The organism is Planococcus salinarum, from assembly GCF_007004625.1.
In the GTDB taxonomy this organism is placed as follows: Bacteria; Bacillota; Bacilli; order Bacillales_A; family Planococcaceae; genus Planococcus; species Planococcus salinarum.
In genome coordinates this window covers 1-57,671 of record NZ_VIFV01000013.1, presented here as the reverse complement: position 1 = coordinate 57,671, position 57,671 = coordinate 1, and the positions used below count along the sequence as shown (strand labels likewise).

56 protein-coding genes and 1 riboswitch (1 of these 57 running past the window's edge) are annotated in these 57,671 nt (G+C 48.0%); of the genes, 43 read left to right on the top strand and 13 right to left on the bottom strand.

The window, feature by feature from the left end:
• Both DIJ65_RS09395 and DIJ65_RS09390 read right to left on the bottom strand, forming a co-directional pair.
• On the bottom strand, positions 1–643 hold the 5' portion of the coding sequence (locus DIJ65_RS09395) for a flagellar hook-basal body protein (RefSeq protein WP_117301373.1). The gene continues 197 nt to the left of window position 1, outside the view; 643 of the gene's 840 nt are visible here — the first part of the coding sequence; it begins with the start codon at positions 641–643; its stop codon lies beyond the left edge, outside the window.
• Between the two features lie 16 nt (positions 644–659).
• A complete protein-coding gene (locus DIJ65_RS09390; RefSeq protein WP_117301371.1) occupies positions 660–1,511 on the bottom strand; it encodes a flagellar hook-basal body protein in 852 nt (283 codons plus the stop codon).
• 211 nt (positions 1,512–1,722) lie between these two features.
• Positions 1,723–1,807: riboswitch (cyclic di-GMP riboswitch) on the top strand.
• Positions 1,808–1,894: 87 nt separating this feature from the next.
• Between DIJ65_RS09390 and flgB the strand changes: the two genes are divergently transcribed.
• From flgB to DIJ65_RS09265, 25 genes are all read left to right on the top strand, one after another.
• Positions 1,895–2,296 carry a flagellar basal body rod protein FlgB gene (flgB, locus tag DIJ65_RS09385; protein WP_117301369.1) on the top strand — a complete coding sequence of 134 codons (402 nt, stop codon included), beginning with the start codon at positions 1,895–1,897 and terminating at the stop codon, positions 2,294–2,296.
• Positions 2,297–2,301: 5 nt separating this feature from the next.
• Complete coding sequence (flgC, locus tag DIJ65_RS09380) at positions 2,302–2,757, top strand: flagellar basal body rod protein FlgC (protein WP_117301367.1); 456 nt, start codon at positions 2,302–2,304, stop codon at positions 2,755–2,757.
• A 373-nt stretch (positions 2,758–3,130) separates the two neighbouring features.
• Positions 3,131–3,427: a flagellar hook-basal body complex protein FliE gene (gene fliE / locus DIJ65_RS09375; protein WP_117301365.1), complete on the top strand. Its 297-nt coding sequence runs from the start codon at positions 3,131–3,133 to the stop codon at positions 3,425–3,427.
• Positions 3,428–3,452: 25 nt separating this feature from the next.
• Positions 3,453–5,090 carry a flagellar basal-body MS-ring/collar protein FliF gene (gene fliF / locus DIJ65_RS09370; protein ID WP_117301363.1) on the top strand — a complete coding sequence of 546 codons (1,638 nt, stop codon included), beginning with the start codon at positions 3,453–3,455 and terminating at the stop codon, positions 5,088–5,090.
• A gap of 11 nt (positions 5,091–5,101) precedes the next feature.
• Positions 5,102–6,115, top strand: coding sequence for a flagellar motor switch protein FliG (gene fliG, locus DIJ65_RS09365; RefSeq protein ID WP_117301361.1), 1,014 nt, complete (start codon positions 5,102–5,104; stop codon positions 6,113–6,115).
• Complete coding sequence (locus tag DIJ65_RS09360) at positions 6,108–6,905, top strand: FliH/SctL family protein (RefSeq protein ID WP_117301359.1); 798 nt, start codon at positions 6,108–6,110, stop codon at positions 6,903–6,905. The genes fliG and DIJ65_RS09360 overlap by 8 nt, the downstream gene beginning before the upstream one ends.
• A complete protein-coding gene (fliI, locus tag DIJ65_RS09355; protein WP_117301424.1) occupies positions 6,886–8,202 on the top strand; it encodes a flagellar protein export ATPase FliI in 1,317 nt (438 codons plus the stop codon). The genes DIJ65_RS09360 and fliI overlap by 20 nt, the downstream gene beginning before the upstream one ends.
• Before the next feature lie 3 nt (positions 8,203–8,205).
• Positions 8,206–8,673 carry a flagellar export protein FliJ gene (fliJ, locus tag DIJ65_RS09350; RefSeq protein WP_117301357.1) on the top strand — a complete coding sequence of 156 codons (468 nt, stop codon included), beginning with the start codon at positions 8,206–8,208 and terminating at the stop codon, positions 8,671–8,673.
• Positions 8,670–10,058 (top strand): flagellar hook-length control protein FliK, encoded by a 1,389-nt coding sequence (locus tag DIJ65_RS09345; RefSeq protein WP_117301355.1) that lies wholly within the window; start codon positions 8,670–8,672, stop codon positions 10,056–10,058. Before fliJ ends, DIJ65_RS09345 begins: the two co-directional genes overlap by 4 nt.
• Positions 10,059–10,500: 442 nt before the next feature.
• Positions 10,501–10,968, top strand: coding sequence for a flagellar hook assembly protein FlgD (gene flgD, locus DIJ65_RS09340; RefSeq protein WP_117301353.1), 468 nt, complete (start codon positions 10,501–10,503; stop codon positions 10,966–10,968).
• Positions 10,969–11,010: 42 nt separating this feature from the next.
• Positions 11,011–11,817, top strand: coding sequence for a flagellar hook-basal body complex protein (locus DIJ65_RS09335; RefSeq protein WP_117301351.1), 807 nt, complete (start codon positions 11,011–11,013; stop codon positions 11,815–11,817).
• A gap of 53 nt (positions 11,818–11,870) precedes the next feature.
• Positions 11,871–12,086, top strand: a complete 216-nt coding sequence (locus DIJ65_RS09330) for a flagellar FlbD family protein (protein WP_071151983.1) — start codon at positions 11,871–11,873, stop codon at positions 12,084–12,086.
• Positions 12,087–12,099: 13 nt separating this feature from the next.
• Positions 12,100–13,092, top strand: a complete 993-nt coding sequence (gene fliM / locus DIJ65_RS09325) for a flagellar motor switch protein FliM (RefSeq protein WP_071151982.1) — start codon at positions 12,100–12,102, stop codon at positions 13,090–13,092.
• Complete coding sequence (gene fliY, locus DIJ65_RS09320; RefSeq protein ID WP_071151981.1) at positions 13,079–14,137, top strand: flagellar motor switch phosphatase FliY; 1,059 nt, start codon at positions 13,079–13,081, stop codon at positions 14,135–14,137. The genes fliM and fliY overlap by 14 nt, the downstream gene beginning before the upstream one ends.
• Before the next feature lie 26 nt (positions 14,138–14,163).
• A complete protein-coding gene (locus DIJ65_RS09315; protein WP_185959534.1) occupies positions 14,164–14,832 on the top strand; it encodes a flagellar biosynthetic protein FliO in 669 nt (222 codons plus the stop codon).
• Positions 14,829–15,518: a flagellar type III secretion system pore protein FliP gene (gene fliP, locus DIJ65_RS09310; RefSeq protein ID WP_117301349.1), complete on the top strand. Its 690-nt coding sequence runs from the start codon at positions 14,829–14,831 to the stop codon at positions 15,516–15,518. Before DIJ65_RS09315 ends, fliP begins: the two co-directional genes overlap by 4 nt.
• Before the next feature lie 377 nt (positions 15,519–15,895).
• Positions 15,896–16,165 carry a flagellar biosynthesis protein FliQ gene (gene fliQ / locus DIJ65_RS09305; protein WP_117301347.1) on the top strand — a complete coding sequence of 90 codons (270 nt, stop codon included), beginning with the start codon at positions 15,896–15,898 and terminating at the stop codon, positions 16,163–16,165.
• Positions 16,166–16,174: 9 nt separating this feature from the next.
• Positions 16,175–16,954, top strand: coding sequence for a flagellar biosynthetic protein FliR (gene fliR / locus DIJ65_RS09300; RefSeq protein WP_117301345.1), 780 nt, complete (start codon positions 16,175–16,177; stop codon positions 16,952–16,954).
• On the top strand, positions 16,955–18,043 hold the full coding sequence (gene flhB / locus DIJ65_RS09295) for a flagellar biosynthesis protein FlhB (protein WP_117301343.1): 1,089 nt from the start codon (positions 16,955–16,957) through the stop codon (positions 18,041–18,043).
• A 412-nt stretch (positions 18,044–18,455) separates the two neighbouring features.
• Positions 18,456–20,513 (top strand): flagellar biosynthesis protein FlhA, encoded by a 2,058-nt coding sequence (flhA, locus tag DIJ65_RS09290; RefSeq protein WP_117301342.1) that lies wholly within the window; start codon positions 18,456–18,458, stop codon positions 20,511–20,513.
• Entirely contained in the window at positions 20,513–21,670 is a 1,158-nt protein-coding gene (gene flhF / locus DIJ65_RS09285) for a flagellar biosynthesis GTPase FlhF (RefSeq protein ID WP_117301340.1), read from the top strand. Before flhA ends, flhF begins: the two co-directional genes overlap by 1 nt.
• Positions 21,663–22,520, top strand: a complete 858-nt coding sequence (locus DIJ65_RS09280; RefSeq protein WP_117301338.1) for a MinD/ParA family protein — start codon at positions 21,663–21,665, stop codon at positions 22,518–22,520. The genes flhF and DIJ65_RS09280 overlap by 8 nt, the downstream gene beginning before the upstream one ends.
• 36 nt (positions 22,521–22,556) lie before the next feature.
• Entirely contained in the window at positions 22,557–23,333 is a 777-nt protein-coding gene (locus tag DIJ65_RS09275) for a FliA/WhiG family RNA polymerase sigma factor (RefSeq protein WP_117301336.1), read from the top strand.
• A gap of 27 nt (positions 23,334–23,360) precedes the next feature.
• A complete protein-coding gene (locus tag DIJ65_RS09270) occupies positions 23,361–23,870 on the top strand; it encodes a DUF6115 domain-containing protein (protein ID WP_142836495.1) in 510 nt (169 codons plus the stop codon).
• Positions 23,871–23,885: 15 nt separating this feature from the next.
• Entirely contained in the window at positions 23,886–24,323 is a 438-nt protein-coding gene (locus tag DIJ65_RS09265; protein ID WP_117301332.1) for a YaaR family protein, read from the top strand.
• A 23-nt stretch (positions 24,324–24,346) separates the two neighbouring features.
• Here DIJ65_RS09265 and DIJ65_RS16400 read toward each other — a convergent pair whose 3' ends face one another.
• Positions 24,347–24,535, bottom strand: coding sequence for a hypothetical protein (locus DIJ65_RS16400; RefSeq protein ID WP_221930618.1), 189 nt, complete (start codon positions 24,533–24,535; stop codon positions 24,347–24,349).
• Between the two features lie 196 nt (positions 24,536–24,731).
• On the opposite strand from DIJ65_RS16400, the gene DIJ65_RS09260 reads away from it, so the two are divergent.
• From DIJ65_RS09260 to DIJ65_RS09240, 5 genes are all read left to right on the top strand, one after another.
• Complete coding sequence (locus tag DIJ65_RS09260; protein ID WP_117301330.1) at positions 24,732–25,082, top strand: PilZ domain-containing protein; 351 nt, start codon at positions 24,732–24,734, stop codon at positions 25,080–25,082.
• Between the two features lie 137 nt (positions 25,083–25,219).
• Positions 25,220–25,723: an SRPBCC family protein gene (locus DIJ65_RS09255; RefSeq protein WP_117301420.1), complete on the top strand. Its 504-nt coding sequence runs from the start codon at positions 25,220–25,222 to the stop codon at positions 25,721–25,723.
• A 124-nt stretch (positions 25,724–25,847) separates the two neighbouring features.
• The gene (locus tag DIJ65_RS09250; RefSeq protein WP_117301328.1) at positions 25,848–26,399 is read left to right on the top strand and encodes a hypothetical protein; all 552 of its coding nucleotides are present in this window, start codon (positions 25,848–25,850) and stop codon (positions 26,397–26,399) included.
• 14 nt (positions 26,400–26,413) lie between these two features.
• Complete coding sequence (locus DIJ65_RS09245; RefSeq protein ID WP_117301326.1) at positions 26,414–27,187, top strand: hypothetical protein; 774 nt, start codon at positions 26,414–26,416, stop codon at positions 27,185–27,187.
• Positions 27,188–27,226: 39 nt separating this feature from the next.
• Positions 27,227–27,844 (top strand): NUDIX hydrolase, encoded by a 618-nt coding sequence (locus DIJ65_RS09240; RefSeq protein ID WP_117301324.1) that lies wholly within the window; start codon positions 27,227–27,229, stop codon positions 27,842–27,844.
• Between the two features lie 89 nt (positions 27,845–27,933).
• Here DIJ65_RS09240 and DIJ65_RS09235 read toward each other — a convergent pair whose 3' ends face one another.
• From DIJ65_RS09235 to pxpB, 7 genes are all read right to left on the bottom strand, one after another.
• Positions 27,934–30,390, bottom strand: coding sequence for a S8 family serine peptidase (locus DIJ65_RS09235; RefSeq protein ID WP_117301323.1), 2,457 nt, complete (start codon positions 30,388–30,390; stop codon positions 27,934–27,936).
• A 174-nt stretch (positions 30,391–30,564) separates the two neighbouring features.
• Positions 30,565–32,019: a S8 family serine peptidase gene (locus tag DIJ65_RS09230; RefSeq protein WP_117301321.1), complete on the bottom strand. Its 1,455-nt coding sequence runs from the start codon at positions 32,017–32,019 to the stop codon at positions 30,565–30,567.
• Positions 32,020–32,175: 156 nt separating this feature from the next.
• Positions 32,176–32,811: a response regulator gene (locus DIJ65_RS09225; RefSeq protein ID WP_117301319.1), complete on the bottom strand. Its 636-nt coding sequence runs from the start codon at positions 32,809–32,811 to the stop codon at positions 32,176–32,178.
• A 5-nt stretch (positions 32,812–32,816) separates the two neighbouring features.
• Positions 32,817–34,643 carry a sensor histidine kinase gene (locus tag DIJ65_RS09220; RefSeq protein WP_230321356.1) on the bottom strand — a complete coding sequence of 609 codons (1,827 nt, stop codon included), beginning with the start codon at positions 34,641–34,643 and terminating at the stop codon, positions 32,817–32,819.
• 50 nt (positions 34,644–34,693) lie between these two features.
• A complete protein-coding gene (locus DIJ65_RS09215) occupies positions 34,694–35,464 on the bottom strand; it encodes a LamB/YcsF family protein (protein ID WP_117301317.1) in 771 nt (256 codons plus the stop codon).
• On the bottom strand, positions 35,461–36,426 hold the full coding sequence (locus DIJ65_RS09210; RefSeq protein WP_117301315.1) for a 5-oxoprolinase subunit C family protein: 966 nt from the start codon (positions 36,424–36,426) through the stop codon (positions 35,461–35,463). Before DIJ65_RS09210 ends, DIJ65_RS09215 begins: the two co-directional genes overlap by 4 nt.
• A complete protein-coding gene (gene pxpB, locus DIJ65_RS09205) occupies positions 36,410–37,108 on the bottom strand; it encodes a 5-oxoprolinase subunit PxpB (protein ID WP_071152230.1) in 699 nt (232 codons plus the stop codon). The genes DIJ65_RS09210 and pxpB overlap by 17 nt, the downstream gene beginning before the upstream one ends.
• 318 nt (positions 37,109–37,426) lie before the next feature.
• On the opposite strand from pxpB, the gene DIJ65_RS09200 reads away from it, so the two are divergent.
• From DIJ65_RS09200 to brnQ (DIJ65_RS09165), 8 genes are all read left to right on the top strand, one after another.
• Positions 37,427–38,899: a TIGR02677 family protein gene (locus DIJ65_RS09200; protein WP_071152231.1), complete on the top strand. Its 1,473-nt coding sequence runs from the start codon at positions 37,427–37,429 to the stop codon at positions 38,897–38,899.
• A complete protein-coding gene (locus DIJ65_RS09195) occupies positions 38,896–40,068 on the top strand; it encodes a TIGR02678 family protein (RefSeq protein WP_071152232.1) in 1,173 nt (390 codons plus the stop codon). Before DIJ65_RS09200 ends, DIJ65_RS09195 begins: the two co-directional genes overlap by 4 nt.
• Positions 40,058–44,173, top strand: a complete 4,116-nt coding sequence (locus DIJ65_RS09190) for a TIGR02680 family protein (RefSeq protein ID WP_117301313.1) — start codon at positions 40,058–40,060, stop codon at positions 44,171–44,173. The genes DIJ65_RS09195 and DIJ65_RS09190 overlap by 11 nt, the downstream gene beginning before the upstream one ends.
• A gap of 56 nt (positions 44,174–44,229) precedes the next feature.
• The gene (locus DIJ65_RS09185; protein WP_142836494.1) at positions 44,230–45,465 is read left to right on the top strand and encodes a TIGR02679 family protein; all 1,236 of its coding nucleotides are present in this window, start codon (positions 44,230–44,232) and stop codon (positions 45,463–45,465) included.
• A 446-nt stretch (positions 45,466–45,911) separates the two neighbouring features.
• Complete coding sequence (locus DIJ65_RS09180; protein ID WP_117301309.1) at positions 45,912–46,550, top strand: TetR/AcrR family transcriptional regulator; 639 nt, start codon at positions 45,912–45,914, stop codon at positions 46,548–46,550.
• Complete coding sequence (locus DIJ65_RS09175; RefSeq protein ID WP_117301308.1) at positions 46,547–47,446, top strand: ABC transporter ATP-binding protein; 900 nt, start codon at positions 46,547–46,549, stop codon at positions 47,444–47,446. The genes DIJ65_RS09180 and DIJ65_RS09175 overlap by 4 nt, the downstream gene beginning before the upstream one ends.
• Positions 47,446–49,047 (top strand): ABC transporter permease, encoded by a 1,602-nt coding sequence (locus DIJ65_RS09170; RefSeq protein ID WP_117301306.1) that lies wholly within the window; start codon positions 47,446–47,448, stop codon positions 49,045–49,047. Before DIJ65_RS09175 ends, DIJ65_RS09170 begins: the two co-directional genes overlap by 1 nt.
• A 340-nt stretch (positions 49,048–49,387) precedes the next feature.
• The gene (gene brnQ / locus DIJ65_RS09165; protein WP_117301305.1) at positions 49,388–50,752 is read left to right on the top strand and encodes a branched-chain amino acid transport system II carrier protein; all 1,365 of its coding nucleotides are present in this window, start codon (positions 49,388–49,390) and stop codon (positions 50,750–50,752) included.
• Between the two features lie 65 nt (positions 50,753–50,817).
• On the opposite strand, the gene DIJ65_RS09160 is transcribed toward brnQ (DIJ65_RS09165), so the two are convergent.
• The 3 genes from DIJ65_RS09160 to DIJ65_RS09150 all read right to left on the bottom strand — a co-directional run bounded on the left by DIJ65_RS09160 (position 50,818) and on the right by DIJ65_RS09150 (position 52,644).
• On the bottom strand, positions 50,818–51,471 hold the full coding sequence (locus DIJ65_RS09160) for a GntR family transcriptional regulator (protein WP_117301303.1): 654 nt from the start codon (positions 51,469–51,471) through the stop codon (positions 50,818–50,820).
• A 106-nt stretch (positions 51,472–51,577) separates the two neighbouring features.
• The gene (locus tag DIJ65_RS09155; protein ID WP_117301302.1) at positions 51,578–52,270 is read right to left on the bottom strand and encodes an LrgB family protein; all 693 of its coding nucleotides are present in this window, start codon (positions 52,268–52,270) and stop codon (positions 51,578–51,580) included.
• Positions 52,270–52,644, bottom strand: coding sequence for a CidA/LrgA family protein (locus tag DIJ65_RS09150; RefSeq protein ID WP_117301300.1), 375 nt, complete (start codon positions 52,642–52,644; stop codon positions 52,270–52,272). The genes DIJ65_RS09155 and DIJ65_RS09150 overlap by 1 nt, the downstream gene beginning before the upstream one ends.
• 188 nt (positions 52,645–52,832) lie before the next feature.
• Between DIJ65_RS09150 and DIJ65_RS09145 the strand changes: the two genes are divergently transcribed.
• The 5 genes from DIJ65_RS09145 (at position 52,833) to DIJ65_RS09125 (ending at position 57,515) form a co-directional block, all read left to right on the top strand.
• Complete coding sequence (locus DIJ65_RS09145) at positions 52,833–53,531, top strand: AIM24 family protein (RefSeq protein WP_117301298.1); 699 nt, start codon at positions 52,833–52,835, stop codon at positions 53,529–53,531.
• Positions 53,532–53,784: 253 nt separating this feature from the next.
• Positions 53,785–55,155 carry a branched-chain amino acid transport system II carrier protein gene (gene brnQ, locus DIJ65_RS09140; RefSeq protein ID WP_117301297.1) on the top strand — a complete coding sequence of 457 codons (1,371 nt, stop codon included), beginning with the start codon at positions 53,785–53,787 and terminating at the stop codon, positions 55,153–55,155.
• A 160-nt stretch (positions 55,156–55,315) separates the two neighbouring features.
• On the top strand, positions 55,316–55,672 hold the full coding sequence (locus DIJ65_RS09135; RefSeq protein WP_117301295.1) for a SpoIIAA family protein: 357 nt from the start codon (positions 55,316–55,318) through the stop codon (positions 55,670–55,672).
• A 180-nt stretch (positions 55,673–55,852) separates the two neighbouring features.
• Positions 55,853–57,046 (top strand): class I SAM-dependent rRNA methyltransferase, encoded by a 1,194-nt coding sequence (locus DIJ65_RS09130; RefSeq protein WP_117301294.1) that lies wholly within the window; start codon positions 55,853–55,855, stop codon positions 57,044–57,046.
• A gap of 166 nt (positions 57,047–57,212) precedes the next feature.
• Complete coding sequence (locus DIJ65_RS09125; RefSeq protein WP_260678695.1) at positions 57,213–57,515, top strand: DUF3817 domain-containing protein; 303 nt, start codon at positions 57,213–57,215, stop codon at positions 57,513–57,515.
• Positions 57,516–57,671: the final 156 nt, after the last annotated feature.

The window sequence follows — 57,671 nt, the reverse complement described above, 5'->3', positions numbered from 1 at the left end:
TGCCATTGGCCACTTGTTCGGCTTCAGTGCCTGGAAGCTCATAAAGATTGCCGCCGGTTTTCTGCAGAAGGTCCGGACGGTTGATTTCCGCGAGGCTCAATTGAAACGCATCGGCCGGTTTGCCGGCGGTCTTATACGTCACTTCGAGCGTGCCGTTTTCGTTGACGGTGATGGTGTCGTAATCGTTATCGAACGAAATCGGCTGATTATTGGCACCGAGCACCGCTTCGCCATTTCCGGTAACCAGGTTCAGCTGGTTGCCTGCTGCATCCGGCTCCAATTGGAATGAACCGTTTTTGGTGTAATACGTGTTTCCTTCGGATTCAACACGGAAAAATCCGTTTTCACCCGAAATCATGAAATCGAGTTCGCGGCCGGTTTGGACGGCTGAACCCTGGTTGGTGCGCAGCGCAATTTGTGAAATCGTGGCGCCTGCACCGATGCGGATGCCGTTCGGCGTTTGGCGTCCGGCTTCAAGCGGGCCAGCCTGTTTTTCAAAAGACTGGACAAGCGCATCAGCGAAATTCGCTTCCTGCCGTTTGTAGCCGGTCGTATTAACATTGGCAATATTGTTGGCGATGGTGTCGATTTTTTTCTGCAGTTCGCGCATGGAGGAAGCCGCGGAATTCATTTGGATGTTCATCTGTTATGGCCTCCTGTTAGACACGGCCGATTTCATTGACCGCTTTTTCCATACTGCGGTCATAGGCCTGGATTATTTTCTGGTTGGATTCGAATCCGCGATAGGTTTTCATCATATCGGTCATCGTCTGTGTCAAATCGACATTCGACTGTTCAATATATCCCTGCTGAACAAGCGGGCCGGTATTGCCGAGTCCGGCAAGTTCAATCGATACGGGAGCCAAAGCGGGATCGCCGGCCCAGCGCAAAAGGTTCTGGCCTTCTTTGATAAATTGTTGCGGATTTTCTGTATAAGATAAAAATAGGGAATTATTTACATCTCCGTCATTCGACGCAACTTCCCCGTTTGCACCGATTGTAAAATCGGTGGAATTGACCTGGATAGGCTGTAAGTCTCGATCTAAGACATTGAATCCTTCAGCCGTTGTCAGGAATCCGGCAGCGTCAACAGTAAATTGACCGTTCTGCGTATAACGGATTTCATCGTTCGGAAGAGCGACCGCAAAGCTTACTGTGCCTGGCTTTCCGGTTTCGGGATTGACGGGAAGCGAAGAACTGAGCAGGGCGAGGTCCGTAGAATTTCCTGTATTTTTAAGGGCGCCTTGCGTAAAAGAAGGGATTCCTTCCTGCGCATAAACTCCTGTTTGGAGGGAACCAATGCTTTTTTGGGTTGATGGAAGTGTCTGTCCTCCCACAGTGGTGCCCCCGGTTTCCATGGCTTTGATCAATTGGGCAGGAAATGCTCGCATCACGGACTGGTCTTTTTTAAAACCGGGCGTGGCGGCGTTTGCAAGGTTGTTTGTCAAGACTTGCTGTTGTCTGTTATTCGCCATCATCCCTGATGTGGCAGTGTATAATCCACGAAACATAGTGCGATCTCTTCCTCTCGAGAAATAAGATTAATATGCGTTAGCATAACATTTTATTGACAATATTGACAAGTGTATTGGAAAATAAAACCAATAATATTTTTTTAATCAAAAATATACAATTTTTTATTTATGTGATACTATATCTTGGAACTAAATTTTCAAAATGAGATAAAAGTATGAGTTTAAAAGTATAAAGCAATAAAATCTATCCTGATAAAGGCAAACTTTTCGAAAGAAAAGGACGCAAAACTACGGGCCTACGTATTCAGATACACGGCAGCCGGGTCGTCAAAAGATGGAAGCTGAAAAGCTTGTCCACCTTTTTAAAGGTGGATTTTTATTTGTAGAAATAAATATATATTTACATAGGAGGAAGGAAATTGAATCTCATTTCACCCACCATCCAGTCGCTGGAACAGGCTTTATCGACTTCAGCCCTGAAGCAGCAGACCCATACGGCGAATATCGCAAATGTCGATACGCCCGGTTATAAAGCCAAACAGGTCGACTTTGCCACCGTGTTGAAAAATGCGGCAGGCAAGCAGGCGATGGCGAGTTACAAAACCGATGCCAAACACATTTCGTTCAGCAATGAATCGGCACAATACGATCCGCGAGTCACAGTGAATGAAAATTCGATGTATAAAATCAACGGCAATAATGTCGACATGGATGTTGAAATGGCCGAGCTGGCGAAAAACCAGCTTCATTATAATGCAGTAACCGACAGGATCAGCGGGAAATTCCGCAGCCTGAGTTCTGTTATCAGCGGGGGGAGATAATTCAAATGACCTTATTCAATAGTTTTAATATTAGCGCATCCGGCCTGACCGCCAACCGTCTCCGAATGGATGTGGTGTCCGCGAATATTGCGAACGCGGAAACGACCCGGGCGCGTATGGTCGACGGTGAATGGACGCCTTACCGCCGGAAAACGGTCGAACTGTCGCAAAGCGGCGTGTCGCCGTTTGAACAGAAATTGCAGGCGATGATGGGCAATGGCAACAACGCTGTATCGGGCGTATCGGTATCGCGAATCAAAGAAGATGACGCACCTTTCACGCTAAATTACGATCCAAGCCATCCGGATGCAGATGACAACGGCTATGTGCAGCTGCCGAATGTCGATCCGATCAAAGAAATGGTCGACCTGATGTCGGCAACGCGTTCATATGAAGCAAACGTAACCGCACTGAACGCATCAAAGAGCATGTTTATGAAGGCTCTTGAGATAGGGAAATAATTTCAGAGGATAGTGGGTTGATGAATTCGCTCCAGGCGGACGCTTTCCGCGGGAGTGGCCTGAGCCTCCTCATCGCTTCGCTCTTGCGGGGTCTCAGGACTCACTCTGTTTCCGCTGGAGTCGCCGCCTTCCGCTCTTTCATCTTAATTATTTGTATAAACATAAAGAGAATAAATTAGTTCCGATTACAGTGATGAAATCTGCACACTAAGATATGGAGCAAAACAGCGAAGACGCCCAGGGGAACAAGCGAAGTGCTGAGATCCACTCGGGCGAAGTGAAACGAGACCGAGTTAGCTCAGCGCGAGCCCCCAGGCAAGCGAAGCTGTTTTGCGGAATATCGATTATATAGAAACAACCAGGGGGAAAACTTATGAATCCGATTAATCAGGTACAAATGCCGTTTATACAAGGTTTAACAAATCCGATCGTTAAACCGGAAAACAAGGTGGAAGGTTTCGGTGAAATCTTCAAGCAGGCTTTGCAGGAAGTTAATCAGGCACAAAAAGCATCCGATGTACAAACGGCCGGCCTGGCAACCGGACAGGTTGAGAATATCCACGAAGTAATGATCGCTTCAGAAAAGGCGAGCCTTTCATTGGAGCTGACCATGCAGGTGCGCAATAAAGTCGTGGAAGCTTACCAGGAAGTAATGAGAATGCAAGTATGATTCTGGGAAATAGGATGAGTGATCGATGAAAGAGAAGTTAGGAATCTATAAAACCAAATTCAGTGAATCCTGGGGGAATATTTCTCCGAAGATAAAATGGACGATTATCGGATCGTTTTTTATTACTTTTCTGCTGCTTCTTGTTTTTGTATTTCTTGGTTCAAGATCAGATATGACGCCTTTATATACGAATCTGGCACCGGCAGAAACGGGCGAAATCAAGACGGCAATTGAAGAACAGGGGATCCTCGCGGAAGTTTCGGGAGATGGCAAAACCATCAGCGTACCGGCTGAAGAAGTCGCAAACCTGAAGGTCAGTTTGGCTGCCGAAGGAATTCCGAAAAACGGCAATGTGAATTACAGCATTTTCAGCGACAATATGGGTCTTGGAATGACTGACAGGCATTTCGATGTCGTCGAACGGGACGCAATGCAGAACGAGTTGGCGATGCTGATCCGCCAGATTGACGGTGTGGCTGATGCCAATGTCATGATCACGCTGCCAAAGGAAAATGTTTGGCTGACGGATGATGAGCAGGTCGCTACAGCTTCTGTCGTTATCCAGGGCGAACCGTCATTCCAGTTGGATCAAAAACAAGTGAATGGCTTGTATCACCTGATCAGCAAGAGTGTTCCAAGTCTGCCGTCGGATCAGATTGTTATTATGGATCAGAACGGACAGACGTTCACGATGGAAGATGAAACTCCTGCCGACACTGCGTTGTCGGTCTACCAGCAACAGCGCGATATCAAACAGGATATTGAAAAAGACATCCAAAAAGAATTGCAGCAGATGCTCGGTTTATTGCTTGGCCGCGATAAAGTGGTCGTGTCGGTGATGGCAAGTGTGGATTTCACGAAAGAAAAACGTGAAGAAGAACTGGTCGAACCGGTCAATGAAGAAACGGGTGAAGGCATCGATATCAGTGTGGAACGGATTGTGGAAACCTATTCGAGCGAAGGCGCGACGATAGAAGAGACAGTCGGTACAGGTGACACGGAGATTGCCAATTATCCGGCAGCCGGAGAAGGCGGCAACAGTGAATCGGAAAGAACAGAAGAGCGGATAAACCGTGAAGTCAACCGGATTCACCGCCAAATTGAGCTCAGCCCGTATGTAATCGATGATATAACGATCAACGTCGGTGTCGAGCCGCCGGTTCCCGGAGATCCGGACAGCCTGACGCTTGAAACGGTCGGCGATATCCGGAATTTATTGGGCAATACGGTCAGCGCCGCTTTGAGCATGAATGGCGCTGAGGTTGATGAGCTTCAATTGGATGACCGCATTTCGGTATTTGCCACAGAATTCCAGGGCAAAACGGTTATTGAAGAAGCAGATCCGATTAATAACTGGTTCGGTGAAATTCCGAATGGCTTACTGCTGGTTGCAGGAGCGGCCGTTGCGCTGATCCTCATCATCGGCAGCCTGATATTTGTACTGATGAGAAGAAAACGTGAAGCGATAGAAGAAGATTTCGGATTTGAAATGTTTGCACAACCAGCAACCTCAGTAGGGGAGTTGGAGGAAGAAGAGAAAGAAATCGATCTTTCGGAGTTCGACTCACGGTCGAATCCAAAACGGAAGACGATTGAAAAGCTGGCAAAAGGACGTCCGGAAGATTTCACGAAATTATTGCGTACTTGGATGTCGGAGGATTAGGAGTGTGAACTGTGGTTAAAAGTGTGAAAGAGTTGACCGGTATACAGAAAGTGGCTGTTTTGCTGGTCGGGCTTGGACCGGATGTGGCTGTGGAGATATTCAAACAGCTGACTGAACCGGAAATCGATCAATTGACGATGGAAATTTCAAATGTTCGGCAGCTGAAAAGCAGCCAGACAGAAAAAGTGATTGATGAGTTTTATGAAATGATACTTGGCCAGGACTTTATGGATGAAGGCGGTCTTGAGTATGCCAGGGATATTCTTGAAAAAGCTTTGGGAAAAGACCGGGCGATGGATACGATTGGCCGTTTAACAAGCAGGCTTCACGTCAAACCCTTCAACTTTGCAAGGCGGGCCGATCCGAATCAGCTTTTCAATATTCTGCAGCACGAACATTCTCAAACGATTGCGCTTGTGCTGTCCTACCTGGATTCCAGGCAGTCGTCACAGATCATCTCGCAGCTGCAACCAGCCAAACAGGCGGAAGTGGCGCGCAGAATCGCTTTGATGGAAAGCACGTCCCCGGAAGTGATCCATCAGGTGGAACAAATCATCGAACGCAAGCTGTCGGCTTCCGGAGCCCAGGATTATACGGCGACCGGCGGGGTGGAAGCGATTGTTCAGGTATTGAACAACGTGGACAGAGGAACGGAAAAAGCAATTCTTTCGGAACTGGAAATCGACAGTCCGGATCTCGTCGCAGAAATCAAGAAGCGGATGTTTGTGTTCGAAGATATCATTACGCTTGAAACCCGGTCAATACAGCGTGTCATCCGTGAAGTATCGGATGCGGATCTCACTTTCGCGCTGAAAGTGGCCAGCGAAGACGTCAAAGAAGGCCTATTCGCGAATATGTCTACACGGAGAGCGGAAGTTATACGGGATGAAATCGATGTGATGGGTCCTGTAAAACTGAAAGATGTCGAAAATGCACAAACGAATATCGTTGCACTGGTCCGGAGCCTGGAAGACAAGGGTGAGATTATGGTCTCCCGCGGTGAAGGGGATGAGCTGATTGTCTAATGTCATCCGCTATCATTACGGCATACCGGTCGAAAAGAAAGTGCTGCAGACGAAAAAAATCGAATTCCGGAATGCCTGCAGCCCGGAAGATGAAACAGATCCCGAGCAGCGCAAACTGTCAGTAAAAAAAGAAATCGAGAATTTATTGACGCATAAGCTTCAATTGGAAACCGATTTGCTGGAACAGCAGCATCAGGCCCGCACCGATATCGAACTATGGTGGCACGAGGCGCGCACAGCGGCCCAGGCAGAAGCTGAAAGGCTGGCCGATGAAGCAACAGCGCAGGGTTTCGAACACGGCAAGCAGCAAGGCTACGCGCAAGCGGAAAAAGACTTCGCAGAAAAGCGGCTCGAAATGGAAGAACTGATCCGGGAAGCCTATAGCGAAAAAGCGAAAATTGTCCAGGAAGCCGAAGCGTTCCTGTTGAGTTTGAGCGTGCGCATTGCCGAACGTGTCATCAAAGAAGAGTTGAAGCAGCATGAAGAACAGCTGTTGAGTATCGTAAAGCAGGCGTTAAAGCATATCGAAGAAGCCGAAGACATCATCATGCAGGTGTCGTTGGACGATTACCCGGTCCTATTGCCTTTCCTGGAAGAACTGAAAACCTATGTACGGGCAGACTGCGAATTAAAAATGATTCCAGTGGCCAATGTTGAATCCGGCGGCTGCATGCTGCATACGCCAAGCGGCTCCTATGATGTCACCATCGACAGCCAACTGGAAGAAATCAAAAAGCATTTACTCGCTTATTGTGAGGAGAAAACGAATGATGAACCAGCGGAAAGATGATTATCTGGCCCTGATTGATGAAGTGGAACCGATCAAGAAACACGGCAAAGTGGTGCAGGTCATCGGGCTGACAATCGAATCAAAAGGCCCGAACGCCAAAATCGGCGAGATTTGCCTGCTGTATCCGAACCATTACGAAAAACCGATCGAAGCGGAAGTGGTCGGTTTCCGGGAAAACAAATTGATGCTGATGCCGTTGAACGATATTTCACAAATTGGCCCCGGGTGCCTGGTAGTGGCGACTGGCGTACCGCTTCAGATCAAAATTGGTCCGTCGATTCTCGGAAAAGTGCTGGACGGCACGGGCAATCCGCTGGACGAAACACGATTGCCGAAAGGCCTTAAGAAATACTCGACAAACAACACGCCGCCGAACCCCTTGCATCGTCCGCGGATCGACAAGCCGCTCGAAGTCGGCGTCCGTGCGATTGACGGATTGCTTACGGTTGGCCAGGGCCAGCGCATCGGCGTTTTCGCCGGGAGCGGCGTCGGCAAGAGCACATTGCTCGGCATGATTGCCCGCAACACGGAAGCAGACGTCAATGTCATCGCCCTCATCGGCGAACGGGGACGCGAAGTGCGTGATTTTATCGAACGGGACCTTGGTCCTGAAGGGTTGAAGAAATCAGTCATCATTGCGGCAACTTCCGACCAGACGGCATTGCAGCGCATCAAAGGCGCCATGACGGCAACCACGATCGCGGAATATTTCCGGGATCAGGGGAAAAACGTCATGCTGATGATGGATTCGGTCACCCGCTTTGCCATGGCGCAGCGGGAAGTCGGGCTGGCGGTGGGCGAACCGCCGACCAGTAAAGGCTACACGCCGAGTGTTTTTGCTTTATTGCCAAAATTACTGGAGCGCTCGGGAACCTCGGCAAAAGGGTCGATCACTGCGTTCTATACCGTATTGGTCGACGGCGACGACATGAACGAACCGATTGCGGATGCAGTCCGCGGCATTTTGGACGGCCACATCGTGCTGGACCGCAAAATTGCGCAAAAAGGGCAGTTTCCGGCCATCAATGTCATGGCAAGCGTCAGCCGCGTCATGCACGAAGTCGTCTCACCCGAACACCAGAAGGCAGCCGTCGAATTCAAGAGGATGCTGTCGGCTTATGATTCGGCGGAAGACCTGATCAATATCGGAGCCTATAAAGCGGGCGCCAATAAAGAAATCGACCAGGCAATCCGTTCCTATCCAATCATCAAAGACTATCTGCAGCAGGATATTTATGAGAATACAAGCTTAGAAACAAGCGTCGAAAAATTGACAGAACAATTTGGGGGGAACTAAGAATTGACTCAATTCAATTTTCGTTTTCAAAAAATCCTTGAACTGAAAGAGAATGAAAAAGGCTTTGCCCAGGTACAGATGGCTGACGCGATAAAAAAAGAGCAGGCGGGCCATCAGAAGAGCCGGGCGATTACGGACAAGCTGGTGGAAGCAGAACAGATGAAGCGAAAGAAACAGCAGGGCGGCATCAATATCTCCGAACTGCGCATGCTTGAAATCTACATAAGCCAATTGCAGGAACAATCCAGCGTAACGAACCGCGAGCTGGAATTTCTTCAGGGCAACGTTACAAGAACCCAGAACCAGCTCCAGCAGAAAGCGCAGGAAGAAAAGACCTGGGGCAACCTGAAAGAGCAGGAGCTCGCCAGATTCCAGGAAGAAAAGAAAGTAGAGGAACAAAATTTCTTCGATGAATTGGCGAGCGCCAGATTTTACCGAGTAAAACAAGCCAGTACCGCTGAAAGAGGGTGAATGCGATTAATACTGTAGGCCCAATATCCACAATGACTGCCAAGCCTTCTGCTGAAGCGGCATCCGCCAAAACGGAAGCACCATCTGCAGAAGGGGCAAAAGCTTTTTCAACGCTTCTCCAGTCGCTGGCCGATGGTGCTCAGCATGGAGAAGGTCAGGAAGCGTCATTGCCGAAAGTGCTGTTGAAAAAAATTGAAGACATGGTGGCAAAGCTGCAGGAGCAGCCTGTCGAAGAACTTACCGAAGCACAGCAGAAAATCATGTATGAATTGATGCAATTGATCAATTTTCAGCCCGAAAGAAAAGAAGGAGCGATTCTGGTGGATATGGGTGAACGCAGAAAATTCACGCCGATTTTGCCGGATGCTGAAAAACAGCCAGTCTCCAAGGAAGTTCAAGCTAAACTGGTCGAGCTGATCCAGAAATTGGGCGACATTTTGCCAAGCATGTCAGCGACTGGTAACAAGAAATTCGATAACGCTTCGCCTTTTGTGGGGGTCGAGGGAAAAGCAACAATTATTAATGCTGAAAACATTGAAAAAATCACCAACAAGATTATGGAATTCACTGAATCACTGGCAGGTGCAGAAAAGAAATCGGTGGCAGCAACTGGCCAACCTGAACAGGCAGCGAAGCTTGGAGTGGTTTCTGCAGCTGAGACAGAGAAACAGATGAAAGTCGCCGGAGAAACCAAAACCGCAAACGCCGATGAACCGGAAGCAGTAAAAGCGCAGCCCTCTGCAGCTGTTGTCACTGCGGCTCGAAGCGACGGAGGACAGCAACAGGAAACTTCACAGCAGGATGAGAACAAACAGAGCCTGACGCAACCAACGGCTTCCGCAGATTCAGCAAAACAGGCAGCGGCTCAGACAACACAACCGCTGCAGGCAAGACCCGAAGCGCCGGCGATGCCGACTCCGGTGGTCCGGATGAATAACTTAACCGAAGAACTGGGTGAGGTTTTCAAAAATTCGCTGCGCATGACCACGAATGGTGAAAGCACGCAGATCAAAGTGAATATCTCGCCGGACCATCTGGGCCATCTGGATATTCGCCTGACGGAAACGAACGGAAAGATCGCCGCACAAATCTTCACGAGCAGCATGGCGGCAAAAGATGCAATCGATCTGCAGCTGAATCAGCTGCGCAATACATTGATCCAGCAAGGGTTGACAGTCGAGAAAATCGAAGTCGTTCAAAACAATTCCCAGCAATCGCTCGGCCAGCAGAACGCACAGTCCGAACAGCGCTTTGCCCAACAGCAACAGCAGCAACAAAAATCCGCCGGACGTGACAACAACGGCTACCAGCAGATAGAAGAAAAAGCAGCAGTCGAGCGCAGCCACCTCGACTCCGGAATGATGAAAGTGGATTATACAGTTTAACAATAGTTAGCCATATCCGAACCGATGAAATCGCTTCAGCTCTTTTTCATGTCTCGAAGCTAGCGAAGCGATGCAGAGACAGCCGGACGCTTTCCGCGGGGAGCGGCCTGAGCCTCCTCGTTCGCTTCGAAAACCGATGCTCCTGCAGCGTTACACGCTTCGTCGCAAAGGTTCGACCGAATGTTGTTCGGTCAAACCTTCCCTGCGGGGTCTCAGGACACGCTCTAATTCCCGTAGGAGTCGCCGACTTCCGCTCATTCATCTAGAGAAAATTAATAGAGATATGGAGCAAAACAGCGAAGACGCCCAGGGGACCAAGCGAAGTGCTGAGATCCACTCGGGCGAAGTGCAACGAGCCCGAGTTAGCTCAGCGCGAGCCCCCAGGCAAGCGAAGCTGTTTTGCGTAATATCGGTTTTAATAGACAAGAAAAGAGGTGTTCCGATGAACGTTACAAATACATCAACAGCCAACACGATGGCGGGGACAGCGCCGAAAGCGGCCGATCCGCAGAATACGCTTGGCCAGGATGCGTTCCTGAAAATCCTCGTTACGCAGATGAAGCACCAGGATCCGATGGAACCTTTGAAAGACACGGAATTCATTGGCCAGATGGCGCAGTTCACCAGTTTGGAACAGCTGACAAATCTGAACAAGACGATGACGCAATTCGTTGGCAACTCCACCAACCAAACCCTGGCGGATCACGCAAATCTGATCGGCACATCGGTCGACTGGTCATATGAAGTCGATGGAAAAATGGAATCAGGCGAGGGAATCGTAAAGGCTTTATCTAGCAAAAACGGCGAACTGACAATTGAACTGCTCGACAGCGGAACGAAAATCCCGCTTACAGCGATCAACCGGATAGAAATGAATACAGAAATTAAAAACAACGAGGAGATTGTCTGATTCCGAAAGGATTACGGACGGTACTCGAAAGGGGAAATTTAAATGTTACGTTCAATGTATGCGGGTGTGTCAGGTATGAAAGGTTTCCAAACGAAACTGGATGTTATCGGTAATAATATTGCCAACGTCAATACAATCGGCTACAAGAAAAGCACGATCAACTTCCAGGATCTATTGAGCCAGAATATGTCCAGTGGTGGAACAAATCCGATGCAAGTCGGTTTGGGTTCGACGACAAGCGCTATTAATGTAATTCATACACCAGGTTCAGCAATGAATACAGGGGTGGGAACAGACCTCACAATCATGGGCGACGGCTTCTTTGTAGTGCAGGAACCTTCAGATACCCCCCTTGTTGCTGGAAATCAGTATTTAACAAGAGCCGGCAACTTTGTTGTTGATGAAGAGGGCTGGCTGGTTAATACTCAGGGCTATAATGTTCTTGATAGCACGGGTGTTGCAATTCAAATTGATGCAGCTACCTACGACTCATTCAGCATCAACCGCGAAGGTGTTCTTATGGGCAAATTATCTGCTGACGGAACGGAAGCGGAAATTCTTGATCCTGGCGTAACCATTGGTATCTCTTCACCGCCAAACCCAACAGGCCTCAGTAAATTTGGCGGCTCTCTATACGAAATGACCGCTGCTGCAGGCGGAGCGATTAATACAGGTACTGTGGGAGCGGCAAACACTTCAGTAGCTTCCGGCATGCTCGAAATGTCGAACGTTGACCTAACGGAAGAGTTTACGGAAATGATCATCGCACAACGTGGATTCCAGGCAAACTCCCGTACAATCACAACTTCAGATGAAATTCTTCAGGAAGTTGTCAACTTGAAACGATAATAAAGGAGGGCCGGCCTGAGGGAAGTTGAACTTCCCTCAATGGGCGCCTATAAATGATCCTATTGACGAAATTAAACCAAACGCCGTTTACCTTGAATGCGGTTTATATCGAAAGAGTCGAAGCTACACCGGATACAGTGGTGACACTGGTGTCGGGGAAAAAGATCCATGTGCTGGAGTCTGTGACGGAAGTCATGGATAAGGTGACCGGCTATTACCAGCAGATCAGTATTTTGCCGACTGTCCAAAAGCCCGGCCCTATGGAATGAGGAGGAAACATCCGTGGTAGAACATTTATCAAACGAAAATATAGATGCCATTCTTTCTTCCATAAAAAAAGAAGCGCCAGTCCCTTATAAGTTCGGCAAAGAACGCGCGGTGAATAATTACGATTTCAAAAAAGCGCTGCGCTTTTCACAGGACCAAATCCGTACATTGACGCGGATCCATGAAAACTTTGCCCGCTTGCTGACATCTTATTTTTCCACACAGCTGCGCACATACGTGCAGCTGTCGGTTACGGGAGTTGAGCAATATTCGTACGAAGAATTCATCCAGAACATTGAAAAGAATTCCCTGCTGGGCGTGTTTGAAGCAAGCCCGCTGCCCGGCAGCATGGTGATGGAATTCTCTCCGGATGTTGCGTATGTCATGTTCGACCGGCTGCTCGGCGGCCAGGGGAATGCATTGAATAAAACAAGCGATCTGACAGAAATCGAAACGTCCATCATTGAACGGGTTTTCATCAAGGCGTTGGATTGTTTCCAGGAAGCCTGGACTTCGGTCATCCGTTTGTCGCCTTCATTGAAGGAAATCGAAGTGAATCCTCAATTCCTGACGATGTCTCCGCCGAATGAAACGGTCATCATGGTATCGCTTCAAACGAAAATCGGTGAGGTCGAAGGCGTTATCAATCTTTGCCTGCCCCATCTGGTGTTGGAGAAAGTGCTGCCGAAACTGTCAGCGCGTCATTGGCTCGCAAATCAGAAGAAAACGAAAGAAAGCCACGAAGTGGTTGCGTTGGAGAAAAAACTCCAAAGCACGAAAATGAGTGTCAAAGCAGTTTTAGGCCAATCTTCAATTGATATCGAAGACTTCCTGAACTTGAAAAATGGCGATGTCATCCGTCTGCACGAATCCTATACGGATCCGGTGACGGTGCTCGTTGATGAAAAGCAGAAATTTTTTGCTCAGGCCGGGGTTTCCAAAGGCCGTCTGGCGGTACAGATTACGGAAGTTCAAACGCAGGAGGATCGCAGCGATGGTAACTGGTAATTTGTCTTCAGATGAAATAAACGGCTTATTGAACCGGAGTGAGAAGGAGGTAAAGAAAATGGCAAATACGTCACTTTCCACAATCGAAAGCGAAGCATTGACTGAATTATTCAGCGTAGCTCTTGGCAGCTCTTCGGCTGTCCTGTCTTTATTGCTGTCAGAGCAAGTGACCGTGAGCGCGCCGAAATTAGCTGTAAAGCCTGAAACGGAAATGATGGCAAAAACACAGGCACCATTCTTCGTGCTGCTCGGCGAATACACCGGCGATATCTCCGGCATCCAATTTGTTTCGATAAATAAAGAACAAGTGCAGGAATTGGCCGCAATGGTGGATCCCGAAATCGCGAGTGAAGATACGGAACGCCAATTTGAAATCCTGCAGGACATTATGCAGCAGATGTACGCATCTGTTTCCCGGACATTCTCCGCTTTATTGGAATCGGAGATTTCCCATTCACTGTCCGGTATGGACATGGTGGAGCAGCGGGAAGATTTTCCGGCAGCGAATTTTACAAAGGAAGAATGGTTTGTCGAAGCCGCGTTTCAATTGAAGGCGCAAAACGGACAGCATGCGGAATTCCATATGTGCATTCCGGTGCGTCTGGCAAAACAAATGGCGGGAATCTTGACCGATTCAGGTGAAGAGGAAGAGCTGGAGGAGACACAGGACATGCAATTTGATTCGAACAATGAGCGCAGCAAAAAAGAACAGCCGGCTGCATCACCAAGCATCCAACCGGTGCAGTTTTCAAGTTTCGATGATTCGGCTGCAGCGAATACCGAACCGAATAATTTAAGTATGCTGATGGATATTCCGCTTCAGGTAACCGTGGAGCTGGGGCGCACCAAACGGACAGTGAAAGAAATTCTGGGTGTTTCCCAGGGATCGATCATCGAACTCGACAAACTGGCGGGCGAACCGGTCGACATTTTGGTCAATGACAAATTGATCGCTGTGGGTGAAGTTGTGGTCATCGATGAAAACTTCGGGGTCCGCGTTACGGATATCCTGTCAACAGAAGAACGTATCTCGAAGCTTCGCTAATACCTTTATGTAAGGAGTCTACAAGCTTGGTCCAAAAAATGTCTTTATACAGTATTGTGATGATCCTGTTGCTGGCGCTGTCAGCAGTATGGGCGCCATCCGGAGCACAAGCCGCCGACCCGAAAGTCATTGACGGCTATGACGGCGAACAGCCGGCAGTCGAGCAACAGGAACAGCCGGTCGAAGTGGAAGCTGCGGCACCGGAAGAAAAAAGCTTTATCGTCGTGATCGGCCAATTGATCTTCTATACCTTATTAATCGTCTTCATGATATACGGCCTGATCAAATTCCTTTCGATGAAGCAAAAAAATCTCCAGCCCAACCAGGCAGTAAAGCTGATGGGCGGAACAGCCTTAGGGAACAATAAATCCCTTCAACTTGTGAAAGTGGGCGGACAGATTTATCTGATCGGTGTCGGCGATCAAGTGACCTTGATCAAAGAATTCACCGAAGACGATGAAATCCATGGAATTGAAAAAGACGTGGAGACCCAAGCTTCGCCATTGCTGCCGAAGACGGTAACCAGTTTCATAAAAGAAAAGGTCGGCGGCCACTTGGAAAAAAACCCTTCCCATGCGAAAGGGTTTGAGCAATTATTCAAGCAGAGCCTCGATAAGCAGCGAAACAAACAGGACCAATTGAAAACGGATCTGGAGAAACAACAATCACAGGATAAAGAAGGGCGTTCGTTATGATGGATTCCCTTCTCCTGCTCGTCAATATTCCAGGCATTGATTTCGGCAACGAAAACCCGGAAGACGTGTCGACCACGTTGCAATTATTATTCCTGCTGACGATTCTGTCGATCGCCCCGGGTATCCTGATTCTGATGACCAGCTTTACCCGCATCATTATTGTACTGTCATTCGTCCGAACGGGTCTTGGTACACAATCCATGCCGCCGAACCAGGTGCTGGTGGGACTCGCATTATTTCTTACCTTCTTCATTATGTCTCCAATCTTTCTGGAAATAAATGAAACGGCGCTTCAGCCATATCTGGATGGTGAAATCGGCCAGGAAGAAGCCATGGATTCAGCGGCCTTGCCGATGAAAGAATTTATGGCGAAACACACACGTGAAAAAGATCTGGCGCTGTTCTATAAATATGCGGAACTGGAAAAACCGGAAAGCATCGCGGAAATTCCGCTGACGTCACTGATTCCGGCATTTGCCATCAGTGAGTTGAAGACGGCGTTCCAGATAGGCTTTGTCATTTTCATCCCGTTTCTGATCATCGATATGGTCGTGGCCAGTACTTTGATGGCGATGGGGATGATGATGTTACCGCCGGTAATGATTTCATTGCCATTCAAAATACTGTTATTCGTACTTGTAGACGGCTGGTACCTCATCATCGAATCGCTGCTGCTTAGTTTTTAGATCGGTAAGTTGAACTAGTAACCGATATTCCGCAAAACAACTCGCTTGCCGGGGGCTCGCGCTGAACTAACTCGGTCTCGTTGCACTTCGTCCGAGTGGATTTCAGCACTTCGCTTACTCCCCAAGGCGTCTTCGTTGTTTTGCTCCATATCTCTAGTGAGTTCTCTGAGCGCCGGCGCGCCTCCGGACTGGACGAAGCAATAAGACGAGTGGTCTTCTCGGCTTATTGCGGGAGCCAAGGTGTGCCATACGAAGATGGCACCTCCTTTGCGACGAGCAGTGCGCAGGAGCATAATCTTTGCCCTGTCCAAAGCGCCGAAGCGGAATATAAAATTACTCTTTGATTCAACTTATATCGTTAAGGAAGGAAGAACTCAATGACTCCAGATATGGTAATCAAGCTGGCCGAACAATCGATTTATACAATCATTATCATTGCAGCCCCGATGCTGCTGATCGCGCTGGCTGTCGGCCTGCTGGTCAGTGTGTTCCAGGCGATGACGCAGATCCAGGAACAGACTTTGGCGTTCATCCCGAAAATACTCGCTGTTTTCATTTCATTGGTCGTTTTCGGACCCTGGATGCTGACGACGCTGCTGGATTACACGCGTAACCTGTTCCAAAGCCTACCGCGAATAATCGGATAGGAGCCTGTAATGAATTCTATTTTAGAAGTGTTGCCCTATTTTTTATTAGTACTCATTCGTTTTACAAGTTTCTTTTTAATCGCTCCGATTTTTTCGATGAAAGGCATGCCGACCCAATTTAAAATCGGTCTCGGATTTTTCATCGCTTTGACAGCTGTTTCCACAATGCCGGCTGAGGAGCCGATTGTGCTGGATGCTTTTTATTCGCTGATGGTCATTAAAGAAATTGGCGTTGGTCTGGCGCTTGGGTTTACAGCCGCGCTGCTGTTGTATGCGGTGCAGGTTGCAGGAGCGTTCATCGATTTTCAGATGGGTTTTGCAATCGCCAATGTCATTGATCCGCAAACCGGGGCGCAGGTGCCGATCATCGGCCATTTTAAATACATGATGGCGCTGCTGTTTATGCTGACGGTGAACGGTCATCACATGCTGCTAGACGGTGTCATGCACAGTTTGAGGCTGTTCCCGGTGGAAACGACCTCGTTCGCTTTTGAAGCAGGAGATCTTTCTTCTTTTATATCGGCATTATTCGTCCAAATGTTTACCATTGCTTTGCAAATTGCTTTGCCGATTGTCGGCGCACTTTTTCTTGTGGATGTAGCTTTGGGGATATTGGCAAAAACAGTGCCCCAATTGAACATCTTTGCTGTCGGTTTTCCTGTAAAGATCTTTGTCGGCTTTGTCCTGCTATTGCTGACGATGCCCATCTTCTTCTATCTTCTGCAATTTTTATTTGAAAAAATCATGATGAGCATGGCGCAATTGGTCAGATTAATGGGAGGGACATAAGTGCAGAAACGACTGGTTCTCGATCTTCAATTTTTCGCAGGTGAAAAAACCGAAAAAGCGACACCGCAAAAAAGGCAGGAATCGAAACGCAAAGGGCAGGTGGCAAAAAGCCCGGAAGTCGCTGCCGCCATGATTATGCTTGGCGGTATCCTCCTGCTGTTCTTTACAGGCGGCTGGATGCTGGAACAGATTCTTGGAATCTTCCGCATCAACCTTACCCAATTCATCAGTTGGGAGCTGACCCCGGCTTCCACCCGCACCATGCTGGAACAAATGGCGTATGAAGGATTCAAGATCATGGTCCCGATGGCGCTGATCGGTATGGTTTTCGGGTTTTTGGGAAACTACATACAAATTGGCCCGATTTTTTCAAGCGACCCCCTTATGGCAAAGTTTGAACGAATCGATCCGATCAAAGGAGCAAAACGGATTTTCTCAGTACGCGCATTGGTGGAATTGGCAAAATCATTGCTGAAGATTTCCATCATCGGAACTGCGGCTTTTCTCGTGCTCTGGCTTGCAAAAGAAGAATTGTTTTTATTGTCCCAGCAGAGCGTTCCGCACGCATTGAGCTTTGTGGGCGGACTGGTCATCAAACTGGGCCTGACCGCTTCACTGATCCTGTTGAGCCTTGCGGTGCTGGATTATATTTATCAGAAATACGAATTCGAAAAAGGAATAAAGATGTCGAAACAGGACATAAAAGATGAATACAAAAAAGCAGAGGGTGATCCCCTCATCAAACAAAAGATCAAAGAAAAGCAACGGCAGATGAGTATGAACCGGATGATCCAGGATTTACCGAACGCGGATGTGCTCATTACGAACCCGACGCATTATGCGATCGCAATCAAATATGATGCCGAAACGATGGAATCCCCGCAGGTTATTGCGATGGGGAAAGACCATCTGGCACTGAAAATCAAAGAAAAAGCGAAAGAACTTGATATTGTGATTATGGAAAATAAACCGCTCGCCCGCGCGCTCTACGCACAAGTAGAGGTTGGCGACTATGTGCCGGAAGATCTCTTCATGGCCGTAGCAGAGGTTTTGGCATATATCTACCGTTTGAAAGGGAAGATCAGTTAAGAAATATAAATTTTTAATCGATATTCCGCAAAACAGCTTGCTTGCCTGGGGGCTTGCGCTGAGCTAACTCGGTCTCGTTTCACTTCGCCCGAGTGGATCTCAGCACTTCGCTCGAAACAGAGTTGGAAAGCCAACTCTGTTTCTGCTCCCCAAGGCGTCTTCGCTGTTTTGCTCCATATCTCCAGAAACTTCTCTCAGCGCCGGCGCGCCTCCGGACTGAGCGGAGCAATAAGACGAGTGCACTTCTCGGCTTATTGCGGGAGCTAAGGTCGCCAAACGAAGATGGCGCACCTTTGCGACGAGCAGTGCGCAGGAGCATAATCTTTGCCCTGTCCTAAGCGCCAAGCGACTTATTAAAGTAAATTTCATTACATAAAAACATTCACGAAAGCATTAGGAGATGGGAAATAACTTGAAAATCAGAGATTATGCAGTCTTAGTATCCGTACTTATGATCGTCGTCATGATGGTCATTCCATTGCCGCCCTTATTACTCGATTTCCTCATCCTGATAAATATCAGCCTGGCCATGACAATTCTGCTGGTGGCAATGAATACGAAAGAAGCGCTGCAATTCTCGATTTTCCCGACTTTGCTGCTGTTGACGACGCTTTTCCGTCTCGGACTGAACGTTTCAACGACACGGTCGATTCTGACCAATCAAACCGGTGGTCAAGTGATCGAAACGTTCGGTTCCTTTGTTGTCGGAGGCAGTGCCATTATCGGTATCCTCGTCTTCCTGATTCTTGTCATCATTCAATTTCTGGTCATCACAAAAGGGTCGGAGCGGGTAGCGGAAGTTGCTGCACGCTTTACGCTCGACTCGATGCCCGGCAAACAGATGAGTATCGACGCCGATCTGGGCGCAGGAATGATTTCCGATCTGGAAGCGAAAAACCGCCGTGAAAAAGTCAGCCAGGAAGCGGATTTTTACGGGGCCATGGATGGTGCCAGTAAATTCGTAAAAGGGGACGCTATCGCAGGCATTATTATTACGATCATTAACATTATCGGCGGATTGCTGATTGGGGTTATGGTACATAACCTGCCGGTCGGCGAAGCGGCCAGTCTGTTTACGCTACTGTCCATCGGGGACGGCCTTGTGAGCCAGATTCCGGCTTTATTGATCTCGACTGCGATGGGTATTGTCGTAACGAGAGCCGTTTCTGACGGCAACCTGGGATCGGATATTACAAAGCAGCTTTTTGCCTATCCGAAAATGATGTATGTGGTCTCTGCAACTTTGATGATGATTGCATTCCTGACACCGATTAATCCTTTATTGATTTTGCCGGTGGCAGGTGTCATTTCATTCGCAGCTTATAAAATGCAAAAAGCGTTGAATGCAGAAGAAAAATCCGAAAAAGAAGCCGATTCCGGAGACGGTAAAGAGCTTGAAGCCATGAAAAGTCCGGAAAGCGTTATCGACCTTTTGCATGTCGATGCCATCGAATTTGAATTCGGTTACGGCCTGATTCCGATTGCAGATAAAAACCAGGGCGGCGATTTGCTGGACCGGGTCATCATGATCCGCCGGCAATTGGCGATGGAGCTTGGAATCGTGGTGCCGGTCATCCGCATCCGCGATAATATTCAGCTCCGGCCGAACGAATACATCATTAAGATCAAAGGGAACCGCGTTGCCGCGGGTGAAATTATGCTCGATCATTATCTCGCAATGAGCCCGGGAATCGACGACGACAGCATTGAAGGCATTGAAACAATTGAACCCGCATTCGGCATGCCTGCGTTGTGGGTTAATGACAGCATGAAAGAAGACGCTGAAATGGCCGGATACGCGATCGTGGATCCACCTTCCGTGGTGTCGACGCATCTGACAGAAGTCATCAAGCGCCATGCCCATGAGTTGATCGGCCGCCAGGAAGTGAAATCGCTGATTGAAAATATGCGTGAAGCGAGCCCGGCGGTTGTCGAAGAATTGATTCCAAACTTAATGACCATCGGTGAAGTGCAGAAGGTGCTGATGAAGCTTTTGAAAGAGAAAGTTTCCATCCGTAACCTGCTGATCATCCTGGAAACGCTGGCAGATTATTCATCGCAAACAAAAGATACGGATGTTCTGACCGAATACGTGAGACGGTCATTGTCACGCCAGATTACGTTGCAGTATGCGCCGCAGAATGAAGCCCTGAAAGTCATTACGGCAGGCGCCAGCGTCGAGAAGAAATTCGCGGAATCGGTACATCGATCCGATCAGGGCAATTACTTGTCGATCGACCCGGAAACGTCACAGCTGATTTTCCAGAAAATATCGGAACAGGCGGCTCAATTGCAGCAGACCGGCGTTCAGCCGATCCTGCTGACATCACCGGCCATCCGCATCTATATGCGTCAGTTTATCGAAGGTTTTGCACCGGATCTTCCGGTACTGTCCTATAACGAACTCGAACCGAACATTGAAATTCAGAGCGTCGGCGTCGTCAATATCAGTGGAGGAGTAAATGTCTGATGAGATTAAAAACATATATCGTCCAGAATGTCAGTGAAGCTTTGCCGATGATCAAAAGAGATTTGGGAGCGGACGCATTAATCCTGAATACGAAAAAAGTGAAAGTTGGCGGTTTTATCGGGTTTTTCCAGAAAGAGAAGCTTGAAGTTACAGCTGCCGTGGAAGCAAAGCCGAAGAAAAAGAAGGCCAGTCAACCCGAAACTGATGAACCGGCAAATGCTGAAATCCGCCAACCGGCTCCGCAGCATGCATCAACCGGTGTTAACCATAAAGACTCCCCGGATGAACGCCAAACGGGTGATCTGATCAATGAATTAAAGGGCATCAAGCAATTCATGATGCAGTCGATGAAAGAAGATCATTTGCCGGTGACGTTAAAACCGCTGAACCAGCGCTTGAACAGCCAGGAAGTGACGAAGGAGATCCAATCAGAGATTCTTTCGAAGATGATGTTGACGCTGGGCCAGCAACCCGATATTTCCGCGGCGCATATCCACAGAATGGCGAAGACGGAAATCATCCGGCTGATCGGCTTGCATCAGCAAAAGCCGGAATTGAAAGATCCCGAAATCATCTGCTTTATCGGTCCGACGGGTGTCGGCAAAACGACGACCATCGCGAAAATCGCCGCTGATCTGCTGTTACGGGAAGGCAAGAGGGTCGGACTCATCACATCGGATACATACCGCATTGCGGCAGTGGAGCAATTGAAAACATATGCGGGCATCCTGAATATCCCGATTCAAGTGGTCGATTCAGCTGAAGACCTGACCCGCGCGATGAACGAATTGAAGGCCTGCGACATCATCCTGATGGACACGGCGGGCCGCAATTACCAGCAAAAGCAATACATCGATGACCTGGAAGCACTGCTCACAGATAAAAATAAAATACAGATCAACCTGGTGCTGAGCCTGACTTCCAAATACGAAGACATGAAAAAGATCATCGATAATTTCCAGACCATCCAAATGGACCAGCTGCTGCTGACAAAGCAGGATGAAACCAGCTCTTCAGGCGCTATTTTGAATTTGATCTATCATTATTCCATTCCCGTTACTTATATTGCCAATGGCCAAAACGTTCCAGATGATATTTTAACGGCAACTCCTGAGTTGATTGCAAATTTTGTGCTAGGGGAAGATGACAATGATTGATCAGGCAAAACAGCTGCGGGAAAAAATGCTGCAGAAAAAACCTAAAAAAGAACGCAGACAAACGCGAACGATTGCTGTGACAAGCGGTAAAGGCGGTGTCGGGAAATCGAATTTCGCATTGAATTTCGCTTTAAGCCTGGTCGAACAAAATCGTAAAGTCCTGATATTTGATGTCGACCTTGGCTTTGCCAATGTGGATGTGCTGCTGGGCCGTTCACCGGAAGAATCGATTGCGACGATGGTCGAAAAGGATTTATCGATCTGGGACATTATCGAAGAGGGGCCGAACGGCTTGCTGTTCATTTCCGGCGGAACGGGCTTCAACGAAATGTTTAAGCTCGATGAAGCGAAGATGAAGAAATTCTTTGACGAGCTCAGTGAAATCCAGGGGCATGTCGATTACGTGATTTTGGACACCGGGGCCGGATTGTCGGATGAAAACCTCCGTTTTATCCTGGCCGCGGATGATGTGATTCTGGTCACGACACCGGAACCGACGTCAATCACCGATGCCTATTCGATTGTAAAGATGGTGCATGTGAAAGATCCGAATGTCCATATGAAGTTGATCATCAATCAATGCACGACCGAAAAAGAAGGACAACAGACAGCGGACAATTTCCGCCAGGTGACGCAGCAGTTTCTCGGGAAAGAAATCGGGACACTCGGCTATATTCCAAGTGACTCGAATATCCCCGCAGCTGTAAAAAAACAAGTGCCGTTCCTATTGGCATTCCCGAATACCTATGCTTCCCAGGCGATGAAAAAAGTGACGGCTGAATTTCTCGAGTTGCCTGTCCCTTATAAACTGGGCATCAAGGGATTTTTGCTGAAAATGCTTTTTAAATAGACGTGCCGCGGTATCAAATGAATGGTGGTGAAACGCTTGTTGAATGATAAATTATCAAAAGAAGAATTGGAGTACTGGGAAGGCTGGCAGCAGGAGCGTGATCCGGAAGCCGGTGACTATTTGGTCGAACGTTATATGCCTCTGGTCGATTATGTAATCCAGCGCTTTATGATCAGCCTGCCCAAAACAGTGGACAAAGATGATATCCGCAGCCTTTCCTACGGCGGGCTTTTGGACGCATTTGATAAATTCAACCTGGAGCGGGACCTGAAGTTTGAAACCTATGCTGCCTGGAGGATCAAAGGGGCGATCATCGACGGCCTCCGCCATAATGACTGGCTGCCGCGTTCCGTGCGCGAAAAGGTCAAGAAAATTGAAAAGGCCTATGCCATTCTTGAACAGGAAAACAATCATTCGGTGACCGATGCCGAGGTCAGCAAGTTCCTGGGCATCACGAAAGCCGAGCTCAATAAAACCGTGTCGGATGCGGCATTATCCACCATGATTTCGATGGATGAAAATCCATACGAAGACAATAATCAGATAGGCAAATACAATATTGTCGGAAACGGTGAAGCGGGATCGCCTGAGCGCCGTCTCTATGAGCGAACCATCAAAGAGGCATTGGGTGCCGCAATTGGGCGTTTACCCGAAAAAGAAAAAATTGTCGTTTCTTTATGCTATTTCGAAGATTTGAAATTGACGGAGATTGCGGAAGTACTGGGCGTGAGTGTGTCCCGTGTTTCCCAATTGCACTCAAAAGCGATCTTGCGGCTGCATTCAGCGACGCTTTCAGTCCATGAATATTATTAGGTGTTGGATGTTACGGAAAGACAGGTGATGGCTATGGAATGGCTGCTGATTGGACTTATTTTATTGGCGATAGCGGTGAATATACGATCGTTTATCGTGTTGTCCCAATTCCAGAAACAGCGAAAAGCGATGCTTGAAGATGCGGAGTCCGTGAATGCAAGCATGGAAGAGTTTGTAGCGAATCTGGAACAGGAAAATGATGAACTTTATAACCGGCTCGTTGAACATATTGCACAAAAAGAAAGCCGGATGGCAGATCGGCTGCACGAGCTCGAACAGAAAATCGGCGGTGAACCGGCTGCTCCGGCAATGGAACCGGTGCCAACTGCGAAGAAAATAAAAGCAGTAAAACAAAAAGAAGCGGTAAAGCCCGCAGAGCCTGCAGTCGATCCGGCATTGCCGGAAAATGAAAAGATCGAGCAATTGCACAAACAGGGTTTTTCAACGGCACAAATTACCAAAGTGGTCTCGGCAGAACGTGGAGAAATCGAATTGATCATCAATATGTTCAAGAAAAAACAAAGTTATCAAAAGTAAGATGGGGTGACAGCGATGCGCATCGAAAGCCAGACAAAAATTCCGGGTGACCGGATTCAGAAAAATGCAATGGAAAACAAGTCCATCGATTCATTTGCCAGCGTCATGAAGAAATCCCAGTCGAAATTACAGCTTGATGCTTTGCATCAATTGATGAGCCGGGTGGACGCACAAGGCGAAAAGCTCGGGGAGCAGCGGACATTTGAAAATTTGCGGGAATACAAAAATCTTGTAAAAGAATTTATGAGAGAAGCCCTGAGTTTTGGCCTGCAATTATCGGATAAACAAAGCTTTTCTCCCGGTGGCGGCATGAAAAATCATCAAATTGTGGAAGTCATTGACAAAAAATTGATTGAACTTCAGGACGAAGTGTTAAATAATGAAAGGGAAGGCTTGGATACTCTCCAGTCAATCGGAGAAATTAAAGGCTTGCTGATTAATTTATACATGTAAAGGCTTTGTCTGTATAGGTTGAATTAATAATCGATATTACGCAAAACAGCTCGCTTGCGGGCCCACAGGATGTGGGTCATGCAGTCGGCGCGACAGGACGTCGCGGTGCCGACTGCCGGGGGCTCAAACCGGTGCTCCTGCATCGCTTCGCTGCTTCGTCGCAAAGAGTTGTCCTCGCAGGCTTCGGCCAACTCTTCGCTGTTTTGCTCCATATCTGGAAGTGAATCCCAGCGAAGGAGCGCCGCAGGACGGAGCGAGGCAATAAGACGAGTGTTCTTCTCGGCTTACTGCGGGAGCACTGTCCAAAGCGACGAAGCGGCATATTTATGCTATTTCTTTAGTTCAACTTATCTGGAGTTAATAACAGTATCTTTATAAAAAAAGAGAGAACACTAAGGGGAGAAGGAAATGAGCGAAAATCGACGTGAGTTTTTCCGTGTAATTTTTCATGAATCGGTCAATGGCAAAATAACCCGTCTCGGCGAAGCACCGATGTCCATTCACATTGAAAACATCAGTGTGAATGGAATGCGTTTCTCTTCACCGGTGAATATTCCAATGGGCGAAAGACTGGAATGCAGCTTTGAAATACTGGATAGTTCCTTTTTGATTGAAGGGGCGATTGTCCGGAAATCGACGAGAAATGACAGAGTCGAGTACGGGGTCGGCTTTACAATCGATCAGGAGACGTCATCTGTATTATTCAAACACCTTAATTATTATCAGATCCGCCAAAGAAAAGGTTCCTACGCCGATTGAGCATTATTGTAGAGGAAGCTGACGCCGCGAAAATTTCGCGGCGTCAGCTTTTTTTTATATCTGAAAAGTTGCAAAGGATGTATGTTAAAATAAAATTTAAGAATATTTCGTTAATTTATTCAGAGAGGAGCGTAAAAATGAAGAAGACAGCGACAATTGTTCTGACCATGGCGCGAAGGATTAATGCGAACTCGAATGATGTCTTCAAAGCCTGGACCAAGCCGGAGCTTATGAAAAAATGGCTGTTCACGACGGAAGCCACGAATGAGGTTGCGAGAAATGACCTGCGAGTGGGCGGGAAATGGGAAATTGTTGACCGGAGGGAAGGCGAGGAATATCGGGCGACGGGGGAGTATTTGGAAATCGACGCGCCTCACCGGCTGGGATTCACTTTTGAAATGCCTCAATTCAACGACCTGCAGGACCAGATCATCGTTTGGGTTTCGCCGGTTGGAAGAGCATGTGAAATGACGTTCAAACAGGAGATTATTGTGCCTCATGAAGAGAGCTGGGGCCCTGAGGACATCGAGAGCGCAATGAAGGAGTACAGCGAACAGTCAGAAGCAGGGTGGGACAAGATGTTTGAAGGGTTGAAGCAATTAGTGGAAACCGGCGAAGTAAGAGCAATGGACAGTAAGTGAATAGCTAAATCGCAGCAGCTGTCGCGCTGAATTTCATTGCGGCAGTTTTTTGGTGAAACTTTTTCGAAGGCATTGCTACTAATTGAACAAAGAGGCTGCAATTTGCCGGAGAGGACGGTTTGCTGTGAAAAATGTGCTGCTGTTTATGATGATTGCTGTAATGATTGCGGGGGCTGTGGCCTGGCCAACTGCTGCCAGTGCCTGTTCCTGTGAGCAACCTCCGGGTGTTGCGGAAGAGTTGAAACGCTCCGATGCTGTGTTCAGCGGTAAAGTGATTTCTATCGAAGAGGAACCGTCTTTATTGTCCGTACCTTCCAAAACGGTAATTTTTCAAGTCGGCAGGATCTGGAAAGGGATTGAACAATCGCAGGTGAAGATCACTACCGGGCAAGGCGGCGGTGATTGCGGCTTCGATTTCAATATGGGGCAGGAATACCTGGTCTATGCGGTGAAATCGAACAGCTACGGACTGAATTCTTTGTCGACCATCATTTGTGACCGGACGGCCACTCTCAGCCAGGCGCAGGGAGATTTGCCGCTCCTGGGAGAAGGGCAGCCGCCGACAGAGGAAGTGGATTTGCTCAAAAGCAACGGATGGTTGTTTCCGCTGGCAGGATTTATTGTATTCGCGATAATCGCTTTTGCAGTTTACCGGAAAAGAAAGACAGTCAAATAGGGTGGGTGGAAGAGATGAAGGCATCAAAGGAGATACTGGCGGTATGGCGTAAATTCGATGATTTTCCGATGGAAACGCTGACGAAGGCGTGGCTCTATTCGACACAGGGGAACCGGAAACAAAGAGATGTTGAGACGATGAAACAGCACCGCGCGGAATTCGGCGTCACAGGGAATTGCTTTGATTTGGCCATCTGGTTATTGGATGAATTTAAAGAAGCCGGGGTTAAAGCTTACCCGATCGGCAGCGAGCTTGGGACAGGGGATGATCATGCCGCAGTCATTGCTGTTGATCGCATGGGCCGCAGGTTCTTATGTGATTTGGGAGATCAGTGGCTGCAGCCGATTTTGATTGATGGTGATGATAAAGCTTATACGAATGAAAAATTAGCAGGCTTTTTTCCGGGTGCAGAAGTGCAGGTGCTTCCGGAAAAAGGTGCATTCAAAGTGGTTTATCATCGGCCGAACGGCAAATTTTCAACGCAAATCTACTCGGCAGATTCTGTATCGATGGGGGAGTTCCTTGCAGCGGCGGATTTTTCACAGAGCCACGTATATCCGAAACCGTTGTTGGAAGTGCGGTTGCCGTGGGAAAATGAAACTGCGCACTGGGAATTCTTTGACTGGAAAAGTTTTTTAAGTACCAGCCAGGGACTTGTTGAAGATCCGCCGCTTGCAATGATTGAGGAGTGGGTGGAAAGGCTCCACCAAAAGACCGGTTATGACAAAACGTTTTTAAAAGAATCACTGGAATACTTCAAGAGCCTCGGAGAATCCTCTGTACCCTGAGGCCTTTTCCGTTTCTGGGGAGAAAAGAGGGATGGACAAATGGATGAAGAAATGATTATGGCCTGTGAGAAAGATGGCACGCCGATCGGAACTGCGACGCGCGAAGAAATACATACAAAAGGTTTATGGCACGAGACTTTCCATTGCTGGATCGTGGAAATCGAGGACGGTACCCCTTATATACACCTGCAATTGCGCAGCCCCGACAAAAAGGATTTCCCCAATCTGCTTGATATCAGCGCTGCCGGGCATATCCTTGCACATGAATGCGTTAAGGATGGGGTTAGGGAAATCGAAGAAGAACTGGGTATCGATGTGAAGTTTGAAGAGCTGACCCCCCTCGGTATCATTAAAGACCAGCTCGCGGTGCAAAATTTTTTGGATAATGAAAGATGCCATGTCTTTTTGTATGTAACGGAAGAAAAGCTGGATGATGCTTATAAATTTCAGCAGGAAGAAGTGGCGGGCATGTTCAAGTTCGATTTTCAGGACTTTTATAATTTATGCACAGGCTCACTGGAAAAGATTGAAAGCGCTGGAGAACTTGCCGCGGCGAAAACGCCTTCACAGAGAAGCATCACATTGGGGGATCTCGTCCCGCATGGGCAGTCTTATTTGGAGCAGACAGTGAAGGGGATTCGAAAGGAATTAGGCTGAAACAAAGAACCGCTCAGCACTATATGATTGTAATGGAAAATAGAAATCCCGCAGACCAGCCGATTCAGGCAGGGATGCGGGATTTCCGATTAATTTGAGAAGAATGCTTCGTACTGGCGGCTGAATGCTACCGCAAAATCACCGCGCAGAACTTGTTCACCAGGATTGAAGACAGCCTCAACTGTCGGTGTCAGATCATATTTGCCTTGTGTGACTGAGAATTCGGCGTTAAGGATGTTCAGATCCAGTGCCAACTGCACATAAGGTTTCAAGTCTGCAGGGATACTGTCCTGGTCTTTGATGGCAACGCGCTCATCTTTGTATTGGACAGTGACAGTGCCTGTGAATTCTTCAGCCTGCTTTTGCAATCCAAGGCTTTGCACCAAGGAATAAGCGAGTTCTGCTTTTGTCACGCTGCCTTTCGGATTGAATGTTCCGTTGTCATTGGTTTTCATGACGCCGGCGGAGACTTGTCCGTAATCACGGAATGCTGCTCCCTTGGCTGTAACTGCTTCAGCATAAGGAATAACGGCAGAGTCTGTATCGGTAAAGCTTGGTGTTGCAGGAAGGCTTTGTCGGATCTCAGCACCCATTACCAAATAAGTGGCAAGGTCTGCACGCGTCAATTTTTCATCCGGTCTGAACTGGCCTTTTGAATTGGAATCGAACAGGCGGTTTTTGATGCCCATTGCGATGGCAGGTTCTGCATCATGGCCGGAAATATCGCTTAAGCCTGTTATTTCATTTACTTTGCTGAATGACAGAGTGCCTTGGACTGTCTCCGGCAAAGCCAGTCCGACCGGATTCAGTTCATTGCCGCTCAGGCCGCGTACTTCAGCTTTCCACTCACCGGCCTGCGGGTTGTTTACGATAACTGTACGGTCATAAGTGGTAGCGAATAGCAGGCTGATTCCTGAACTGTATTCAGTGCCGTCCGGCGAGATCAACACCAGGTTCACGGGGTTGCCTGTCGCTTCGAGCAGACCGGCAGCATTCGCTTTTGCTGATACTGTTGAAACGCCTTCGGCCACTGTAAATGTATGCTGGGAACTTACAGAAGCGATATATTCTACTGAAAACTCTTCTTTTGTAGTTTGTTCAGATACATTGGCATTGAATTCTTTTTCACTGTTCAGCGTTTCGCCATAGGTTTGATTGTTCATTACGGAGTCTATAGCTGCGTAAGCGTTAACGTAACCCGCGCCGACTTCCCAGGTTTCATAGCCGGGCATATTTGTCGCCGTTTGCTGAAGAACTGTTTTTACTTCATCAGGAGAAAGAGTTGGATCTGCTTCGAGAAGCAGTGCGGTGATTCCGGCCACATGCGGTGTCGCCATGGAAGTTCCGCTCATCGTCGTATAATACGGAAGATACGCGGGCTCAATGGTTGCCGCATCCGCATCCGCCGCTAAGGCCGTAAGTGGTGAAACTGTTCTGGTCGAAATGATGTCGACACCCGGAGCTACAACAGAAGGCTCGTCTGCCCAGGTCCAGGTCTTGCCTTGAAGCTCGAATGTTCCTCCAACATCTTTTGTTCCGCGGGAAGAGAAGCCGGCAAGGGTGCCGTCTTTTTCACCGGCTCCAACAGAAATGACCCAAGGAGCTTTGGCATATGGATTGTGCGTGTTTTCGCCAGGCCCTTCATTGCCGGCTGCGAATAAAACAACAATTCCACGGTCATAAGCTTTCTTGCTCGCCAGGTTAATCGGGTGATTCGGATCAAAGTCTCCGGAAGAGCCCCACGAGTTTGTAATGACACGGATATTGTATTCGTTCTGATGCGTAACGGCATAATCGAATCCGCCGATGCCGTCAAGAACGAACAGTGCACCCCCTGAACCGTAACCGATCAGATCAGCTCCGGGAGCGGCACCTTCGTATTTGCCGCCGGACAATGCGCCGGTTCCGCCGACAGTTCCTGCAACGTGCGTACCGTGTCCGGAATTGGTGTCGGTGTTCACAACATTTTCAGTATAGGAAACAGGTAGAATGCCGGTGATGCTTTGAAGATTTGTTGATCCTAAAACGTTCTGGACAAGGTTTCGGCCAAATTCGTGATCTTTGTGGGTACCATCGACACCGCTGTCGTTGACTACCACGCCAATACCGTTACCGGACAGTGGCAATCCACCGTTCTGTTTTCTGAACGAATCGTCCTGCTGGGCTTTATCGACACCGGTGATCAGGTTGGCATCGGAGTTGAAGTATTCCAGTTTTTCGTTAAGGTAGACGGATTGGACTTCGTCGTTTTTTACAAGTTCTTCAATCTGTTGCCTGCTTGCGAGAGCGCCCACCATCGGGAGACTCTGCATACTGATGGCGGATTCAATTCCTAACCCTTCCAGCAGTGAAAGCTGAGTCTCGGTGGGTTTTTGATCTCCCCGGAATGTGACGATGACCTGGGCGGCTCCGGCTTCATCCAGAGCGGACCAGACTTTTTCGTCCACCGCTGCAGAAGTGCTTGATACCGAAGTGTTTGCATTAACGGTAGAAAAAGCCGGGAAGACCAGGAAGAGCATAGTGATAATTAACAATACCTTTTTCATTTCATCATTCTCCTTTTCGAAATAGTTTGAAAATATAATTTAATTATCATCTTTATCCTTTCAACTGCCTATTACGCAAAGGGCGTATTTTGGGCTGGCGAAGGACCTATTTGAGGATACTACCAAGGGCTTAAGGGAAAAAAACAGCCCCCTGGAAGAGGGGGCTGTCAAAACTTATTTTTTTGAAGCTTTTTTCGTTGCAGCAAGATTGTCTGCTTTGATCGCTGTGATTGCTTCATAAGCATTTACGTATCCCGCGCCAACTTCCGATGTTCCGTAGTCTGGCATTGGTGTGGCCGTCTGTTGCAGTAGGTCTTTTATTTCAGCGGGAGAAAGAGCCGGATCCACTTCAAGCATCAAAGCGATGATGCCCGCAGCATGCGGTGCAGCCATCGAGGTTCCGCTGAACGTTGTGTAATAAGGCAAGTGCGCTGGTGAAATACCGGAAGCGTCTGTTTCAAGGCTCAAGGCTGATAGCGGCGTGAACACACGCGTAGACACGATATCTACTCCTGGTGCCGTGATGGTCGGGCGGTCTGACCAGATGAAAGTGTCACCGTCGATTACCACGGTGCCGCCTTTTCCTTCAACACCGCGTGAAGAGAAATCGGCCAGCTCCATTGCAGAATTACCGGCTGCGACTGTTACGACCCACGGTGCTTTTTTGTAATTCCCGGAAATCGTGGAGGCCCCGGGACCTGCATTTCCTGCAGAGAAAACTGTGGTGATTCCACGGTCATATAATTTTTTGGTGGCGATATTGATCGGGTGGTGCGGATCGAAGTCCGTATCGGAATCGCTGGTGTCGCCCCATGAATTCGTGATGACCCGAATATTGTATTCAGTTTGGTGGGTCAGGGCATAGTCGAATCCGCCGATTGTATCCATAATGGCAATGGCTGCTCCTGAACCGTAGCCGATCAGGTTCGCGCCCGGAGCAACGCCTTCGTATTTTCCACCGGACATCGCGCCGGTGCCGCCGACGATTCCGGTAACGTGCGTGCCATGCCCGGAAGTGGAGTCCGTATTGGGCACATTCTCCAGGTAAGCAACTGGAGCCAAGCCGATTGTGCTGTTCAAGTTGATATTGGCCATGACGTTCTGGACAAGGTTTTTACCCAGCTCATGATCCTTGTGAGTGCCATCGACACCGCTGTCGTTTACGACAACCCCGATGTTCTCACCGGTGATCGGCAAACCGCCATTGGCAGCCTGGAAATCTGCATCCTCACGGACCTGATCAACGCCGGTCAAAGAAGTGGAGGATTCGTTTTCGTATTGAAGCGGCGCATTGTAATAGATGGAAAGAACGTCTTGCGAATCCGCTAATTTGTCAATCTGTGCCGGCGTCAGCAATGCCCCGGCAATCGGCAGGCTTTGGAACAGGACCGCATTTGTGATGCCCAGGCTTTCAAGCAATTGAAGGCTGCCGGCATCCGGGTCTCCGCTGTCTTTGAACGTAATGATGACTTCAATCGGGGTCAGGCGGTCCTGCAATAAACCCTGCAATTTCGAATCAATAACTGCGCCTTCTGTATTAGCCGAAGATTTTTGCGTTGACGAAAAAGGGTTGAAGGCAAGGCCGAGTGCTAAACAAAGGGTGCTGAGAACGATGAATAATCTTTTCATGTAAATCCTCCTTGTATTTTCAGAATATTTCTTCTTATAATAATTTCATTTATTGCGTGTCAGCGCCATTCATCCCGAGACGTATCTTTTCCTACACAAAAAGGCGTAAGCCTCTACTACTTAAGTAGTAAGGGGCTGCGCCTTTTTTAAAATGAGTCATCCCAACGGAACCAAATTATTTTGCACGGCAAAAATAATCGCCTGTGAACGGCTTTTGACATCAAACTTCCTGAAAATATTACTGACATGGATTTTTACGGTCTTGTCGCTGATATAAAGGCGGGAACCGATATCCTTATTGGACAGCCCTTCGACAAGTGCCAATAAAACTTCCATTTCACGCGGCGTCAATGATTTGTCGTCCTCATTGTTTTCCTGTTTATGCATCGATAACAGTTTTTTGGTCATGGCCTGTGGAATAACCGATTCACCTCCTGCAACGGTGCGGATGGCATCGATAACATCTTTGGATGGGGAATCCTTCAGCAAATAGCCGTCGGCACCTTCCCGGATGGCTGCCATAAAATATTCATCGTTATTGTACATGGTCAATACAATGACTTTAATGGAGGAATAATTATTTTTCACCCACCGGGTCAGTTCTATGCCGTTCATTTGCTGCATATTAATATCCATCATGATGATATCCGGCTTAACTCCAGGCAGCATTGCGATCAACTGATCACTGCCGGTCGCTTCTCCCATCACTTCCATATCTTCTTCCTGCGCAATTAATGTTTTTAAGCCGTCCCGTAAAATGGCGTGGTCATCCACCAGCAATACTTGAATCATTCCTTTCATCCCCCTTCAAATCCCATTTTCGGTATTCTGACGATAATTTCTGTGCCGTTGGTTTCGCTACTTTCAATCTGGAGTGTTGCTCCAACTTTTGCTGCGTCTTCATTCATTTGCAGTATCCCGTAATGAGGTTCCTTCATAGCGGTGGTCATTGCTTCGTACAAAGAGAAGCCGACGCCGTCATCTTTGATTTTGAGAAAAATCTGTTCTTTTTGATAGCTCAATAAAATATTCAGTGAAGTAGCCTGCGCGTGTTTGATGCAGTTCTGCATACTTTCCTGGGTGATGGAATAAATGACTTTTTCCGTCAATAAACTTAACCGCGTCTGAGCGCCCCGCCGTTCAAAAGAAATCGCCAGGCCGTTGTGTCCGTCCTTCTTCAAATCGTCGACCTTTTTTTGGATTGCCAAATCCAAACTGAGGTTTTCGGTGGGGTGGGGGCGAAGGGCATAGATCGAATCCCTGATTTCTTTCAGGCCCTCCCGCAATGTATCATTGCTGCTATTGATCATCCGCAGGGCCTCTTGCGGGTGAGAAGGGATTCTCCGGGCGGCGCTGTCAAATTTCATGACGGCCCCAGCCAGAGTCTGGGCAATGCCATCATGGATATCGTGCGCAATGCGGTTGCGTTCTTCCAGCAAAATCCGTTGTTCTTTTTCAGTGAACAGCAATTGGGTTTTCAGGAAAATAGCCAATTGGTTTGAAATCGTTGAAATGGAATGGACATCTTCCACGACAAAACTGTTGGTGCGGATCTTTGTCAGGATCAGGCAGCCGATCAATTCATTGTCCAGTATCAGCGGTGCGTACACGGCTGCCTGCATGTTCTTGTCAAAGCAGCCGGATAACGGGGCCAGATCAAGATCCTGTTTATTAAACACTTGGGTGGTGCGGATTTTCTCCAGTTTTGAGAAGTCCTCTTTTTCGAGGGCTTCGTGCAAATTCGTGCCGCTTCCTTCCGAAAATGCCAGTTTCCAATTGTCCTGATCATCTTTGGTGAACAAAAAGCTTTCTTCATAAAAAACCACATCACTCAACAGCAATTTGATATCACGATCCCATTCCTTTGTCGGAATGGATTTGTTCAATTCGGAAGAAAAATGGAACAATGCCTTCAACCGCTGCTTATCAGCACGCAGACGCAAAATGGTCGAACTGATGAATGCCAGAAAGATCAAAGGGGAGAGGAAGAAGAAGTAAGAAAAAATGTCCACTTCTCCCCGATTTTGACCACCCAGGTAATACAGGAGAAAACCGTATACCAATGATATGCCGAAACTGAAAAGTTCCCCTTTTCCTTTTTCTATCCAAATGTCCACTGTGTATTTTTCCGGACGGAGAAAAAGAACAGTATCGACCATGAAATTATTTAACACGTAGAAGATGGCGATAAAAACAAATAGAGATATAAAGTTCTTCCACATTTCCGGAGCACTTAACAAAGGCAGGAATGTACTCTGGAACAGGTGGGCTCCGGTCAAACTCAAAACGAGCTGGGCAGGATTGAAGAAAATAATCCGCAATGGCCTGCGGTTGATCCATGTGGTCAAAAGCACCCCGAGAAAATAAAGGATGATTGTAATCTCGATTCCATAAATAAGGTATGTAAGGAATACAATCGGGAAGGTGAGGGAGGAATTCCCTTTCCTGAAAGGCATCGGATAATGTTCACAGATGAAAATGAAAGTCAGAAGGAATAACAATTCAAACGGTTTTTCAATAGCCGGCAACTGAAGCAGTGCGAACACTGCCAGCGACCAGCCAATTAAGGATACGGCCATCATGAATAGTTGAGCGCTGTGATGCCTGGTGGATATCTGTTTCAAGCTTGTCTCACCTGCCCGGAAGAATATTTTGGATACTGTGAAAAAAATATCTATACAATTTCTGAAACCTTAACAATTTGGATGCCGGAGTCCAGCAGAGACTTGGATATTTTTTCGGCAAACGCCAGGGCATTTTCCCCGTCTCCGTGAATGCAGATGGTATCTGCTTTCAATTCAGCCTCTGTTCCCTGGGTTGTCAGAACTTTGTTGGCACGGACCATCTGTTCCACGCGCGCGATGGCTTCGTCCGTATCTGTTATGAGCGCATCGACATCAGAGCGGGGCGTAAGAGAGCCGTCTCCCTGATAATTACGGTCAGAAAAGGCTTCACTTGCCGTTCGCAAACCGATATCATGACCTGCGGTGATCAGTTCGCTTCCAGCGAGACCGAACAGGATCAATGCGGGATTCACGTCGTAAACAGCTTCTGCAATCGCTTCTGCATAAACGGGATCTTTGGCGGCCATATTATATAAAGCGCCATGGGCTTTGACATGCTGCAGAATGCCGCCTTCCGCATTGACAAACGCTGACAGGGCACCAATCTGATAGACAACGAGTTCATAAATTTCCATTGCTGACAGTTGCAGGTTGCGCCTGCCGAAGCCCGGGAGATCCTGAAAGCCGGGGTGGGCACCGATGGCAACTTCTTTTTCCAATGCCATCCGTACGGTTCTGCGCATCGTTCCCGGATCACCGGCATGAAAGCCGCAGGCGATGTTGGCCGAACTTACGTAATCGAGGATATCTTCGTCCTGCCCCAGTTTATAAACACCGTAGCCCTCTCCCATATCGCAGTTCAAATCGACTTTATAGGTCATTTCATATCCCTCCTTTTTAAACGGATCGCATTTTTCAAGCAATTTATCGTATGTTCCTGAAGCTTCAGCAAACGCTGGGCTTCTTCAACGCTGACTTCAGTGAATCGCAGGCGGTCTCCCGGCTTCAGCTGGCTGATGAGCGGAAGATCCACCGTGATGGCTTCTGCTATCTTCGGGTATCCGCCGACTGTCTGGCGGTCGGCCATCAGGATAATTGGATTGCCATCTGCTGGTACCTGGATGGAACCGAAGACCACGGCCTCAGATATCATTTCCTGCGCTTCTGCAAGTGCCAAGCGTAGCCCATCGAGCCGGTAGCCCATGCGGTCCGATTGGGAATTTACAGAAAAAGTTTCTGATAAAAAGTCTTTTCGGCTCTGTTCGGAAAACAATTCGAACTGTCGGCCTTTCGTTATCCGGATCACCGGGTTGGGCGAATAGGAAGGTGCAGGTACAAACCAGGAACCATTATGAGCTGCTGATTTCTGAGCGGCGCTTGCTTCACCGATTGCCAGTTGGTCGCCGGAATCCAAAGCGCGTCCTTCATATCCGCCAAGCTCTGCCCGTGCGTATGTGGAGCGGCTTCCCATTACTGCCGGAACATCAATTCCGCCTGCAACCGCCACGTAGCAACGGCTGCCGGACCGAGGCTTACCAAACGTCAGTGTTTGTCCTTTTGTTACAGGAATCGCCCGCCAGCATCCCACAACTTTGCCGTCCAATTGAGGGGTGAGATTGCCTCCGCAAATCGAGATGACGTGGTCTTCATCAAAATGAATGGAAGGTCCCATTAAAGTTATTTCCAGTGCCGCAGCATTTTCTTTATTGCCTACGAGCAGGTTGGCAATGCGCAGGGCATAGGGATCCATCGCACCGGATCCCACCACACCATATTTCTGGAAGCCTGTTCGTCCAAAATCCTGTACGGTTGTCTGCATACCGCTTTTATGTATGGTCAGCATTTTCTATTTCCTCCAAAGTTTGATATTCCTCAGCTGTAATTCGGCGAAAAACAATAGTGTCTCCCGCCCGCAGCAGGCTCGGAATTTCTTTTTCCGGCAAAAACAGCCGAGTCGGTGTGCGGCCAATCAGTTGCCAGCCGCCTGGTGTGGAAATGGGGTAAACGCCGGTCTGGTTCCCGGCGATTCCGACACTTCGCTCGGGAATGCTGACGCGCGGAGATTGTCTGCGCGGCGCTGCGATTTTTTCGGACATGCCGCCGAGATATGGAAATCCGGGCGCAAAGCCGATCATGTGGACGGTATAGCTTGTCCCGGTATGAATCGCTATCACTTCTTCCGTGCTTAAGCCATTGTGCTGCGCCACAAATTCAAGGTCCGGTCCATAATCGCCGCCGTAGCATACAGGGATTTCGATGGTGCGGGGCGGTGAAGGCGTGATTTCGGAAGCTTCTTTCAGCAAAGCGGTTAATCCCGATTTCACTTCGCCATATGAGATGTGCAATGGGTTGTAAAAGATTGAAACCGTCGTGAACGCGGGAATAAATTCAGTCATCCATTGCGGGCTATTCGCTTCGAGAAATGAAGATATCGCAAGTATCTCTTTTTGCGTATGTTCATTTATTGCGGTACCGACTTCAATGACGATTGCCTGGTCACCGAGCGGAGAAAAAGAATAATCCATGAAGACCCTCCTGTTTCTTGATTAATCTGATTATTTTCTAAGTATAGAGCTTTAAGGAGGAGGACGGAAGGGGAGCGAAGGTAATATTGGCTGAGAATTGACGAGTTGGGAATAAATCGGGGAAAGTTGGGAGTATTTCAGGTGAAGTTGGGAATAAACAGGACAAAGTTGGGAGTATTTCGACCAGAGTTGGGAGTAAACAAAAATACGCCAAAGAGGAGCTGTCGCGTTTCCTCTATAAATACCTTAGGGCATAGAAATCACAAGGAATTTCCAGTACGATAAGAGTAAGAATAGTAAGGGAATGAGGCGTCTCCAATGATTGAAGGGCAATTTAAACGCGTAAAAGAAGCTACTTACCTGTCGACTGAAAAAAGTGAAACGTATCGCGCGATTCTGCGCTATTTTTATATACAGCACGAGCGCATGAAGGAATTTTTATTTCCGGAAGAAATTTTGGCGCATTTGAAAGGGTATGCTTCTTTCCACTCCTACTCGGTCGAAGAGCTGCATGTTGATCTTGATGCGCTCGTCAGGTGGGGAAATCTCCTGGCTCAGCAGGAAAGTGGCAATGTCCGCACGATTGAGGAATACAAAAGACGGCGTTTCCGCTATCAGTGCACACCGTATACGGTGGAGTTTGAACGGATGCTGGTGAATTTCGAGCAGGCAGGCGACACTTTCGGCGGGTCACTCGAGAAGACGCAGTTTGAGCGCCTGTATCAATCGCTTCAGCATATCGCGGATTCCGGAAACGACAGCGATGAAATCTGCGCGCAGCACTGGGATGATGTGATTACGTATTTCAATAAAATCAGGCAGAATACATCTGATTATTTCGCTTACCTGCTTAGTGAAGATGCTAATGAGCAAATGAAATCCGAAGCATTTCTCGCTTATAAAGATCAGTTCACCACTTATTTGCGGGATTTCATCATCGCCCTGCAGCGCACAGCTTCACAAATCCAGGGGCTCCTATTGTCAATGGAACGGCAGGAAATGAAACGCTTTTTTGAAAAAGTGGCAAGGCATCGGGAAAAGACCTTCCGCTTTGAACAGCTCGGAACAGATGAGCTGACTGAATTGGAAGCAATCTGGACCAATGTAAGGGACTGGTTCTTAAGCGGAGACGACAGCCAGTATCAAATGCTGCAGCGAAGAACCAATGACGCGATTCGCCGCATTACGCGGATTGTTCAGCGCCTTGGAGAACGCAATCTGCAGCTCCGGAGCCGCAAAGAGGATTATCTGCATTTGGCGAAATGGTTTGCAGGCATGGATTCGATTGAAGAAGCCCATAAATTATCGTCAGTGGCGTTTGGTGTATTCAATACGCGCCATTTCCATTCGGACCATATTCCAACAGATGATATTTACACGGACACGTGGCAGGAATTGCCGATGGACCATGAGACCTTGCCGAAAGTGCGCGAGTACGGCGAAAAAACGAAAGCGACGGAAATGGTCGACCAGCGGAGCCGGAAAGAAGAAGCGAAACGCCTTCATCTTGAACAGCGCCAATATGAAAAACGGGTCGTCGAGCAATACATGAACGGCAGCGAGATTCTGCTGCACGAGCTGCCGGTCGTGGAGCCGCATGTCCGGAAACTGCTGCTGTCGTGGATCGGCAAAGCAATGATGAGGGAAGACCGGACGATCAAGACTGAATTCGGCACGAAAGTGGAAGTTACACTGGACCCGCATGAAACGGTGCAGCTGCGTTCGCAGGACGGCACGCTTGAAATGCCGAACGTCCGCTTCCGCTTTGTCAGAGAAGAGGTGAAATCATGAACGAACGAGAAGAACGTTTCGACGAATTGACGGAAGAAGCGCTGGCTATTTTGTTCGAACAATTTTGGGTGCTGCGGGCAGATGAGCCGCAGGCCTATAAATTGATTCGTGAACGGGAACATAAGCTGAAGCGCTATATCAGTGATAAGTTCGGCTTTGATTTGATCATTCATCAGCATTTTATTAAACTCGAAAAAATTCCGGTGGAGCCGAAATCTTGGATGGGCATTCAGTCGTTTTCGGAGCCGATGGATTACGCCATTTTCTGCAGTGCACTCGCTTTTACCGAACAGCGCTCGGTCGATGAACAATTTTTGCTGTCGGATTTGGTCGAAAGTATACAGGAAATGTACCAAGGGGAATTTCCGCTCGACTGGACCAATTACCAGCACCGGCGCTCGCTTGTCCGGGCATTGAAAGAAGTGGTGCGGTTGAAATTGATCAAAACGATCGACGGCAGCCTGGAACTGTTCCAGTCAAATGAAGAAGAGGAAGTGCTGTATGAAGTGTCGATTTATGGACGTTATTTTCTGCGTTCTTTTGCGGAAGAGCTTTACCGCTTTCATTCCATGGAAGAGTTGCTGGAAAGTGACTGGCAGCGGCATTCCGATGATCTCCGGCGCAAACGTGTCTACCGGAAGTTGATGTTTTCTCCGGTGGTGCACCGGGAAAGCGCGGAAGATCCGGATTTCGCATATATCCGAAATTTCCGCAACCGGCTTCGGGAAGATTTGGAAGAACATACGCCTTTTCGACTGGAAGTTTTCAAAAATGCCGCATTTCTTACACTGGCAGAACGGAAAAAGCGCTATACATTATTGCCGGATCAGCGGGGAATCAGTGACGCAGCGTTGCATACGATGGCGCATATCCGCAAGCACGTAAATCTGGAAGTGACGGAGCTCGGGACAATCCGTCTGCCACGTTCCTCTTTTGAAAGCCTGATTGCAGAAGTGAAAGAAATTTACGGGCGGGGCTGGAGCAAGCAGCACCGGGAAGAGTCGGCCGGAGAAACGGCGAAGAAAATTCTGGAGCTTTGGCGGGATTGGGAAATTGCAGAAGAAGAACCGGACAGCGGCATGGTCGTTGTGAAACCGGGAGCGGCACGCATGATTGGCCATTACCCCAAAGACTTTGGGACAGAAAAGAGTGAGCAACTTGAAAGATAAATGGAAAATGAACCGGGCAGGGCTGCTCAATTTCTGGTATTACGATGAAGAGACGTTCGATTTTGAAAACGGCAAACTGCTTCTGCGCGGCAGCAACGGTTCCGGGAAATCCGTGACGATGCAGAGCTTTCTGCCGGTTCTGCTGGATGGCAAAAAATCACCGGACCGGCTGGATCCTTTCGGTTCAAAATCACGCCGGATGGAAGATTACCTGCTTGGGGAAAAAGAAATCACCGACCGGGAAGAGCGGACAGGCTATTTGTTCCTCGAATACAAAAAAGAACATACGAATGAATACATCACAACCGGGATCGGTATGCAGGCGAAACGCGGGAAAGATTTGAAGTCTTGGGGCTTCGTCATTACCGACAACCGCCGGATCGGCCATGATCTGGAATTGTATAAAATGGAAAACCAAAGCGGTAAAAAAGTAAAGATTCCGCGTTCCCGCATTGAACTGGAAAACTTGATCGGAGATGGCGGGGAAGTTGTAAAATCCAATCAGGAATATATGATGCTCGTCAATAAACACATTTTCGGTTTCGAGACGCAGGAAGCGTATGAAGATCTCATCAAACTGCTGATTCAGCTGCGGAGCCCGAAGCTGTCCAAGGATTATAAGCCGACAGTGATTTACGAAATTCTGGAAGACGCGCTGCCGCCTTTATCGGATGACGATTTACGTTATTTATCTGATTCGATTGAACAGATGGACCAGACCAAACAGCAAATTGAGCAGCTCGACCGCGAAGTGAATGCGCTCCAGAAATTGACGAAAGCCTATGATGCCTATAATCACCGGATTTTATTCGACCAGATTACTGAATTGAAAAAGACGGGGGCGCGCGTCAAAAAAGAGCAGGAAGAGCAGCAGCGCCTGACTGATGATCTGCAAAAGACTATGCTCGAAATCGAAAAACTCGAAAAAGAAATCAAGGAACGGGAGCAAACAGAAGGGGCGCTTCGCAAAACGAAAGACCGGCTGTCGACACACCGGGTCTGGTCGCTCGAAGAAGAACGGAAAAAACTGCAGCAGGCGACTGAAGAAAATCGGCGCAAGTATGAGCGTGCCGATGATCGTGTATCGGAATTGACGAAAAGAGAACGGCGGATCAGAGCAGGTATTGATGAGAAATCCGATGATATTGCGATGCAGTCGAAGGTTTTGGCAGAACATGTGGAAGATATGGAATATGAAAGCGAAATGAGTGCTTTTTCACAGCATGCGCAAAACGCCAGTGATTTCGAGCGGCACCGTTCAGAAGCTTTCCTTTTCGATGTCTGGAAAAATGAAACCGCGGCGCACGACAAAATGCTATCGGAAGGCCATGCCAAAATTCAGGAATTCGAATTGCTGAAAGAGAAAATGCAGCAAAAGCAGAAAGAAATTGGCGAAGAAGAAAAAGAACGGGACAGTGCGAGGCAAAGCGAAAAAGCCTGGATGGCAACACTGTCAGAAGACAAGCAGAAAAAGATAAGCGAAATTCATGAGTGGTCACTGGCCAACAGCCGGTATGGGATTGAAGAAGAAACGTTCGGGCAGGCATCGCGTTTAATGGATGAGTTGTATGAGGCACATCCTTACGATAGAGTGAAAAACCAATTTCATGTTTATGTCGAAGCTTTCGACAATCGATTGAAAATGGAGCGGCTGGACAAAGAAGCTGAAACAAAGAGGCTGCAGGAAGAGAAAAGCAAGAAAAACGGGAAACTTGCGGAAAGAAAAGCGCAGCAGGATCCGGAACCCGAGCGGCAGCCAGCAACAACAGAAGCGCGTCGGCTGCTGCGGGACCAAGGCGTGGAATTTGCGCCTTTATATGAAGTCGTTGAATTTCAGCCGGATATTTCTCCCGAAATCCAAAAACGAATCGAGAGCGCGCTGGCGGAAACCGGATTGCTTGATGCGCTGGTGGCACAAAGTGATTTGAAGGTAACCCATGACCGTGTTTTATTGCCAAATCCGAATATGCTGGCACATACACTGGCGGGTTATTTGAAGCCTGACATGAAGCAGTCGGTTGTTCCGGTGGAGCGGGTGGAAGAAATTCTGCAGAGCGTGCTGATGGGAGACAGTTCAGCGCCGATCGGAATGGATGAAGACGGAACTTATCGCCTCGGTGTTTTGTCGGGGCATGCCGTGCCGGTTGAAGAAGTCCGTTATATCGGAAGAGAAGCGCGCAAACGCCACCGGGAGATGCTGATTGCAGAGCTGGAACGGGATATTTACGAAATTGACCAGCGCATTGCGGAATTGTCTGTACAAAAAACGGAGCTGACATTGGAACTCGAGCAGTCCACCGAATCGTGGCGCAGTTTTCCAGAAGACGCCGATTTGCGTACGAGCTTTGACGAAATTAAAGACACTCGCCGGTTGATCGGTCTGCACAACCGGAAAATCGAAACACTGGGGAAAGATTACAGCGAGCTGGACAGGAAATACCAGATCGCCAAGCGGGAAGTGCATGAAAAAACGGCTTTGCTTGGACTTGGTGCCACAGCCGCTGTTTACAGAGAAGCATTAAACCAGCTGAGAAAGTATGATAAAAAGCTGAATGAACTGCACCATATGCATATGAAGTTTATCCATGTCAGCGATAATATGAAAAAAGAGCAGGAAATTTTGGAAGATCTTATGTCGGATATCGATGTTCAAAAAGGTGATTTGAATGTGCTGGAAGATGCGATTGCCGTTGCTGAAAAAAATCTCCGGCAAATGGAAGAACAACTGGCTTTGGAAGGCGCGGATGATGTCCGGAGGCAAATCCGCTCTGTGCAGACTGAACTTGCAGAAGTGGAAGAGGCATTGAGAGACAATCGCATCGATTTGCCTGCCCGTCAGGAACGCGGAAAAACGCTGACTGCGGCGAAACTGCAATCAGCAGAGCAATTGGCTTTCTGGAAAAACATGCACAGCAGCTGGGAAGGAGCTGTCCAGCAGGAAGTAAAACGCGGTTTTATTGAATTTGAAACGACTGAAACACCGGGCATTGGACAAATTGAAACGGCATTAAAAGCGGATGCTGCGAAAGAAAAGAGCCAGATTGAAGCCAGGCTGACGCGCGATTTTTATGAAGTGCAAACTGATCTGGCAGAACACCGAATGCGCGATTATCCTGTTGAAGCACAGTTGGAAGAGTGGATGGAAGCAGTGGAATCGGATGAATGGCTGTCAGTCATTGAGCAGTGGAAAACGAAGACGTCCCGCCGTATCGTCGATTTTGATAAACGAGGCATTCAGGTGACGCCTTATGCTTTGTATAAAGAAACGGCAGAAGACCATTTTATCCAGGAAAACCGGCTAAACGAGCAGGATGAGGAATTGTATAAAGAAATCCTCTATAACTCGGTTGGCAATAAACTGCGTAGCCGCATTGGGCGGGCGGAAAAATGGACCGAGAAAATGAAAGCGCTCATGGAAAGCCGGGACTCATCTTCTGGATTAAAGTTCTCAATCAAATGGCAGCCGCGCACGGCGGATTCAGAGCAGGAACTCGACACGAAAGAACTGGTCGGTTTGCTGAAGCAGGATGCGCGACTGCTGAAAGATGAAGATATCGAACGTATCTCCGTCCATTTCCGTTCCAAAATCGAAGCGGCAAAAAGATGGATGGAAGAAAAAGGGGAAGGCCAGACACTTTTGCAAGTGCTGAAAAGCGTCCTCGATTACCGCAAATGGTTTTCGTTTGTGCTGTTTTACGAACGTACAAACGAAAAACGCCGTGAACTGACGAATAATAAATTCTTCACCTTCAGCGGCGGAGAAAAAGCGATGGCGATGTACATTCCATTGTTCACTGCCTGCTATTCGCGCTATCAGGAAGCGGCGGATACTGCGCCTTACATCATTTCGCTTGATGAGGCCTTTGCCGGAGTCGATGAAAATAATATCAAAGAGATGTTCGAGATCATCGAGCAGCTCGGGTTTGATTATATGATGAATTCGCAGGTGCTATGGGGCGATTACGAAACAGTCAGTTCACTGGCGGTATGTGAATTGGTGCGGCCGAAAAATGCGGATTTTGTGACGGTGATTCGTTATAAATGGGATGGCAAGTCGCTGAATGAAGTATCAGAAGGCGACACGGAAAGTGTGATGGCTGAGTGAGAGATGAACGCAGCAATTTAGTACAGCAGGCAGCCGAATATTTTTCGGGAGAAAAAGTGTATAAAAAATTATTTACTATGTTCCGGAAGAAAATTGAATCGTTCGGAAGAATTGGCGGCAAAGTAAAACTAGAAGCTCTTACTGAGAAAGAACTTGAACCGATTGCGTTATTCTATGGTACATCTGTGAGCGCGCTGAAAAAGAAAAGTAGCTTGTCACTGGCTTCGTTTGAAAAGCAGCTGCAAAAGACGAAGTTTGAAGGTGTCGGCCTCCATGAACTGCTGGAAACTTATTTCGGCGAACCGATCCGTTCAAAAAAATCAGTTAAAGATGAGAAACGTGAGCAGGAAGAAGAGGCGCTGTCGGTTTTTACAGCAGAATATCCGTTACTGTCCGACTATCTGAGCTATCTTGGCAAAAGAAACAACGATTCCTATTGGATCGTTCGTATGCTTTTGACAGATGACTTCAGGCCGGCAGTACGACATTTGGCGAAAGTGAATGAAAATCTGCCTGAAGTTTACGAGCGGCTGCCGTTTTTCAGCCAGCGGATTACAGGAGATCCCCATACGTTCGATTTATCGACGATGAACGGCAAGCTGCTCATCCACTTTCTGCACTTCAAGTTGACGGAAACAGGCGCTGTGCCGACACAGACTGAAGCGATCAATGAATTGCTGCTGAATTTTCGGATTTTGCGTGATGACATTACAAATTTTGTGTCGTTCTCCAATCTGCTCGGGGAACAGAACGACGCTGTACATCCAGTCTGGCAGGCAGCCGTTGAAACCGGCGTTGCTGTCAATATGCCTCTGCGCGAACTTTTGAAGATTAATAAGGTGGTGCCAGTTGCCGGATCTCAAGTTTATATTGTCGAAAATTCGGGAGTCTTTTCTTCGCTACTTGATCTGGCACCGCATGCCCCGCTGATCTGTACGCACGGGCAGTTTAAACTGGCGGGTCTCAGACTGATTGATTTTCTTGCGGCGTCTGGCTGCCAAATTAATTATGCCGGCGATTTTGATCCCGAAGGTGTAGCGATGGCAGTCCGGTTATTGGAGCGTCATCCGGAAAATGTACAGCTTTGGCGGATGAATGCAAACTCGTACGCTGAGTCAGTGTCTTCGGTGGAACTGGGGGAGCGTCTGGGGAAATTAAATAATATCAGCCATCCGATCGTTGTGGAGTTAATCGAAGAAATGAACCGTGTCGGAAAAGCGGGTTATCAGGAAGCGTTGCTTGAGAAAATGGCGGGAGATTTATCAGGATATATGAAGAGTAATTTAAAATGAATTTTAAAAGCTGTCTCCGGAATTTCTGGAGACGGCTTTTCCTGTTTTAGACGAGTTGGGAATAAATCGGGGAAAGTTGGGAGTATTTCAGGTGAAGTTGGGAATAAACAGGACAAAGTTGGGAGTATTTCGACCAGAGTTGGGAGTAAACAAAAATACGCTAAGGAGGAGCCGGCGCGTTTCCTCTATTTGTGACCCGTTAGCTAAGTTGGGCATATTCCGACTGGAGTTGGGCATATTTCAATTAAAGTTGGGCATATTCGACCCAAAGTTGGGCATAAGCCCAAATCTTCAAGTCGGCTGGCGTTGATTCCAGAGCGTGAACACAGTTTTTCTGCTGCCTATAAATATTTCGTTATTTTCTGTTAATTACTGTTGACCACCCCGGTCGACAGGATTATAATGGAATCGACCATAGTGGTCTAAAGAGGAGGGGAAGACCCGAAATGGAGAAATTCAAAGGCCTCGATGAAGAGAAACAGCAGAAAATATTGGATGCGGCATTGATGGAATTTGCGGAGCATGGGTATGAAAAGGCGTCGACAAATCGGATTGTCAAAGAAGCTGGCATCGGCAAGGGAATGCTGTTTTATTATTTTGGAAGCAAAAAGGATCTATATGAGTTTCTGGCAGAATACAGCCTCGATTTTGTCGTAGAGAAATACTTTTCCCGGATCAATATGACGGAAACGGATTTTATCGAACGTTTAAAACATACATCGCAAGTGAAGTTTGAGGCGCAAAGGGAAAACAAAAATGTGTTTAATTTCCTGGGGACTTTTATGCTGACGGCGGACTTTAAGCTGGCTCCGCATATACAGGAAAAATACGAAGCTATGCAAAAGACAGGGAATGCAATGATTTATGAAGATGTGGATTTATCGCTTTTCCGTGATGATGTTGACGTGCAAAAAGCATTTAAGCTGATTCGCTGGTCGATTGAAGGCTATCAGAACGAAATCCTGCACAAGTTGCAGGGACAAAGCATGGTGTCGATTGATTTTGATCCGTATTGGGAGGAATTTTACGAATATCTGGAGATTTTAAAGAAAAGTTTCTATAAGAAAGGGGAGCGGAATCGATGACTATTCTTAAAACGACAGGCTTAACAAAAAAATTCGGGGATTTTGCGGCGCTTGATGGCGTGGATATCGAAGTGGGCAAAGGGGAAGTCTATGGATTTATCGGCCCGAACGGTGCTGGGAAGTCGACGACCATTCGTGTATTGCTCGGAATCCTGAAGGCTACGGAAGGGCAAGCGACGATTTTCGGCAAGGATGTCTGGAAAGATGCGGTTGATATTCACAAGCGGGTCGCTTATGTACCGGGCGACGTCAATCTATGGCCCAACCTGACTGGAGGGGAAGTCATCGATTTATTCATCAAACTCCGGGACGGCAACAATGCATCACGCCGTGAAGAACTGATTCGCAGATTTGATTTGGACCCAAGCAAAAAATGCCGCACCTATTCAAAAGGGAACCGGCAAAAAGTTGCACTGATAGCAGCCCTTTCATCGGATGCCGACCTGTACATTCTCGATGAGCCGACTTCCGGTCTTGATCCTCTGATGGAACGGGTTTTTCAGGAATATGTCAAAGAAGCGAAGGCGCAAGGGAAAAGCATCCTGCTGTCGAGCCACATCCTGTCCGAAGTCGAACAGCTTTGTGACAAGGTGGCGATTATTCGCCAGGGGAAAATTATTGAAACCGGTACATTGAAAGAACTCCGACATTTGACCGGCACGATGCTGCTGGTGGAAACAAAAGAACCGATGCCGCAATTGGGGGAAGTCCCTGGCGTTCGGGGCATTGAGCAAAAAGATGGCGCCTTGTCTTTCCAAGTGGAGCAGGAAGAACTCGATAATGTGGTGCGTTACGTCAGCCGGTTCGGCATCATCCGGATGGAGAGCGCGCCGCCGACACTGGAGGAATTGTTCATGCGCCATTATGAAGGGACAGGAACGGGAGGCGCGTTGTAATGGATAAACATTTATTCGCGGGCACGGGAAAATTAAGCCGCTTTATCCTGCGGCGGGACCGGATTCGGATGCCGGTCTGGATCTTCAGTTTTGTGTTTGCGACAGTTGTTATCGGGGTGGCGCTGGCAGGTCTCTATGAAAATGCGCAGGAACGTCAGGCCATCGCAGCGACGATGGAAAACCCCGCCATGACGGCAATGGTCGGCCCAGGGTATGGAGTGGCGAATTACACAATGGGAGCGATGCTGGCCCATCAGATGCTGCTTATGACCGCCGTCGTCGTTGGCTTGATGAGCGTGCTGCTGGTAATCCGCCATACCCGGACTGATGAAGAGGAAGGGCGCATCGAAATGGTGCGGTCACTGCCGGTTGGGCGGCTTGCCAATGTCACCGCCACGTTGGCCATGCTGTTTTTGGTCAATATCGTTCTGGCTGTCGTAACTGGAGCCAGCTTGTATGCATTGAATATTGACAGTATGGATCTGGAGGGTTCGTTCCTGTATGGTGCAGTGCTGGGGGCGACGGGCATGATCTTTGCTTCTTTGACCGCTGTCTTTGCGCAGCTTTCCCATAATGCCCGAAGTGCCGTCGGACTGTCGATCGGTTTTTTGCTGGCAGCTTATATTGTGCGGGCAATCGGCGATGTCGGCAATGAGGCCATTTCCTGGTTATCGCCGTTGGGCTGGATTTTACGGTCGGAAGTTTATGTCAATAATATTTGGTGGCCGGTGCTGCTGACGGTGGGTGCCGCCATCCTGTTCGGTGCACTGGCAATGTATCTGAATGCCATACGGGATTTGGGGGCGGGCTTTCTGCCGGCCAGAGCCGGCAGAATTCACGCTTCGCCCCTTCTGCAGGGTCCTTTGGGGCTCGCTTTCCGGTTGCAGCGGACAGGGCTGATCGCTTGGGCCGTCGCCATGTATGTGCTCGGTGTTTCCTACGGTTCGGTGATGGGGGACATGGAGTCCTTCTTTGCAGATGTGGATATTATGCAGGAATTGCTGGTTCCGGTGGAAGGGTTCTCACTTGTCGAACAATTTATTCCGACACTGATGTCGGTCATGGCGATCATCGCTACAATTCCGGTGCTCATGGCCATTCTGAAGCTGAAGGGTGAAGAAAAAAATGGCCGGACCGAGCATGTTTTGGGGCGGGCGGTTTCAAAAAATCGCTTGCTCGGCAGTTACCTGCTGATTGCCCTGATCGCCAGTTTCGTGATGCTTTCCCTGGCCGGACTGGGTTTGGGCACAACCGCAAATGCAGTAATGGAAGGAGGGGTGGATGTTGGCATGGTCTACGAGGCGGCAATGGCTTATTTGCCTGCTGTTTGGGCAATGATTGGCCTGACCGTGCTGCTCCTCGGCTGGCTGCCGAAGTTCACCGGTGTTATCTGGTTGTATTTAAGCTTTTCCTTTTTTGTCATTTACCTCGGCAACCTGTTCCAATTGGCGGAATGGGTGGAAAGATTGACGCCCTTCGGTTATATTTCGGGTTTGCCGATCGAACAATTCGATTTGCTTCAAGCAGCAATGCTGACATTAATCGCTGTGGTTGGAGTGGCCGCCGGATTTGTGGGATATAATAGAAGGGATATTGGTTGATAGGGACAAGAGAGGTTTAAGTCCCTTCACTTTGTGTGGTCTTCAAGAGGTTTTTCCGGACCACGAACTGTCGAACGAGCGCATTGCTCTTTCGGCAGTTTTTTTATTTTGATATTATTTCAAAAAAATTACACATTGAGGCGATTTTTTTACCTTTTATATTGGAATGGAAAATTGTCAAAGTATTTATAGGAATAGCGGTTGATTTTTCGAGAATAAGTTGTATTATTACATTATGCAATATATCGCAAAAAATATTTCGAGTCTCATTAATATATTTGAATAATATATATGCGACCCCATAAAAGAAAATCAGAAAAGGTTAAAAGGAGGAAAATCGATGGACAGCAAATTATCATTTAAGTCGTACGCAGTTGTCGGAATGATGTTATTCGCATTATTTTTCGGGGCAGGCAATTTGATTTTTCCGGCGCAACTCGGCCAATACGCAGGAACAGAAGTAGCGATTGCAATAATCGGATTTTTGATAACAGGTGTGGGATTGCCGCTTCTGGGAATTGTGGCAATCGGCTATTCGAGAAGTGAAGACCTTCAGGATCTTTCGAGCCGGGTGCATCCTCTGTACGGTGTTCTTTTCACTTCGTTGCTGTACTTGACGATCGGACCGTTTTTTGCTCTTCCAAGAACGGGCGCTGTTGCGTACGAAGTGGGAATCGCTCCGTTTGTCGGTGAGAGTTCTGCCGCTGCCGTCTTGTTGGTGTTCTCCATCGTCTTTTTTGCCATCGCTTTGGTAATATCATTGAATCCTTCTAAAATTGTCGACAGTATCGGGAAATTCCTGTCCCCGGCAATTTTGGTCACGTTGGCTGTGTTATTGGCAGCAGCTTTCATCACGCCGATGGGCCAAGCCGGTGCACCACAGGGAGGTTATCTCGATAACGCCTTTATGACAGGCTTCCTGGAAGGCTATAACACAATGGATGCGCTGGCGTCATTGGTATTCGGGATTATTGTCATAGCTGCGATTCATAAAATGGGAGTAAAATCCCCGAAAGGTGTGCTTGCGGCGACGTTGAAAAGCGGGCTTGTAGCAGCTGGGCTATTGGCCGCGGTCTATGCGGGCATCGCTTTCCTGGGTGCGACGAGCAGCGGCACCCTGGGTCTGCTGGAAACAGGCGGACCGGTGCTGAGCGGCGCTTCCGCCCATTACTTCGGAACGTTCGGCACATTGTTGATTGCGGTCATCATCACGCTTGCCTGCCTGACCACTGCAATCGGGTTGATTGTAGCCAATTCGGAGTTCTTCCATAAACTTACCCCTAAAGTCAGTTATAAAATTTACGTCGTCATTTTCTCTGTTTTTTCATTGATCGTTGCAAATGCAGGTCTTTCCAATATCATTACGTATTCCATTCCGGTATTGATGTTCCTGTATCCTTTGGCCATCGTCCTGATTCTTCTGGCGTTCACATCGTCATTGTTCCACCATGCACGTCCCGTTTACGTGGCAACGATAACTGTTACGTTCTTTATCGCAATCATCGACGGGTTCAAAACACTCACCGGAACACTTGGTGTGGAAAATCCCGGCTGGCTTCAAACAATTATCGATTTCTACGGAACAGTCTTGCCGCTGTACAATGAAGGACTTGGCTGGCTGTTGCCGGCTGTGCTGACAATTGTGGTCACAGGTCTTCTCGTCCCAAGCAGAAAAGGGGCAGATGTTGAAGCTGTGAGAAACTGATGAAAAGAAAAGAAAAAGCTGTTCGGAAGCGTCTGCTTCCGAACAGCTTTTTTATTGGTGATTTGTTATTTTGCATTCATTTCTTCAATGGAACGGATCCAATTGTTTTTTGACAGAGAAATCAGGCGTTCGGCATCTTTTTCCTTGAATGCCTGAATGATCTCTTCATGCTCTTTCCAGGAAACTTCCGTCAGTTCAAGCGAGTGATGGAAAAATTGCCTTCTGACATGGGATTGCAGGCGACTCAGCATGGTAGTGATATAAGGATTCTGAGCCGCTTCGATAATGATTCGATGGAACTCTTCGTCAATTTTGAGCGCATTGAAACTGTCTTTTTCTTTAATCGCCTGAGCAAAACGAAAATTCGTTTCCTCCAGGCGGCTGATTTGTTCTTCAGTGATATTCGGCACGGCGAGTTCTCCGGCCAAAGCCTGCAAAACAGCAAGCGCGGGCAGCAAATCCTTGATGTCTTCTTTGAAGACTTCCGTGACCGTGGTGGCTTTTCCTGGATACATTTTCACAAAACCGACCACCTCCAGCAGTTGAAGCGCCTCGCGAATGGGGGTTCTGCTCAAGTTAAGAGCCTGGGCCAGTTCAATATCCGTCAGTTTTTCCCCTGGCTGCAGGGTGCCGTCAATGATCCATTGTTCAAGTTGGAAGTATGCATTTTCTTTTGCACTCCTGCGAACAGGTTTTGAATGGTTAGTTGGAACCGGCATAATAAATCTATCCTCTCTGAAACGATTGATATTATTCCATTATACGCCAATTAAGCGGAAATGGCAGCAGCAATATGCAGTATATCTCTGTAGGGATCCGAAATAGTTATAAAAAGAAAATCCACACAAAGACAGGGGCGAGAAACGACCCGAACACAGCGCTCAACGACATGGCCACAGAACTGATGGAGGCTTCCTGCGGACCGTATTCCAGAGCTTTGGCTGTTCCGATGCCGTGAGCCGATGCCCCTAAGCCCATTCCGATGCCGATTGCACTCTCGATGCGGAGCAATCTGAGAAAAGCCGGACCGAGGATAATGCCGGTGAATCCTGCAATCATCACGAACACTGCCGCAAGGGAAGGGATTCCACCCAGCTGTTCGGAGACTTCCATTGCAACGGGTGTAGTAATCGATTTCGGCAGCACGGACAGAATCAGAAGATGGGAGAAGTCGAATGCCTTTGCCAGAGCGATGCCGGTGGACATCCCGGTGACAACTCCCACAAAGATGCCTGCCAGCACCGGAACCACATTATCAAGTACAAGTTTCCGCTGTTTATACAAAGGAATTGCCAAAGAAACGACTGCCGGTCCCAGCAGCCGGTCAATCCACTCGCCGCCGATCATATAGGTATCGTAAGAGATGCCGGTGGCCAATAAGAACAGCACAATGATGAAAGTGGCGGTCAAGGCAGGCATTAAAAATGAATAATGGAACTTGATGTAAATAAGGTTCAGCAGAAAATAGGCGGCAAATGTCAAGGCGATGAAAAAAAAGGCAACTGACAAGGTTTCCATCATTCGACCCCCTGTTCTTTTTCAGTTTTGCGGGCGAGGTATTGGCTGGTCCAGCCCGAAGCGGCCATCGTAAGCAAGGTACTGAAAATCAGGATGACAATCAGGAATGCCCCTTTGCCGGCAAATGTAGATATGTATTCGATTACCCCGACAGTGGCGGGAATAAAGAACAAAGGCAAAAAAGACAGCAGCAAAGTTGCGCCGGATTCCACAAAGCGCAGTGGAAACAGCTTCAGCGATAACGCGCTGAACATGAGCAGAAATCCGATGATGCTGGCGGGAAGGGGAATATTAAAAAGCTCGCGCATTAATTGCCCGAGCAGAAAGAAGCCGTATATAAAAATGAATTGCAGAACGAAAAGTAAGATTTTCATAGCGCCAATGCCGCCTTTCCTTACAGAATTGAAAAGAACCTGAGCAGTTTTCCATAATAAGCTATTCTACAGTATTTCAATCGAAAAGCGAAAAAACGGTCAACAGAGAGAGAAGATCAATCAAATGGTTGAAACTTCTTCATTCCTTGGTCCGTAGAGATAGAATAGAAAAGAATGGAGGAATGGACATGAGCAATTATACAATCAGGGAATTCATTGAAAAAACCAGACAGGACGAACGTGAAAATGATTATTTCGAACTTGAGACGGAACGGATTCTGGAAGTGAATCTTGATGGGTTGGTATGGGCAAAAGCCGGATCGATGATTTCTTATACGGGCCAGCTCAAGTTTGCCCGGGAAGGGGTTTTGGAACACGGTCTCGGTACGATGTTCAAAAAAGCGTTGACAGGTGAAGGCACTTCGTTGATGAAAGCCGACGGACGGGGACGCCTGTACCTCGCTGATCAGGGTAAGAAAATTACGATTTTTGAATTGAATAACGAGACGATTACGGTGAACGGCAACGACCTGCTCGCCTTCGAACCCGGCATCGAATGGGAGACCAAATTGATGCGGAAAGTGGCGGGCATGATGGCCGGCGGTTTGTTCAACGTCACGCTGAAAGGCAAGGGGCGGGTTGCCATTACGTCGCATTACGAGCCGCTGACCCTGTTGGTCAAAGCCGGTCAGCCGGTTATCACCGATCCGAATGCGACAGTCGCCTGGTCGGGCAATCTGACACCGGAATTTCGGACGGACGTCAGCTTCCGCACGTTTATCGGTCGCGGCAGCGGGGAGTCGATCCAAATGGAATTCCAGGGTGACGGGTTTGTCATCGTGCAGCCGTTTGAAGAAGTCTATACGGCGGGCAACGGCTCCAGCTGAGCCGGCTTCAGGTTTAATCTAATGGCAGGAAGCTGGAGAAAAAGCATTCATTTCTCCAGCTTTTTACATGGGAAGAATATTCTGCAAAGTATGGTATGGAATCCAGGGAAAAAAGACAGATTCTTTGAAAGATACTGGTTTCATCAGTTGCTTTTTGCCTTGTATATTGTAAGATGGCTAATGTAACGCATCGAATCATCTAATGTTATGAAAGGTTCAATCCACATGCATTACGTCCTCAGGAGGAACCCGGATGGATACAAATCTGAATTTTAAATCTTACCTTATTATCGGCATGATGCTGTTTGCTCTATTCTTTGGTGCCGGAAACCTTATTTTTCCTGCACAATTGGGACAATACGCCGGGACGGACGTCGGCATTGCCATCATCGGATTCCTGATTACCGGTGTCGGCCTGCCGTTGCTCGGAATATTGGCCCTCGGCTTTTCTAAAAGTAACGATTTGCGTGATCTTTCGAGCAGGGTCCACCCGGTTTACGGCCTGGTCTTCACTGCTCTGCTGTATTTAACGATCGGACCGTTTTTTGCATTGCCGCGGACAGCCGCAGTCGCGTATGAAATTGGCATTGCCCCGTTCACAGCCGGCAGTTCTGAATCGATGATCTTGCTCGTTTTTTCCATCATCTTTTTTGCCATTGCCCTGTCGTTATCGTTAAACCCTTTGGAAATCGTCAATAAAATTGGGAAATTCCTTTCCCCGGCCATTCTCGTGACCCTGGCGGTATTGCTGGTGGCAGCTGCTGTGATGCCGATGGGCGCAATTGGTGCCCCACAGGGCGATTACGTGAACAATCCTTTTATGACAGGATTTCTTGAAGGTTATAACACGATGGATGCCTTGGCATCTCTGGTCTTCGGGATAATTGTCATCGCCTCAGTTCGCAAGTTGGGGGTGCAGTCGGCAAAAGGTGTCCTGGCTGCAACCTTGAAAAGTGCCGTGATTGCTGCGGCCCTTTTGGCGATTGTCTATACAGGCATTGCTTATCTTGGTGCTACCAGCACATCTACGCTTGGTCTGCTGGATACCGGCGGACCGGTTTTGAGCGGCGCTTCCTCCCATTATTTTGGCACGTTCGGCATGTTGTTGCTGGCAGTTATCATCACATTGGCCTGCCTGACGACTGCAGTCGGCCTGATTGTGGCGAATGCAGGCTTCTTCAACAAATTGACGCCGATGATCAATTACAAAATCTATGTCGTGATTTTCTCCGTCTTTTCATTGGTTGTTACGAATGCCGGGCTGGCGAACATCATTGCCTTTTCAATTCCCGTTCTGCTGTTCCTGTATCCTCTGGCAATTGTGCTCATCATGCTCGCGTTCCTGTCTCCATTGTTTAAGCACCGCCGCCTTGTTTACGCGGCTGCAATCTTCGTCACTTTTTTTATCGCCATTATCGATGGGATGAAGACGCTGACAGCTTCCCTCAACCTTGAAAACCCTGGTTGGCTGCAGGCGGTCATCGACTTTTACGATGCGGTTCTTCCTTTGTACAGTGAAGGTCTCGGCTGGCTGTTGCCGGCAATAATCACTATCCTCATTACCGGAATCATCGCCCGCTTCAGCGGCGGTGAAGGGGTAGTATCGGCTGATCAACAGGATTGAACAAATTGCCAAGCTTGAAAAATGCTTTGATCCCTTTGGGTTTCAAAGCATTTTTTTATTGCGTGCAGAAACTCCGTAGAATTTGGAAAACAACTGTCAGTTTGACGGCCTGAGAATAGGGAATAGAATAATACGATAACATTCAGGGAGGGGCAGGAAAATGCTGACTTTAGTGCCGAGCAAAAACATGGAGACAATTGCAGTGGAAATCGAAGGACACGTAACAGAAGATGACTTATTGAAACTCGATAAAGTTATACAAGAAAAGTTTTCGGAAAAAGGGGAGTTCAATCTTTATGCCATCCTCTATCATTTTGAAAGTGCATCTTTCAAAGCATTGGTCGAAGAGCTGAAAATTGATGTCAAGCGTTGGAGCCAATACAATAAGCTGGCCGTAATCAGTGATGACAAAGCAGTTGAAAAAATGGTTGAAGCCAGTGATTTACTGCCTTCCATCAAAACGAAGCATTTCGATATCGATCAGATGGAAGCAGCCTGGGAATGGATTGGAGAATAAGCAAAAGACGTTTCGCACAGAGAAAGTGCAAAACGTCTTTTTTTGTTGTTCAGAATTCAGTGCTTGAAATCACAGTCTTCCCTCCCCGCCTGTTTTTCCGTAGAAATAAGTGTATTGGGAGAGGCTTTGTATTACACTTATTATATGATAAATGGGTTTATGCAGATAGGATGAGGTTTTATGAAAAAGGAATTGACGATTAAGTTGAACGATAAATCGAAAGTTGAGATTGCCGGAGGATATCCCCTGATCACAAAAGATTCGCTTGAGGACATCGACTCTTTGAAAGAAGAAGGCACGATTCTGAAGCTGACAGACAAACAGGGGCGATTTGTGGCAAAAGGCTATTACGGCAACCAGAACAAAGGCGTCGGATGGGTATTGACCCGAAAGGCAGAAGAAGAGGTTGACCAGGCATTTATCGAGCGGAAGCTGATTGACGCATTGCGTCGCCGCCGCGACTTCTTCAACGATCCGGATACAAATGCGTTCCGGTTGTTCAATGGGGAAGGGGACGGGTTTGGCGGTGTGATCATCGATTATTACGATGAGTATTTCTTGGTAAGCTGGTACAGCGAAGGCGTCTATTCGTTCAAGGAACAGCTTGTCGCAGCACTGCACAACGTGGCCGATTTCAAAGGGATTTATGAGAAAAAACGCTTTGATACAAAAGGGCAGTACATTGAAGACGACGATTTTGTAGCGGGGGAGCGCGGGGAGTTTCCATTGATCGTCAAAGAAAATGGCGTCAATTTCGCCATCTATTTGAATGATGGGGCGATGACCGGGATATTCCTCGATCAGCGGGAAGTCCGTCAGGCCATCAAAGAGAAGTATGCTGAAGGAAAAACGGTTTTAAATACTTTTTCCTATACCGGCGCTTTTTCCGTTGCCGCGGCCATCGGCGGAGCAGCCAAGACCACAAGTGTCGATTTGGCAAAGAGAAGCAATGCCAAAACGATTGAACAGTTCAGTGTCAATGGGATCGATTATGAAAGCCAGGACATCCTTGTCATGGATGTTTTCAATTACTTCAAATATGCCAAGCGCAAGGAATTGAAGTTCGATATTGTGATTCTTGACCCGCCCAGCTTTGCGCGTTCAAAAAAATATACGTTCAGCACGTCGAAGGATTACACAAACCTGATGAAAGAAGCGATTGCCATTACAGAAGATCGCGGCGTCATTGTGGCTTCAACCAACAGCGCTTCATTCGGCATGAAAAAGTTCAAAGGGTTTATTGGCCGGGCATTCAAGGACCTGGGGAGGAAGTACACGATCGTCGAAGAATATTCCCTGCCGCCGGATTTTCGGGTGGATCCGAAATTTTCAGAAGGCAATTATTTGAAAGTCCTGTTTGTGAAGCTGAATTGATGCTGGCATAACCAAGTTGCAATGAAACTCTGCCGTAACAGGAGAGAAGATGTGACGGAAGTTTGAGGATGGCCCACTTTTTTCGCTGCTTTTCCCGTAATCCGCTTGTAGTGGTGGGAGCTCCTCTTCTATAATGATGGATAGAATGAGTGAGGAGTAGAAGAGTTTGAAAAATGCGTTAGGTCAATTTCGTTTTATGGGTATAGTTGAAGGCGGATCGTTGTTGCTTCTTTTGTTTATTGCGATGCCGCTGAAATATTTGTTTGGCATGCCGGAAGCGGTCAGTGTCGTAGGCGCCGTTCATGGCGGCTTGTTTACGGTTTATGTGCTGATGACGATCTACGCCACTTTCGCCGTACGATGGCCGTTCCGTTTTGCCATCGGTGCTATCGCGGTGGCATTTATCCCGTTCGGCAATTTTGTTTTGGACAGAAGGCTCGAAAACTGGAAACAACTGAAAGCAGCTTAAGACACGCGGGGAGCAAGTCCCCGGGTGTCTTTTTGGTGTGCCCGGCATGGGCGTAATCTATAGGGTGCGAGTCCCGAACTGTGAAGGCAGAAGTAACAGTTAGCCAAGCGCAAGGGTGTCCACGGCGACGTGGAATCTGAAGGAAGCGGGCGGCAA

Coding starts and splice junctions, on each gene's coding strand:
- DIJ65_RS09160 (WP_117301303.1), bottom strand. CDS start 51,471: ATGCCGGTTCCAACTAACCATTCAAAACCTGTTCGCAGGAGTGCAAAA.
- DIJ65_RS09240 (WP_117301324.1), top strand. CDS start 27,227: ATGGATGAAGAAATGATTATGGCCTGTGAGAAAGATGGCACGCCGATC.
- DIJ65_RS09225 (WP_117301319.1), bottom strand. CDS start 32,811: ATGATTCAAGTATTGCTGGTGGATGACCACGCCATTTTACGGGACGGC.
- pxpB (WP_071152230.1), bottom strand. CDS start 37,108: ATGGATTATTCTTTTTCTCCGCTCGGTGACCAGGCAATCGTCATTGAA.
- DIJ65_RS09145 (WP_117301298.1), top strand. CDS start 52,833: ATGAGCAATTATACAATCAGGGAATTCATTGAAAAAACCAGACAGGAC.
- fliQ (WP_117301347.1), top strand. CDS start 15,896: ATGACTCCAGATATGGTAATCAAGCTGGCCGAACAATCGATTTATACA.
- flhF (WP_117301340.1), top strand. CDS start 20,513: ATGAGATTAAAAACATATATCGTCCAGAATGTCAGTGAAGCTTTGCCG.
- fliR (WP_117301345.1), top strand. CDS start 16,175: ATGAATTCTATTTTAGAAGTGTTGCCCTATTTTTTATTAGTACTCATT.
- DIJ65_RS09330 (WP_071151983.1), top strand. CDS start 11,871: ATGATCCTATTGACGAAATTAAACCAAACGCCGTTTACCTTGAATGCG.
- DIJ65_RS09390 (WP_117301371.1), bottom strand. CDS start 1,511: ATGTTTCGTGGATTATACACTGCCACATCAGGGATGATGGCGAATAAC.
- DIJ65_RS09155 (WP_117301302.1), bottom strand. CDS start 52,270: ATGGAAACCTTGTCAGTTGCCTTTTTTTTCATCGCCTTGACATTTGCC.
- DIJ65_RS09260 (WP_117301330.1), top strand. CDS start 24,732: ATGAGCGAAAATCGACGTGAGTTTTTCCGTGTAATTTTTCATGAATCG.
- DIJ65_RS16400 (WP_221930618.1), bottom strand. CDS start 24,535: ATGGAGCAAAACAGCGAAGAGTTGGCCGAAGCCTGCGAGGACAACTCT.
- fliI (WP_117301424.1), top strand. CDS start 6,886: ATGAACCAGCGGAAAGATGATTATCTGGCCCTGATTGATGAAGTGGAA.
- DIJ65_RS09135 (WP_117301295.1), top strand. CDS start 55,316: ATGCTGACTTTAGTGCCGAGCAAAAACATGGAGACAATTGCAGTGGAA.
- DIJ65_RS09180 (WP_117301309.1), top strand. CDS start 45,912: ATGGAGAAATTCAAAGGCCTCGATGAAGAGAAACAGCAGAAAATATTG.
- DIJ65_RS09280 (WP_117301338.1), top strand. CDS start 21,663: ATGATTGATCAGGCAAAACAGCTGCGGGAAAAAATGCTGCAGAAAAAA.
- DIJ65_RS09195 (WP_071152232.1), top strand. CDS start 38,896: ATGAACGAACGAGAAGAACGTTTCGACGAATTGACGGAAGAAGCGCTG.
- DIJ65_RS09230 (WP_117301321.1), bottom strand. CDS start 32,019: ATGAAAAGATTATTCATCGTTCTCAGCACCCTTTGTTTAGCACTCGGC.
- DIJ65_RS09130 (WP_117301294.1), top strand. CDS start 55,853: ATGAAAAAGGAATTGACGATTAAGTTGAACGATAAATCGAAAGTTGAG.
- DIJ65_RS09215 (WP_117301317.1), bottom strand. CDS start 35,464: ATGACCTATAAAGTCGATTTGAACTGCGATATGGGAGAGGGCTACGGT.
- brnQ (WP_117301305.1), top strand. CDS start 49,388: ATGGACAGCAAATTATCATTTAAGTCGTACGCAGTTGTCGGAATGATG.
- DIJ65_RS09235 (WP_117301323.1), bottom strand. CDS start 30,390: ATGAAAAAGGTATTGTTAATTATCACTATGCTCTTCCTGGTCTTCCCG.
- DIJ65_RS09245 (WP_117301326.1), top strand. CDS start 26,414: ATGAAGGCATCAAAGGAGATACTGGCGGTATGGCGTAAATTCGATGAT.
- DIJ65_RS09255 (WP_117301420.1), top strand. CDS start 25,220: ATGAAGAAGACAGCGACAATTGTTCTGACCATGGCGCGAAGGATTAAT.
- fliF (WP_117301363.1), top strand. CDS start 3,453: ATGAAAGAGAAGTTAGGAATCTATAAAACCAAATTCAGTGAATCCTGG.
- flgD (WP_117301353.1), top strand. CDS start 10,501: ATGAACGTTACAAATACATCAACAGCCAACACGATGGCGGGGACAGCG.
- DIJ65_RS09175 (WP_117301308.1), top strand. CDS start 46,547: ATGACTATTCTTAAAACGACAGGCTTAACAAAAAAATTCGGGGATTTT.
- DIJ65_RS09335 (WP_117301351.1), top strand. CDS start 11,011: ATGTTACGTTCAATGTATGCGGGTGTGTCAGGTATGAAAGGTTTCCAA.
- fliE (WP_117301365.1), top strand. CDS start 3,131: ATGAATCCGATTAATCAGGTACAAATGCCGTTTATACAAGGTTTAACA.
- DIJ65_RS09170 (WP_117301306.1), top strand. CDS start 47,446: ATGGATAAACATTTATTCGCGGGCACGGGAAAATTAAGCCGCTTTATC.
- DIJ65_RS09270 (WP_142836495.1), top strand. CDS start 23,361: ATGGCTATGGAATGGCTGCTGATTGGACTTATTTTATTGGCGATAGCG.
- flgC (WP_117301367.1), top strand. CDS start 2,302: ATGACCTTATTCAATAGTTTTAATATTAGCGCATCCGGCCTGACCGCC.
- DIJ65_RS09150 (WP_117301300.1), bottom strand. CDS start 52,644: ATGAAAATCTTACTTTTCGTTCTGCAATTCATTTTTATATACGGCTTC.
- DIJ65_RS09210 (WP_117301315.1), bottom strand. CDS start 36,426: ATGCTGACCATACATAAAAGCGGTATGCAGACAACCGTACAGGATTTT.
- DIJ65_RS09265 (WP_117301332.1), top strand. CDS start 23,886: ATGCGCATCGAAAGCCAGACAAAAATTCCGGGTGACCGGATTCAGAAA.
- fliP (WP_117301349.1), top strand. CDS start 14,829: ATGATGGATTCCCTTCTCCTGCTCGTCAATATTCCAGGCATTGATTTC.
- fliY (WP_071151981.1), top strand. CDS start 13,079: ATGGTAACTGGTAATTTGTCTTCAGATGAAATAAACGGCTTATTGAAC.
- brnQ (WP_117301297.1), top strand. CDS start 53,785: ATGGATACAAATCTGAATTTTAAATCTTACCTTATTATCGGCATGATG.
- DIJ65_RS09200 (WP_071152231.1), top strand. CDS start 37,427: ATGATTGAAGGGCAATTTAAACGCGTAAAAGAAGCTACTTACCTGTCG.